The following is a 57,671-nucleotide window of genomic DNA, read 5'->3' on the forward strand; positions in this document are numbered from 1 at the left end:
TCGTAGACGCCGACGATGTAGGGGCTCTGCAGGCCCGCGGCCGCCTGGGCCTCCTGTTTAAAGCGCGCTGCAAACGTGGCGTCGGCTGCGTACTGCGGCAGCATAATCTTCACCGCCACCGTGCGGTCGAGGACCTGGTCCTGCGCACGGTAGACGGTGGCCATGCCACCCGCGCCGATCTTATCCTTGAGGAGGTACCTTCCCCCGAGGACCTGCTGCTCCATCTGTGTGCTCCTAACCAAACTCATACACGCCCGAGGAGTTTGTACCCCTCGGAATTGATTCCAACTCGCCTCCGCCGTTGCCGGCGTGCGTCCACCGATGCGATGCGACCGCGCTACGAGCTCTGTGCGGCGAGGGCCGCCGCCAGGACCCGTCCGGCAATAGATGCTGCCGAGATGTCGTGGTCGTAGTAGTTCTCGATCACGACCGAAATCGCGACCGTCGGTGAGTCATAGGGGGCGAATCCCACGAAGGTGGAGTTCGCGTTGTCGTTGTTGACCTCGCCCGTGCCCGTCTTGCCGGCCACCTGGACGCCGCTGATCGCAGCCTCGCCGCCCGTGCCGCTCTGTACGACGGAGAGCATGGCCTCACGGATCTGCTCGGCGGTGTCGGCGCTGATGGGCTGGCCCAGCGAGCGGGGCTGCGTGGTGCTTACCACGGTGCCGTCGGGTGCCAGGATCTGGGAAACGATGTAGGGGTTCATGGCGATGCCGCCGTTGGCCACTGCAGCCACGATCACCGCGTTCTGCATGGTGGTGACCTGCGGTCCGGGGGTGTGACCCTGGCCGACGGGCTGGCCGGCGCCTGCCCAGGCGGTCTCCCACTCCGTCATGACCGACGGGTCGGGCATGATCGAGGGCGTGGTGGAGAAGTCCTGGCCAAGCGAGGTGCCAAAGCCGTAGGCGTTGGCATACTGCACGAGGGTGTCGGCCCCCAGGTCAACGGCAAGCTGGCCGAAGGCGACGTTCGAGGACACGGCAAAGGCCCGCTGCAGGCTGATGGTGCCATAGCCCACGTCCTCGGCGTTCGTGACCGGCGCGCCGCCGATGTCCATCTCGGCCGGGGCGTTGTAGGTGGTCTTGAGCGTGGCGAACCCGGTCTCAAGCGCGGCGGAGAGCGTCACCACCTTGAAGGTCGAACCGGGCGTGTAGAGCGCCTGGGTCGTGCGGTCGTACATGGCGGAGTCCGCCGCGTTGCCCGAGAGCACCGAAGCGATGTCGGTGTTGTCATAGGTGGGCGAGCTCGCCTTGGCAAGCACCGCGCCCGTGCGCGGGTCGAGCACCACGATGGCGCCGGAAAGGCCGTTCAGGGCCTGCTCGGCCGCCTGCTGGATGCGGGAGTCAAGCGTGAGCATGACCGAGTTGCCCGGCTGCGAGGTGCCCGCGAGCGAATTCAGAGCATTCTCCCAGCTGGAGTAATCCTTCGAGCCGGTGAGCGTATCGTTCATAGAGCTCTCGATGCCGGCAGAGCCGTACTGCGTGGAGTAGTAGCCCACGGTATGCGCGGCCATGTTGCCGTTGGGGTAGGAGCGCACGTAGGTGCCGTCCTCCTGCTGGAGTGACTCGGCAAGGGTCACGCCGTCGGACGTGATGATGGAGCCGCGCTTGATGTAACGGGCGCGCTCGATGGTGTGGTTGTTCGAGGGCATGCTCTGGTACTCGTCGGCCTTGATGACCTGAATGTAGGTGAGGTTGCCGATGAGCACGGCGAACAGGGCCGTGAAGAGGAAGACGGCGCGGGTGAGGCGCTTCGCGAGGGCTACGCGGCCCAACACGCCGGATTCGGGCGTGTCGAGCAGGCGGCGGCGGAGGCGCGATCCCGGGCGAGCATGGGAGCCGCCCGAGGCGGCGTTGCCCGGCCCTGCGGCTGCCGATCCCTTGCTGAAGATACGCGTGCCGGCCTTGCTCACCATGGCCTCGGCTGCCTCGCCGGCGGATGCCTCGGGAAGTGAGGTCATGATGCCCGTGCCGGCAAGCTCCGTCTCGCGGCCGGTCGCCTCGTCGCCGGCGCGCATGAGCAGTGCCACGATGATGAAGCTCGCCAGCAGCGACGAGCCACCCTGGCTCATGAAGGGCAGGGTCACGCCGGTCAGCGGGATAAGGCGGGTCACGCCGCCCACGATGAGGAAGGCCTGGAACGAGATGGCCGCGGTGAGGCCGGTGGCGCTGAAGGCAGCCAGGTCGGATTTGGCACGTGCCGCCGTGGTGAGGCCGCGCACGGCGAAGAGCATGAACAGGATGAGCACCGCAGAGCCGCCGAGCAGGCCAATCTCCTCGCCGATGGCCGAGAAGATGAAGTCGGACTCAACGACCGGGATGTTTGTCGAGAGGCCCTTGCCGATGCCCGTGCCAATCAAGCCGCCGTCGGCAAGCGAGAAGAGGGACTGGACAAGCTGGTAGCCGCCGCCCTGGGCGTCGGCAAAGGGGTCGAGCCAGATCTGGAAACGGGTCTGCACGTGGCTCATCACCTGATAGGCGCCGAAGCCGCCGATGGCAAGCAGCACCAGACCGATGAGCACATACGACACGCGTCCGGTGGCCACATAGAGCATGATGAGGAAGATCGTGTAGAAGAGCAGGGCGCTGCCCAGGTCGCGCTCGAACGCCACGATGATAAGGCAGATGCCCCACACCACGAACAGCGGTACGAACAGACGCAGGCGCGGCAGCTTGAATCCCAGGATGTTGTGGCTCGCGATGGAGAACAGCTCGCGGTTCTCGGACAGGTATCCCGCCAGGAAGAGCACGATAAGCACCTTGGCGAACTCGCCGGGCTGGATGGTGAAGATCTCGCCGATGCCGATCCACAGGCGCGAGCCGCCGCGCTCCACGCCGATGAAGATCGGCAGGATGAGCAGGATGATGCCGGCGATGCCCAGCGTGTACTTGTAGCGCCGCACGACGTCGAGGTTCTTTACGAGCGCGAGCGTGCCCACCATGAGGGCGATGCCCACGAACAGAAAGACGATCTGGTTCATGGCGACCTCGGGCCGCAGGCGCGTGACGAAGGTGATGCCGATGCCCGAGAGCGCAAAGACGACGGGCAGGATGGCGGGGTCGGCCCCGGGGGCAAGGATGCGCACGGCGATATGTGCCGCGGCGAAGGCGACAAACAGGCCGATCGGCACGGCGAGGGTGCCGAAGGTGAGCGCGGTGCCGGTGAACACCACGTACATGGCGTACAGCAGGGTTACGGGGAACGCTGCCGCTATGAGCAGGAAGAGCTCGGTGTTGCGACGGCTACTCATTGCGTCGCGCCTCCTTCCTGGGACGGTTCGGGGTTCGTTTCGGGGCCTTCGGCGGAAGATCCGCTGTCCCCGGCTTCGGCGGAGGTGTCGCCGGTGGCGTTACCGATGGCCTCGGCGGTGTTCGCCTGGCGGGTGAGCGCCTCGTCGATCTGCTTGCGATAGTTCGAGAGCGTCTGGCGAGCGGAGTCCATGGACGCCTGGGGTATGCCGTCGCGCAGGCGGTTCTGAGTGTCCTCGGGCAGGTTGCTCAGCTCGATCGCGGTCTCGTCGTTGAGCCAGTAGAGGTCGAGCCCCATGAAGGACTCGGGGATGCCGTTGTAGATGGCCACGTGCCCGTCCTTCTCGCCCAGGAAGAGCGAGTTGGTGATGGACACGGCGAGCACGATGCCCGCGATGGCGAAGGTCGCCACGAAGGCGCACAGGGCGATGATGACGTTGCGGCGGCGCCTGCGCATGATGTCGCGCATGCGGCCGTCGTCGACCACGTCGACCACCACAACGGTCACGTTGTCCGAGCCACCTGCGGCAAGCGCCGCATCCACCAGGTTGTCCACGCAGATCTGGGCGGTGGAGGACTGGTTGGCAATCTCTTCGATCTCGCCGTCGGGGATCATGCTCGAAAGGCCGTCCGAGCACAGGATGAGCCGGTCGCCCTCTTCGATGTTGAGCTGGAAATGGTCGGCGTACATGGCCGGGTCGGAGCCGAGCGCGCGGGTGATGACCGAGCGGTTGGGGTGCACGCGCGCCTCGTCGGCCGTGATCTCGCCCGCGTCGACGAGCTCCTCAACGTAGGAGTGGTCGCGGGTGACGCGGATGAGTGTGCCCTCGTGCACCAGGTAAGCGCGCGAGTCGCCCACGTGGGCGAGGGCGATGGTGTTGCCCTCGATGTAGGCGGCCGTGGCGGTGCAGCCCATGCCGGGCTTGCCGAGGCCGTTTGCCGCCGCCTCGATGATCGCGGCGTTGGCCGCCTCGACGGCGGCTGCGAGCTGCGCCGGGTCGGCCGTCTTCGGGGCCATGCGCGCCACGGTCTCCACGGCAATGGACGAGGCGACCTCGCCCGCGGCGTGGCCGCCCATGCCGTCGCACACGCAGAAGAGCGGCGATTGCACCAGGTAGGAATCCTCATTGTGCGTGCGCACGCAGCCCACGTCGGAGCGCGCACCCCACATGAGCGAAGTGGTGGTGCCGGCGTCGTAGGTGGAGTCGGTGTCGATGCGCTCGTCGGCGATGGGCGCGAAGCTCTGCGTGGTGCCCGGGTCGCCCAGGCGCGACTCGACCGCCGTCACGTCGATCTCGGCGGTGGTGTCGGGCGCAGGCACCTCGTCGTCCTGTTCGGGGGAAGGCTCGGCGTCGCCGGGCGCGTGCGCACCGTCGAAGGGCTGGTCCGAGAGAGGCTCCGCGGCGTCGTCGGAAACGGGGGCGGCGTCCTCTATCGCGTCATGGGGCGGCTGGGTCTGGGGCTCTGCCTGCTCGGGTTGCTCGGGCCGAGCAGCCGTGTCCGGCGTGGAGTCTACGCGCAGGTGCGCGCCTGTCAGCGGGGCCTCCTCGTCCGCGGCGGCCGCGTCGTGCTCGGACGGCGCGGCTACGGGGGGTTCGGAGACAGGCGCTGTATCTGCCCGTTGCGGCGCAAAACCGCCCGGCACCTCTTCGGGCGCAGGGCGGCTGGAGCCGTCAAGCGGTGGGAAGATGCGGTCTTCGTCCGTGGTCATCGGCGGTTCACTTTCATGACGACGTCGCCGATCTGAACCTCGTCACCCTCGCGTAGGGTGGCAGGCTCGAGCAGCTGATGCCCGTTGACGAGCGTGCCGTTGAGCGAGTTGAGGTCCTCGATGACGAGCGCCGGCCCCTGCAGCGAGAAGCGCGCGTGCGAGGCCGAGACAAACGGTTCGTTGATGCAGATGTCAGAGCTGGGCGAGCGGCCCACGATGACCGGCCCCAGCATGTCCACGTGGATGCCGCGGATGCCGCGGGGGCCCTTGTCGACATCGATGGTCCAGATGGCGGAGTCCCGCCGCTGGCCGCGCACGAGCCCCACGCCCGTCTTCATGACGGCGAACAGGAAGATGTACAGCAGGACGACGAGAACGATCCTGCCAACGAAGAGGGTGATGTCGATCATCTGGCGATTCAGCCCCTAAACTCGAACGTGCTAAGGCCAAAGGTAAGCAGGTCGCCGTCGCGCAGCGGGCAGCGCGTGACGCGGCGGTTGTTGACGAGCGTTCCGTTGGTGGAGTTGAGGTCCTCGATGGACCAGGCGCCCCCGGCGCAGATGACCTGGGCGTGGCGGCGCGATACGTTGGGGTCCTTGAGTGCTACGTCCGACGACGCGCGCTCACGACCGATGACGCACTGGGGTCCGCGGATCTCGAAGACGTCGCCGGTCACCACGTCGACAAGCTGCGCCACGGGCTGGCTCGTCGCGCGGGGGTTTGCCATGTTGGAGGCGATGCTGGCGGCGGCACCCAGGGCGGCTCCCGTCGCGGCGGCCCCGCCCATGCCGGCGAGGGCCTCGCGGCTCACGGTCTTGGGCACGCTCACCACGGGCTCGGCGATGTTGGGAGCGAAGGGGTCGGCGACCGGAGACCCGGCCGCACCTGCGGCAAGGCCGCCGTCGGCGATGGCCACTTCGGGAACGCGGGCGCCCATGGCCGATGCGTGTCCGCGACGCGACGCGGGACGCGGGGTGGGGCGAAGCGGGGCGGGCTCGGGCTCAGGCTGGCGATTGACCGTCTGGGCCTGGACGTTCTGCGAAATGCCGCTCTGGTAGGCGCGCTCCTCCTCATAGAGGCGTGCGAGGGTGGGGGCATCCACGTTCTCCGCGAACACCGAGAACTTTCCGGCTCGCAGGGATGGGTCGATCATAAAGCGGACGAGCGGGTCGCCCACGAAGTTGTAGCGCTTGCGCTGGGCCTGCGCCTTCACGAACTCGCCGAGCTCACGCGTGAGTTCGGGATAGTAGGGAGCCATGAGGGGGTCATCCTCGTTGGCGATGAGCACGGTATAGAGCGCCGGCGCGGTGTTCACGCCGTTCACCACGAGCGTCTGATCTTCCATCTCGCGGGCCGCCTGCTTGGCGAGCTTCTTGAACGAGAACGGTGCCCGCGCGGCGCCGAAAATGCCCGCGACGTGGTTCTCGAAGATATTCAGGAAGTTCACAGACGATCACCTTCCGATAGGTCTTTACGGTATCCGAGTAACGAGACACATATATCGAGGATTATAGAGGATAGGGCTGCCGACCCCAGGGCCGCGAGGGGTCCGGTGGGGTCGACACCGCCATTTTCCATAGGGTTTGCAAGCCAGAGCAGCAAAACAACCACAATTGCGAAGAGCGCGCACGGCGCGGCGATAAGACCTTTGCCGCGGGATTCCTGTACGTTGTGCCACAGGCGCGCCAGCAGGAGGCTCGATGCCGCGGAGGCGGCCGAAAGCGATACGGCTCCCACCCAGAGCCAGGGATCTGCGAGGGCCGCGACCGCTTGGTCGGCCCCAAGCGCGCCGCCTGCGGCAAGAGCGGCGGCGCACAGGCGGGCGAAGAGGGTCCCCGCCGCAACCGACGCGGCTGCGGGAACAGGCGGCAGCAGGTAGGAGGCGACGGCGGCGATGGGCCCTGCAAGTACGAGGGCGTCTCCCGTTGTTATGCCCGCCGCAACGATGGCGGCAAGTACGGCCGACGCGGCAGGCGCGGTGCGGCCCCAGGTGTACCACCAGCCCGCGAAGCAGGAGCAAAACAGTATGAGGACGGGAAGGGCGGACAGAAGCTCGGTGGAGCTCGCGACGAGCATGACGAAGCAACAGGCGACCAGCGCCGATCCGATCTGCGGGGCGATGCCCGCCGCCAGGCCTATGGCCGCGGCGGCAAGCAGGAGCGCGGGGCCTGCGGCGACGCCCAGCTGTGCGAGCATGCCCAGGCTTGCGACAAAGACCGATACGCCTGCGAGAAGTCCGCAGGCGATGTCCCGGGCCCGGGGCGTGCGACTTCCCAGCCAGCCCTCGGCGGGATCCAGCTCCCATACCTTGCCTGTCGCCGTCAGCTCGTCGTCGTCCTCGGGCAGCCCGTCGGAGGTGAGCCGGGCGATGATGCGGGCCAGGCTGCGGCGACCCTCGCGCGCGTCGCCCAGGCCGTCCAGGAACTGGTCGGCAAAGTCCTGGACGTCGCCAAGGCGCTCGGCAGGATCGGCGGCAAGCGCTCCCAGCAGGGCGTCCTCTGCGGTTTCGGGGATGTCGGGGAGCAGGTCGCTCGGACGGATCACGCCTCGGGCGATGTTTTTCAGCGAATCGGCCGGCGTGGCGGCGCGGAAGGGTGCGGTGGCGCAGAGCGACTCGTAGAGCACGCATCCCAGCGCAAAGATGTCCGTGCGCTCGTCTACCAGGTCGCCCGTCAGCTGCTCGGGCGGCATGTAGCCGATGGTGCCGCCGCGTGCCCCGCCGAAGCCGGCCGCGCTCGCGAGCGTCGCCATGCCGAAGTCGGTGAGCTTTACATGGCCGCTGCGGTCAATGAGGACGTTTCCCGGCTTGATGTCCAGATGCAGCACGCGGTTCTCGTGTGCGAAGGCGAGCGCCTGCGTGAGGGCGTCGGCGATGCAGGCGCATTCGTCGTAGGTGAGCGAGTTCCCGTCGACGCCTGCGAGGAACTCCTCGAGCGACATGCCGTCGATGTATTCCATGACGAGGTAGGCATAGGCGTCGTCGTAGGTGAAGTCGATCACCGAAACGATGTTGGGGTGCTGCAGCATGCTCGCCGTGCGCGCCTCGGCGAGCGCCTGCGCGCGGACGTCCTCGGGCGTGGTGTTGTAAGGGGACGAGAGGGGGATGCGCTTGATGGCGACGCGACGCTGCAGGCGGGAGTCCAGGCAGATCTCGACGCTTCCGAAGCCGCCGGTTGCGCGGGTCTCCAGGGGGCGGTACCGCTTGAGCAGCGAGGTCGCGGCCGCGCCGGCAGGCGGCGCCGGCTCGTGGCGCGCCATGACGCGGGTGGGGCCCGCGGGTGACTCGGCGTGCGAGTCGTCGCGCCGAACGCGTCCGGTCCGGCCGGTATGGGTCGAGAACAGCGACATGGCTACCTCGTGGTGTGATTAGGGTGCGAAGTTGTAGCGTGGGCGCCATTTTACCATGTCTGCGGCGACGCCCTTGGTGTTTACCCGCGTCTGTGGTGGCGCCCCTGCGGAAGCGCGGCGAGGAAGCGCTCGAACTCCGCATCGGTGCCACGCACGAAGGAGTCGCGCGGCACGCAGACGCCGTCGAGGCCAAACTGCAGCACGTGCATGAGGTCGTCCTGCTGCACCCGGCTCAGATCGCGAAACCGGTAGTAGCGCGACCGCCCGTCGCGCGCGAACACCATGAGGCCCTCGTCCGAGACGGCGACGCGACGGTAGCGGTCGCCGAAGCTCGTTGGGTCCTTCTCCATGGCGTCGATGTAGTGGCGGGCGTAGCTGTGGCGCATGTGGGCGCGATGCCATAGCAGGTAGGCGCCCATGGCGGCGACGATGATGCCCAGCCAGCCCAGCCGGGTGTCCATGACAAGCCAAGCGATGCCGCCCGCGATGCAGGCGATGCCTACCACCAGCAGAAGGGTTCGCCTTCCGCCCGAGGTCTGCATGCGCGCGAAATTCGTTAGCAGATGATTCTCGTAGAGGTATTCGTTGAGAAAGAGGATGCCGTCATCGGCTGCCGCGGCCGAGGCCGTGCCTGCAAGGTGCGATTCCGCGGAGTCTGCGGGCGCAGGGGTTTCGCCTGTCGGGTCGCCTGCCGCCTCGGCCTGTGTGTCGACCGCCGCATCATGGAGCTCGTCCATGTGGTCTCCTCTCGTGTCCCCGCGCCGTGATATGACCGAGGGGAGCAGAAGGTATCATAGATGTCGTGTCCCCGGTTCGCCGGGGGTGACGGTGAAGCACAGTATAGCCGAGCGCGTGCGGCGCGCCGGATGCGGCGAGGAGGGGTACATGACCGAGACCGAGCGGCTCGCTGCCTACGATGCGTTTGCTGCAGACATACGAGCCGAGCTGGCGCAGGTCACCGATCGCATGGACGACCTGCGCGCCCAGAACAAGGTGAAGTCCGCTACCTATCGGCAGCTCTTCGCCACGCGCATCACCCTGAAAGACATCGACCGCCGGCTTGCCGAGCGCGGCCTGTAAGTCTGTGAAGGAGGGCCTCTCCATGGAGTCGCTCTATAGAACCTATCGCCCGCTGACCTTCGAGAGCGTTGTAGGCCAGCAGCATATCGTCTCCACGCTGGAGCATGCGGTGACCGAGGGGCGCCTGTCGCACGCATACCTGTTCTGCGGTCCGCGCGGAACCGGCAAGACCACCATGGCGCGCATTCTTGCCAAGGCGCTTCTGTGCGAGCGTGCCGCGGCGGCGCGCGAGGGCGGTGCGTCGGGTTGCATGCCCGACGGGACCTGCCCCGAGTGCCAGCAGATCGCCGAGGGCACGCATCCGGACGTCTATGAGCTGGACGCGGCGTCGCGCACCGGTGTCGACAACGTGCGCGAAGAGATCATCGGGTCGGTGAACTTCGCCCCGGTGCGCGGCGCGTACAAGATCTACATCATCGACGAGGTCCACATGCTCACGACGGCGGCGTTCAACGCGCTGCTCAAGACCCTCGAGGAGCCGCCTGCGCACGTGGTGTTCGTGCTGTGCACGACCGACCCGCAGAAGATTCCCGAGACCATCCTGTCGCGCTGCCAGCGCTTCGACTTCCATCGCATCTCTAACGAGGACATCGTAGGGAGGCTGTCTTATATCTGCGAGCAGGAGGGATTCGACGTCGAGCCCGAGGCGCTCGAGATCGTGGCCAAGCACGCACGCGGCGGCATGCGCGACGCGCTCTCCACGCTGGAGCAGCTGTCGGTCTTTGGCAACGGCGCCGTGCGTGTGGCGGATGCCCGCTCGCTTTTGGGTGAGGTCGCCTCGTCGGTGCTTGCCGAGTTCTGTCGCGCCATCGCCGCTCGCGACGTGCCCACGCTTTTCTCTCTTGTACGCAATCAGGTCGACGAGGGAAACGACCTGCTAGAGCTCACGCGCGATTTGGTGGCACATGTGCGCGACGTGTATACCGCGCGCATGGTGGGGCCGGTGCCCGAGGTGCTGGACTGCTCGCCGGAGGAAGCCGCGGGGCTCGTGGAGGAGGCGGGTCTTTTCGAGACCGGCGACCGTCTGGCGCGGATGCTTACCGTGTTGGATGACGCGGCGCTCGAGATGCGTACGGCCGCCGACACCCGTTTGGTGTTGGAGATCGCCTGCACCCGACTGGCCCGGCCCGAGTCTGACCTGACGCTTGAGGCGCTGGCCGAGCGTCTGGACCGCTTGGAGGCGCGTATTGCGTCTGGCGTGCCGGCGGCACCGCTCGATGCGGCGGGCGCGGCCGAGCTTATGGGCGCTACCAGGGCGTCTGCCGCGGCGGCGACGTCTGGCACGGCAGCGACGTCTGCATCGATGGCGCAGCGACCGGTTGCTCAGCATGCGGCGCCGCAGGCCGCGGCCAATCGGGGCGGCTCTGTGGCTCCGGACATGGTGAAGAAGCCTGGCGGAGCTGCCGCGTCGGCAGCTCCGTGGCAGGGGACGCGCCCGGGCGGGGCGTCTCAACAGGGGCGTGTCAATGCGCCGCAGCAGGCTGCGCCGGTGCCGGAGGAGGCTTCGAAGGTTGCGGCCGGGCAGGGGGCTGCTGCCGGCGTGAGCGCCGGGCATGACCGCACGGCCGAGCGTTCCGCTGGTCATGGCGGGCGTCCTGTTGAGCTTCCTGCAGATCATTCCGTTGCGGAGGTGTCGCATAGCACGAGCGCGTCTGCCGAGGGGGTTTCTGGCTCTCATGCTGCTGAGGCCGGTTCTGCGGCAGCTTCGGGCGCTTCGGCTGCCGACCGAGTCGAGGCTGCGCCGGCGCGTTCTGCTTCTGCCGCTCGCTCTGATGAGGGGGGCGCTGGTTCGCGTCGTGCGGCGTCTCCGGCCCCGGTGCCTTCGACTCCAGTGTCGACGCCCTCTGCCGCCAAGGTGGCAGCTGCAGGGGCGGCTGCGACGCCCGCGGTTACCGATGCGGGCGAGCTGCAGCGCAAGTGGGCCGAGGTCGTGAGCCGTGTCACCGCGGCCCAGGCATCGCGCGGAGCCCTGCTACAGAGTTCGCGCGCGCGTTCGGACGATGGAGACGTGTTGACCGTTGCCTTCCCGGCTGGGTCGACGTTTGCAATCAAGATGCTCGGCCGTGCCGATACGCAGGAGGTCGTGCTGCCCATTGTGTCGGCGGTGTTCGGACGGCGCTCTGTCGAATATGTGATGGATGGGGGAGGGTCGAAGGCAACGGCAGCCCGCGCCACGACGCCTTCCCGTGCCGACGCGACGAGCGCTTCGACTTCCGCTTCCGGCCCCGCGCCTAGCGCACCCTCGCCGCATGGCGGCACATCGGCGTCGGCTGCGGCTCCTCGCCCCAAGGCTGTGCCCGCTCCACAGGTGGCGCCTGCCGCGATGCCCGAGCCCGTGCATGCCGCTGCGCCCGAGCCTGGGGTCTCCGCTGCTTCGCCTGTGGTATCTAGCCCTGCCCCTGCGGGCGCGCCGCAGGGGCAGGCGGCATCGACTGTCTCGACGCCTGCCGCATCGGCGCCGCATGCCGCTGCTCCGCATGCCGCGGCCCCCTGGGAGAGCGCGCAAGAAACGCCTGCTCCTCAGGAGACAGATGCGGCGGCCGACCAGACGAGCGGCCCCACCATCATTGCCGACGGGCGGGATGTCGATGCCGACCGCCGCGCGTGGGAGGAAGACCAGGTTCCGTACGACGACGCCATGATTGCGGGCTACGAAGAGGAGGATTTGCCTCCGTTCGATATGCCCGACCTGCCGAGTACCTCGGCTTCGTCGACGCAGGGCGTGGCTCCGGGAGGTTCTACGTTTGGGACGACTCCGGCCCCCGCTGACGCTTCCCAGGTCGCGTCTTCGACGTCCAGCGAACTTGCAGGCGTTGAACGCCCTGTCGCGGCTGCGCCGTCGGAGGTGTCGCCAGTGGCATCGGCCTTGACTGACATGGCGGCTGCCAAGAACATCTCGACCGCTGCCGAGAAGGTCTCGCCGGAGGCGTCCGCTCAGGCTGCGGCTGCGGGTGGCGCTGCTCCTGCTGCAGGCGATAGCGATGTTGTTTCTGCCGACGTTGGCTCCGCGTCGAGCGCGGGGAATGCCTCCGCAGCGTCTGCCGGCGGCGTGCCCTTCGCGACGTCCTCGCCGTTCGCGAACGTTTCGATTGACGACACGGTTCCTCAGACCATGGAGGAGACCAAAGAGCTGCTCAACAGCGTCTTCGGCGCCGGGGTCGTCCTCAAAGGTCCCGCGGACTTCCCCGAGTAAGTTCGTTTACGACTCTGTTTGATTGCTAGAGGTGAGGTGCGCACCCTCGTCCCACGTTGCGTGCGCCCCGCTCGAGTTGCGTGCCGCCTTTTGAAGTTGCGTGCCCGATTCGGCCATTCCTCGCCTTATTAAGGAGTAGATCCGGCAGAATCGAGCACGCATTTTTCGTCGACCGCACGCAACTCGCGTGGGCGGCACGCAGCTTGCTTCAATTCAATCAGCGCTGTGCTACTCGATATTTTGAGACGTCCTCTGGCAGGTGTTACTCATTCTTTCGCAAACGTGCTAGATTATGATGAATTGCCGTAAGGTTATAATGTTTTAGACAATTCATCATAGGACGAAGTCATGGCCCTGATCGATCGAACAATCAAAGTTCCCCTGCACTACCAGATGTATCTTGACTTGCTCAAGCGTATTCAGTCGGGAGCGCTTGCTCCCGGAGATAAACTGCCTCCTGAGCCGCAGCTTGAGAAAATCTATGACGTGAGCCGAATTACCGTCCGCCGTGCTGTTGAAATGCTCGCACAGGATGGTTTGGTTGAGAAACATCGTGGTAAGCGAGGGACGATTGTCTCGGGTACAAAGCACGACTACGATATCGCCAAGCTCACCAGTTTTACCGATGATGCCCAGCTCTATGGGGACCGTCCGAGTGCAGAGCTCGTTGGCTTTTCTGAGGTAATGCCTGCCGACCACATCGCACACCTTCTTCAGCTTGATGCTGGCGAAACCGTTTACCTCATCGAACGCAAGCGCTTTCGTACCAATGTGATCGTGGGATTCCATCGCGCCTATATTCGTCGTCTTGGAGGCCTTGACTTATCGGCTGACGAATTTACCGCCGACGCATCGCTTTACGAGCTGCTTAAGTTGCGCGGAATTGTTCCGGGGTCGGCATCCGAGGTGCTCGAGGTGCGCGAGCCTGATAACGACGTGATGGATGAGCTGGATATGCCCCACGGCGCCTCGGTGTTTTACAAAGAGCGTTTGACACGAACCGCTTCGGGCGAGCCGTTCGAGTATGTCGAAATGTTCTATAACCCCGAGTATTACCGCTATAAGGTTGAACTCGTGCTTGATTGATTGCGAACAGGGTGTTTCCTCTGTGTGTTCGCAGAGGTTTCTGCAAATAATGCGCGGCATTGCAAGGCGATATGCTTCGTACGTGCCGCGCATTATGTGAGATGTTCCATGAATCTGTAGCTTCCGCGTAGGTCACAACTGCTCTTTTTGGGATCGGTGTTGGTGGGGACCATGTTCGAGGGGACTGTTCCTGTTTGGTGTGGCTGCCGTGTTTTACCTGTGGCCGGAGTCCCTCTTCCGGTTGTCCAGCCTGCGCCTAGGAACCCTTTTACTTGATACGTCCTTCGACAGTTCCTTCACATTTCAGCTTTCTATTTCGTTTGGTGCTCTTTGTTCGGAGTGCCCTGGGTTTTGCACGGGCTTCGAAGGGGTGTTCCTGTTCGTTTGCGTTTGATGCCGTTTACCTGAGTTTTTCAACCGGTCACGAAACTGCAACGAAGTCGTATCTTGACGGAAATCTGTTTTCAACATATTAAGGTTATAACGTAATAACGAAATAATGAAAAGGAGGGAGCATGGGCAAAGACTACGTCATATACGACATCCACTCTCATCTGGGAAAGACCAGCTCGGGAGAGGAGAACACGCCTGAGGAGATGCTTGCCGACCTTGAGGCGTACGGCATCAGCAAGGTAGGTATCAGCAGCCTCTCGGGCATTTCAATGACCGCGCAAAACGACTTGGTGTTTCGAGCCAAGCAGGCTCATCCTGACCAGATTAAAAGCTATGCCTTCATCAATCCAAAGGCGCCAGACGCTATTGATGAGATTCATCGCTGTTTGGGCGAACGCAAGATGGACGGTGTGAAATTCCATTCTTGGAAGCACGGTTATTACCCGGACAACACGCCGGCGCTTCAGGAGATTTTTGAGGCCATTGAGCCCTATGGCGTGCATGTGCAGATGCACGTAGGAACTGCGCCTTTCTCGACGCCATATACCTGGGCCGTTTGGGCGAAGCGGTTTCCTAAGATCGATTTCCTGTTTACGCATATCGGATATTACGAGTTTGGCCAGTCAACGATTGAAGCCGTGCGCGATCTGCCCAATGTATGGGTCGAAACCTCGGGTCAAATGGATGTCGACGTACTGCTCCGCGCTATCGATGTGCTTGGGGAGCGGCGCGTGTGCTTTGGCACAGACTGGCCCTACAAGCCGGTGAATATCGAGGTGGAGAAGTTTTTTGAGCTGGGAATTCCGGGCGACAAGCTCGAGTTCATCTTTCATCGCAACGCCGAATACCTATGGAGAATGGAGGGCTGATGATTAAGATTCTGCTCACATCCCACGGCACCATGGCTGAAGGCATGGTGCAGTCGGTGAAGATGCTTATTGGCGAGCAGGAGCACCTTGAGGTGGTTACCTTCGCTGAGGAAATGGGTGCCGAAGAGCTCGAAGAGCGCTACGCCCAGGTGCTGGGGGAGACTTCGGCAGAGAACCAGTGGCTTGTGTTCTGCGATCTCAAGGGCGGAACGCCGTTCAATGTGGTCTCCAAGTTCTCTTTCAAAAACGAGAACGTTTCCGTCATCTACGGCATGAATTTGCCTGTTGTTATCGAGGCGCTTGTGCTTTCTGCCCCGCAGGAGCTTTCGCTTCAGGAGCTCGTGAGCGATTTGGTAGGTAAAACGGCCGAAAGTATTGGCCTCAGCGAGATCTAGTCGTACGCAGGGGATACGCGGCGGCTACGTGTTGCCGTCGTAGATAAGGCGGACCTCGTCAATGCAGGGGTGCGAGGGCGCCTTAGGTCGGTGTCGAAACGCGACGCCGGAGATTGTTGTTCCCAGGAAAGGATGGATGACATGCAGGTAGGAGTCTTTCGAATCGATGACCGCTTGATTCACGGTCAGGTCGTGACTGCGTGGATTGCCAACGCTGACGCCGATACCGTTGTGGTGGCGGATGACAAGGCGGCGGGCGACGAGTTTCAGCGCACGCTGCTTCAGATGGCCACGCCAAATACGGTGAAGCTGCAGGTCCTTACGGTCGAGGAGGCCAAGGCGCTTCTCGCTGATCCCGACGCTCAGGGTCGTGCTCTGCTGCTCGTCCGCGGTCCCCAGCAGGCGTTGGAGCTTGTGCGTGCGGGCCTCAAAGATCACACCATTAATGTCGGCAATATGAACATGAAGAAAGGCAAGACAAAGATTCTTGGCAACTTCTGGGTGTTCCCCGAAGACGTTGAAACCTTCAAGGACATCTATGCGGAAGGCGTCTCCGCCGAGGTTCGCGCTGTTCCCAACGAACGTAGCCAGGACGTCATGGATCTTCTGAAGAAGAACGGTCTTGCGTAGTTTTTGCTCACCACATGGAGGTGTGACATGAGTTTGTTTCTCCAGGCGCTGCTCGTTGCGGTTTTCGTGACCATCGCCTTTATTGACTCCCATATGGCCCAGACCCACATCTTCCGGCCTATTGTGGTCGGTCCGGTTGTAGGCCTCATCATGGGTGACGTTGCCACCGGATTTACGGTGGGTGTCCAGGTGGAGATGATGTTCCTTGCGGTCATCTTCGTGGGTACGGCAAATCCTCCCGACCCTACCATCTCGACGGCTATCGCTACCGGAATTGCCATCTTGGGTGGCGGCGGAACCGAGACCGCCGTGGCGACGGCACTTGCCGTTTCGGTTATCGGTCAGATGGCCACGACGTTCCAGAATTCCATCATCAACGTGTTTTTCATGCACCGTGTCGAAGCGGCTGTCGAGAAGATAGACTCGCGTGGAATCGTGCTCAATAACACCATTTTGCCGATGGCCTTCAACGCCGTGCTCTATGGCTTGCCCACGTTCCTTGCTATCTATCTGGGAGCCGATTACGTCCAGGGCATTATCGATGCCATTCCCGACCAGATTATCACCGGCCTTTCTGTGGGCGGCAACATGATTGGTGCCGTCGGCTTCGCGCTGCTGCTTTCGTCCATCAAGGCGCGTAAGTTCTGGCCCTTCTTCCTGCTGGGCTTCATTTTCGCTTCCTACTTCGGCATGAACATGGTGGGCATCGCCCTCGTGGCCGTGGTGGGTGTCGCCATGTACTACTACTTCGTGCTTGCCGACGACAAACGCTAGAGAGGGGAGTCGATAGATATGTCTGACCAGGTTTCCACTGCCACCGAGGTCCAGTCCGAAGAGACCCCGAAGCTTACCAATAAGGAGCTGTGGCGGGTATTCCGTAACCAGCTCACCATCCGTTGCGCCAACAACTACGAGCGCCAGCAGAACGCCGGCTTTACGCAGGCAATGATGCCGGTTATCGAGAAGTATTATGACGACCCCGACGATAAGCGTGAAGCTTACGAGCGTCATATGGAGTACTTCCTGACCAACGACATCACGTCTGCCATTCCTGTTGGTGTGGCGGCGGCCATGGAAGAGCGCTATGCAACAGAGCGCGACATCGATCCCGATTCCATCAATGCAGTGAAGACCGCCCTTATGGGTCCGCTTGCCGGCATCGGCGACTCACTGCTCAACGGTACGGCGCGTCCGATCCTTGCCGGTCTCGCAATCTCTTTTATCCAGGCTGGTCTTGGTTGGTTTGGCGTTCTGTTCTTTGTAATTGGCATGAGCATCGTTTCCCTTGGCGTGCGCTATTTTGGTGTGTTCCAGGGCTATAAGCAGGGTGTCAAGCTCGTTGCTAAGATCCAGTCGAGCGGCCTAATTGATAAGATTTCCGACCTTGCCGCTATTGCTGCTTACACCATCGTGGGCGGCTTCATCCCCGGCCTCGTGATTATCAACATTCCCATCGAGATCGGCAGCGGAGATTCTGTTCTGAACATCCAGCAGACGCTCGACGGGTTGGTTCCGGGTTTGTTGGGCGTTCTCTACACCCTGCTCATGTATGTGCTCATCACCAAGAAGAAGATTTCTGCCGTGAAGCTCATCCTCATCACCATGGTCATTGGCATCGCCGGCGTGTATCTGGGCATTCTGGGCTAGGAGCGGGTGCAGATGATTATTGATATTCACGCCCACATTCGCTGCAACCCCTCCGATCAGGCTGCCGAGGAGACGGCGCTGCTGCAGGACATGGAGCGCAATGGCATTGGATTCCGTGTGGTCTCGGCTCTTAACGGCTGGGATTACGACGAAGGCAACGCGTATGTTTCTGAATTTGTGTCGCGTTATCCCGACGTGTTGCTGGGCTGCGCGGTGGTGAACGCCAAGCGCCGTGACGCGGCTCGTGCCGCCGAACAGGCCCTGTCGCTTCCTGGTATGGGCATGCTTGAGCTCAACTCGCTTGAGGACGGCTACTATCCCGATACTTGTTCTGGTGTGGAGGAAGTGCTTGAGGTCGCCGAGCGTCACGGCGTGCCCGTAAAGGTATTCTGCGGCATCGGTTCACGTTCTATGCCCCAGCAATGGATGGGCCATGTTCGTCGGCATCCCAACATTCCCTTTGTGTTTCTGCACATGGGTTGCTTCGACTATGGATACGGTTGCATCGACCTTGCGAATGAGGTCGACAATCTCTACCTCGAGACGTCCAACCAGTATGAGATGCAGATCCTGCGTAAGGCCGTAAATGTGGCGCCGGAGCGCCGGCTGGTTTTCGGTTCTATGTGGCCCGAGCGCCTGACGAAATGCTCGCTCGACGTATTCGAAACAGTTGGCGTCGACGAGGCATTTCGTCGCAGGACGTTCGAAGATAACGGCGCCGTTTTGGTGCAACAAGCCCGAGAGGCTGCCGCTTGTGCCCAAAAGGAGGTATGTGCATGAGAGCGGAGGATGTTCGGGCCCTGTTGCCCGAAAGCGTGAGGCCAGCGTTCGACGGCATTGTCGACCAGAGCATCCTGGGCGCAAGCAAGCACATCTCGCTCATCGGAGAGATGATTGAAGCTGTCGCGCGCGTAGGGGCTGGGGCAGGTCGTTCTGCAGCCGATATCGTCGCCGACGTGAAGTCGGTCGCGCAGTTTTTCATTGAGACACGTGGCGAGGCGAGTCAAGCGGTCAGCAACGCTATTCTCATTATGATTCGAGGCATTGACGCTTGTCGTGACCTCGCACCCGATGAGGCGGCGACGCGCATCGTTGAGGCCAAGGATGCCTATGCGACTCAGGCGGCTGAGGCGATTTCGACCTGCGTTGGCTATGCGGTGGAGCTCGCTCGTCCTATGAAGCGAATCTTTGTGTACGACTATTCGAGCACTGTTGAAAAGTTCCTACGTGGAATCGCCGCGGATGGACCACGCGAAGTCATCATTCCGGAGAGCCGTATTATCGACGGGGGAAAGCCTTTTGTGCGGGCATGCCAGGAGAGCGGTCATGCGGTGACGTTTATTCCCGAGGCGGCGATGATGTGCTTCCTCAAGGGGTGCGACGCCGCATTTATGGGGGCTGAGACCTTCTATCCAGATGGTACCGGTTTCAATACGACTGGGTCCGATATTGTGGGCGTGCTTTGCGCGCATTTGGACGTCCCGCTCTACTTCCTCACGCCGCTTATCAAACTCGACGTGCGTCCTGTGTACGGCGGTGGCAAGCGATTGGTATACGACGATCTCGCGCCCAAGCTGAGCGCAGGCTGGGGAGACGACATTTCGTCCGAGGGCGTGAACTTCACGGTTCCCGAGCTTATCGGTGTCCCTGCCGAACAGATTCGTGCCTTCGTGACCGAGCGAGGAGTCATTCCTGCAACGCAGATGTATGCGCCGGCGATGGAGTACAGCGCATATCTGCATGAAGGCATGGGTTCATGCGATGAGAAGGGAGCTGCCTGATATGGCTGCTAGCGTGCCGCGGGTTTTGTCCCGCTCCGAGAAGCTCATTTTCTCGATGATTCAGCCCGAGCCTTTGCCGGGCAGCTATCGTCATCGCGACATGAAGATTTCCGAAATCGTCGATCGCGCGCTGCGTGAAACCGAGATGGTGGCTGATAACGGCTTCGACGGCGTCATCGTTCAGAACATGAACGACATGCCTATAAAACAGATTGCCAACCCCGAGGCCATTGCGTACATGACGCGCATTGCCTATGAGATTCGCTCACGGTTCCCCGAGCTCGTAATGGGCATTCTTATGAACTGGGATGGCGTCGCTGGGCTGTCGGTCGCCGATGCCGTGGGTGCCGATTTTGTGCGCGTCGAGCATCTGTTCACCGGTGCAAACGTTACAAGTGCGGGCATCCTGGAGGCGCAATGCGTCGAGATTGCCCAGTTGCGCAAGCGTACGGGTTCCACGGTGCCTGTGTTTGCAGACGTCTTTGAGGTTCATGGCGTCCCGCTGTGCCCGAAACCAGTGGGGGATGCTGCATGGGAGTGCGTGCATGAGGCATTCGCCGATGGTTTGTTCATGTCGGGTAAGTCGCCTGCCGAGAGCATTGAGATGGTGCAAGAGGCGCGTCGGCGCGTGCCGGACACTCCCATCTTTTTGGGTGGCGGCGCGACGGGCGATAACGTGCGCGAGCTCATGCAGTATTACGACGGGGTATCGGTTGCCACGTGGATCAAGAATGGCGACATGAAGAATCCCATCGATCCAGAGCGTGCTCGGATTTTCCTGGAGCAGGCAAAGGGCTAGAACTTCGGTATGTACTGGCGTGGCGTTGCGTGGAGGCAGACGCGTGGCGCTGCGTCCGACATAAGCTTTCCCCAGATGGCGGGCGGTCTTGCACAGGCGAGCCGCCCGTTGTCTGTTTCGCCATGTCCCCGTATGTACTGAGTGCATATGACTTGCGTTGTGTGTGCTCTGCGGGGGAGGGTCAAGGCGTTCTGGCGGAGTTGCGTACCCTCGTCCCACGTTGCGTACATCCCGCTCGAGTTGCGTGCCACCTTTTGAAGTTGCGTGCCCGATCCGGCCATTTCTCGCCTTATAAAGGAGTAGATTCGGCCGAATCGAGCACGTATTTTTCGTCGACCGCACGCAATTTGCATCGACCGCACGTAACTCGCGTGGGCGGTACGCAACTCGCATCGGCCATGTATGCTGGCGGCCGTATCTCGGAGCCCTCGGTTTCTGCGGGGTGTGCGAATCACGGCATCGGGTATGATGTGTCATGCTTGCGACGGCAAGTGCCGAGAGCAATGCGAACGTTTACGCTGCGGCGCCCATGCGTCGCCATACGAAAGGGATATCAACCATGGCCGGTATGAACATGCAGCAGATGATGAAGCAGGCCCGCAAGATGCAGGAGCAGCTCGCAGCCGCGCAGGAGAGCCTCGCCGAGACCACGGTCGATGCGTCTGCCGGTGGCGGCATGGTGAAGGTCACCGCCCGCGGCGACATGCAGATCACCGCGCTGAAGATCGACCCCGAGGCCATTGACCCCGAGGATGTCGAGATGCTCGAGGATATGATTATGGCTGCCGTGAACGAGGCCATCCGCGGCATCAACGATGTGGCGAACAAGCAGATGGGTGCCATCACCGGCGGCCTCAATATTCCGGGTATGCCGTTCTAGGCTATCAACTGGGTTGTCTTCGGGGCACCGAAGATGCCAGGCTAGGGATGCGCCGCGCCGTGTTGGGAAAAGGCTGCGTGATGACCGCGCGCTGTTCGCACAAAGGCTCAACAGAATCGGCATCCTGTGCGGTGCGCCTCAGGCATCGCGTCGAGGCGTCCGGCGTCCGTTCATCTATATATACATGTGAGATAATCCCGCGCCGCACATCTGTTGTGGCGCGGGTTGCAGAAGGAGGCGTTTATGGCGAGCAACCAGAACCTGCAGCGTTTGCTCGACGAGCTGGGGCGCTTGCCGGGAATCGGTCCCAAGTCCGCCCAGCGTATCGCCTACTATTTGCTTGAGGCGGACGCCGAGCAGGCGCGCCGTCTGGCCGACGCCATCATCGACGTCAAGGAACATGTGCACTTCTGCCACAGGTGCTTCAACTACGCAACGGCCGACGAGTGCCCCATCTGCCAGGATTCCACGCGCGATCGCACGAGGATTTGCGTGGTGTCCGAGCCGCGCGATGTATCCGCCATCGAGCGCACCGGCTCATATCGCGGTCTTTACCATGTGCTGGGCGGCGTCATTTCTCCGATGGACAAGATCGGGCCCGAGCAACTCCACATTCGCGAGCTGCTGGCGCGCTTGGGGTCCGAAGAGATCCAAGAGGTCATCATCGCTACGAACCCCAATATCGAAGGGGAGACCACGGCGAGCTACCTTGCCCGTACCATCAAGCCGCTCGGCGTCACAGTGACGCGTCTGGCGAGCGGTCTGCCCGTCGGCGGCGATCTTGAGTATGCGGATGAGCTCACCCTCGGCCGCGCCATCGAAGCCCGCCGCGCGCTCTGAGGCACCCCGCCTTGCTGCTCACTCATCGGTCGGCGCCGCAAGGCGTCCTCCCTTTTTGTTCGCGGCAGCCCCAGCGCTCCGCAGCACGCCTCCGCCCTTCCTCCTCGCACATCACCTTCAATATTGCCCTAGGGTAACTTTTGTGCCAGCGGCCGCGCTATCAGGACGATGTCCGCTGCCGCAAAATCAGGAGGTTGGGTCATGCAGATTCACGCATAACGCTCTCACAAACGCGCTACAATTACATCGCATGTGGGTTTTCTGGCCACTGCTGCAAAGGGGCGTCCAGCCGCCGCACGGAGGCGCGCGGACGGACCCGGGCAGGCCGACGACATCGCCCGACCGGCTCAGCAGGGATGCGGAAAACGCCACAAGCGCCGTAGATCGCCCGGAGGCATGGCGCCTTCGGGAACTGTATACCTACACGAGAGGAGAGGGTATATGGCGCGTAAGTTCAAGTCCATGGACGGCAACGAGGCCGCCGCATACGTATCGTATGCGTTCACCGAGGTTGCGGGTATTTACCCCATCACGCCGTCCAGCCCTATGGCCGACCATGTCGACCAGTGGGCAGCTCAGGGCAAGAAGAACATCTTCGGCACCAAGGTGAACGTCATCGAGATGGAGTCCGAGGCTGGCGCCGCGGGCACCGTCCACGGCTCGCTATGCGCGGGCGCGCTGACCACCACCTACACGGCGTCGCAGGGTCTTCTGCTCATGATCCCGAACATGTACAAGATCGCGGGCGAGGGCCTGCCGGGCGTCTTCCACGTCTCGGCCCGTACGGTTGCCTCCCACGCGCTCAACATCTTCGGTGATCACTCCGACGTCATGGCCTGCCGCCAGACCGGTTTCGCCATGCTCGCCGAGACCAACGTCCAGGAGGTCATGGACCTCGCTGCCGTCGCGCACCTCTCCGCCATCAAGGGCAAGGTGCCGTTCCTCAACTTCTTCGACGGCTTCCGTACCTCGCACGAGATCCAGAAGGTCGCCATCTGGGACTACGACGATCTTGCCGACATGGTCGACATGGACGCCGTCCAGGCGTTCCGCGATCACGCCCTCAACCCCGAGCATCCGCACAACCGCGGTACTCACGAGGACGGCGACGTCTTCTTCCAGCACCGTGAGGCCTGCAACTCCGCCTACAACGCGCTGCCCGCCGTTGTCGAGGACTACATGAACCAGGTCAACGAGAAGCTCGGCACCAACTATCACCTGTTCGACTACTACGGCGCCGATGACGCCGAGAACGTCGTGGTGTGCATGGGCTCCTTCTGCGACACCCTCGAGGAGGTCATCGACTACCTCAACGCTCATGGCGAGAAGGTCGGCCTGGTCAAGGTCCGTCTGTATCGTCCGTGGTCCATCGAGCACTTCATCGCGGCGCTCCCCGAGACCGTGAAGAAGATCGCCGTTCTCGACCGCACCAAGGAGCCGGGCTCCATCGGCGAGCCGCTGTACGAGGATGTCGTCACCGCCCTCTATGAGGCTGGCAAGACCGGCATCACCGTCGTCGGTGGCCGTTACGGTCTCGGTTCGAAGGACGAGCCGCCCGCGGCTGCCTTCTCCGTGTACGAGGAGCTCAAGAAGGATGAGCCTGCTCGCGAGTTCACCATCGGCATCGTGGACGACGTCACCAACCTCTCCCTTCCCATGGATCCGGATGCGCCGAACACGGCTGCTGCCGGCACCATCGAGTGCAAGTTCTGGGGTCTCGGCGGCGACGGTACCGTGGGCGCCAACAAGAACTCGATCAAGATCATCGGCGACCACACCGACAAGTACGTCCAGGCCTACTTCCAGTACGACTCCAAGAAGACGGGCGGCGTGACCATCTCGCACCTGCGCTTCGGCGACTCCCCGATCAAGAGCCCGTACTACATCACCAAGGCCGACTTCGTGGCGTGCCACAACCCGAGCTACATCACGAAGCACTTCAAGATCGCCCAGGGCGTCAAGCCTGGTGGCACCCTCATGATCAACTGCCAGTGGGACTTCGACGAGCTGTCGCAGCACCTCTCCGCAGCTGAGAAGCGCTACATCGCCAAGAACAACATCCAGCTCTACACCATCAACGCCATCGACCTGGCGGTGCAGGTTGGCATGGGCAAGCGCACCAACACCATCCTCCAGTCCGCGTTCTTCACGCTTGCCGGCGTGCTGCCGCAGGAGGACGCCATCAAGTACATGAAGGACGCTGCCGAGAAGTCCTACGCCAAGAAGGGCCAGGACGTCGTCGAGGCCAACTGGAAGGCCATCGACGCCGGCGCTACCGCCTTCGTGAAGCATGAGGTCCCGGCTGAGTGGGCCGACTGCGCCGATGACGCTCCCGCCGCCGAGCTCAAGGGTCGTCCCGAGCTCGTCAAGCAGGTCAAGAACATCATGGAGCCCATCAACCGCATGGAGGGCGACGAGCTCCCCGTGTCTGCGTTCATGGATCACGCCGACGGCCAGTTCGAGCAGGGCGCTTCCGCCTACGAGAAGCGCGGCGTCGCCGTCATGGTGCCGCATTGGGACGCCGACAAGTGCATCCAGTGCAACCAGTGCTCCTATGTCTGCCCGCATGCGACCATCCGTCCGTTCGGCCTCACCGAAGAGGAGATCGCCAACGCGCCGGAGGGTATGCGCACCCTCGACATCAAGATGCCGAAGGACACCGGCCTGAAGTTCACCATGGCCATCAGCCCGCTCGACTGCATGGGCTGCACCAACTGCGCGAAGGTCTGCCCGAAGGGCGCCCTCACCATGGTGCCGCAGGAGCAGGAGCTCGCCGAGCAGGAGACCTTCGATTACTGCGTCGAGAACGTCGCTCCCAAGCCGGTTCTCGAGGCCGCCAACGTCAAGGGCAGCCAGTTCAAGCAGCCGCTGCTTGAGTTCTCTGGTTCCTGCGCCGGCTGCGCCGAGACCGCGTATGCGCGTCTCGTCACGCAGGTCTGCGGTGACCGTATGTTCATCTCCAACGCCACCGGCTGCTCCTCCATTTGGGGCAACCCCGCGGCCCGTTCGCCCTACACGGTGAACAAGGACGGCCACGGCCCGGCGTGGAACAACAGCCTGTTCGAGGACAACGCCGAGCACGGCCTGGGCATGGCTCTTGGCTATGAGGCCGTCCAGGACAAGCTCGTTGCCGAGACCGAGGCCCTCATCGCTGCCGACGGCACCCCCGAGGGCGTGAAGACCACCGGTCAGGCCTGGCTCGACGCCCGCAAGGACGCTGAGGCCAGCAAGACCACCGCTGCCGCCTACGTCGAGGCCCTCGAGGCTTGCGGCTGCGACGCTGCCAAGTCCATCCTCGCCGACAAGGCGTACCTCACCAAGAAGTCCTTCTGGATCATGGGCGGCGACGGCTGGGCGTACGACATCGGCTTCGGCGGCCTGGATCACGTCCTTGCCTCCGGTCACGACGTCAACGTCTTCGTCTTCGACACCGAGGTCTACTCCAACACCGGTGGCCAGGCTTCCAAGGCTTCGAACCTCGGCCAGGTCGCTCAGTTCGACGCTGCTGGTAAGACCACCAAGAAGAAGTCCCTCGCCGAGATCGCTATGAGCTACGGCTACGTGTACGTGGCGCAGGTCGCCATGGGCGCCAACCCCGCTCAGACTCTCAAGGCCATCCAGGAGGCCGAGGCCTACGACGGCCCGTCCATCATCATCGGCTACGCTCCCTGCGAGATGCACTCCATCAAGAAGGGCGGCATGCAGAACTGCCAGGCCGAGATGAAGAAGGCTGTGGACTGCGGCTACTGGAACCTCTTCCGCTTCAACCCGGCTGCCGAGGTGGGCAAGAAGTTCTCCCTCGACTCCAAGGAGCCGAAGGGCGGTTATCAGGAGTTCCTGATGAACGAGGCCCGCTACGCTTCGCTGACCCGTTCCTTCCCGGAGCGCGCCGAGAAGCTCTTCGCTGAGAACGAGAAGGCCGCTATGGATCGCTATGCGCACCTGGTCAAGCTTAAGGACCTCTACGCCGAGGTCTAAGGCGACAAGCCGCTAGGCTAGACATCTGATAGTGTCCGACGGGATCCTCGAAGCAATTCGGGGGTCCCGTTGTTTTGTAGGGGGCTCCTGTGCGGTGGCTATGCAGCCGGACGGCTTTGACGGGACTGCGGTTCGCGCAGATACGTTGGGGCAGAGCGCGGCATGCGTCCCATTGAATAATCAAACCCCTGAATATGCATAAAAATACGTGAACCGATAACTCCATGCAGCGGGGTGACAAAGCGTGTGCATTGTATGCGACACCCTGACACTTTAGTACGATGACGTGCGAAAATACTGGATTTATAGCTTCGTTGCGCCCGCCGCCTGTAAGCTACCGTTCATCCAGTTGTGCCTCTAAGAAATGAATAAAGCTGGACAAAAAGAGAATATACTCTCGTGCATCGCGCAGATGTCGCGCGGTGAAAGCTGCACGGTAGCCCACGAACGAGAGGAACAGCCATGTCCAAGCCCTTTGGAAAGCCCGACCGCATCGTCGTCGCGTTGGGAGGAAACGCCCTTGGAGACAACCCCGCCGAGCAGATTGAGCGCGTGAACAACGCAGCCAACGCGTTGATCGGCCTCATCGAACAGGGCAACGAGATCATCATCACCCACGGCAACGGCCCGCAGGTGGGCATGATCCAGAACGCCTTCGCCGCCGCGCACGAGGCCGATTCCAAGATCCCCTCCATGGACCTGCCCGAGTGCGGCGCTATGAGCCAGGGATACATCGGATACCATCTGCAGCAGGGCATCGGTCGCGAGATGCATCGGCGGTATAAGAGTTGGCACGTGGCCACGGTGGTAACCCAGGTCGAGTGCGATCCGGACGATCCAGCCTTTGCGCATCCTACGAAGCCCATCGGCCCGTTCTATACCGAGGAGCAGGCTCGAGAGCTCATGGCCGAGAATCCCGAGATGACCTTCGTCGAGGACTCGGGTCGCGGATGGCGTCGTGTGGTCGCGTCTCCCGAGCCCAAGAAGATCGTCGAAGCGTCGTCGATTCTCAACCTGCTCGATAACGAGTTCATTGTCATCGCGTGCGGTGGCGGCGGCATCCCCGTGGTGCGCGAATATGACTACAAGCCCAACAAGGGTCGGTACAAGGGCGTTGCCGCGGTCATCGACAAGGATATGGCCGGCGAGCTGCTCGCCGAGAACTGCGATGCCGACGTGCTGTTCCTGCTTACGGCGGTCGAGCATGTCGCCATCAACTTTGGCAAGCCCGACCAGCAGGATCTTACCGAGCTTTCCGCAGACGAGGCCGAGCGTCTGGCTGACGAGGGTCAGTTTGGCAAGGGATCCATGGAGCCCAAGGTGCGCGCCGCCATTAAGTTTGCTCGGAGCAAGAGCAAGAAGGACCGCGTGTGCATCATCGGCTCGCTCGACAAGGCCGCCGAGACCATGGCCGGCCTCTCCGGTACGCGCATCTACGCGTAGCTGAGGATGGCGCCCGGCCGCAGGGATGCTTTGGACGGCTTGCGGCCGGGCGAGTTTTAGTCCAGCGACTGCTATTGACCAGATTTCGCCCAGAAGCTGAATCTAATTTGCGTTCGCATTCCCCACTCGTTTCGAAAAAGGGCGTCCATTTTCGAAATCGCCGAGTAGCCAGAAAATCGCGAAGCTTTGACCTGCGATTTCTTTGAAGGGAAACCTTGGCTACTGGGAGATTCCAGGTTCGGACGCCCTTTTTCGAAACGAACGTGCACGACATGGGCGGGGACGAGTGAAGACGGAGCGGATTGGCCGCGGTTTGGTGTGCTGTGGGCCCATGCGCCATGGAAGCGTGCGTCGCAGGCCCCGTCCACGTCGGTCGGCTATCGGGAGAATGCCCAAAGGTTGCTGCACTGATCGAGGATGCGCTGCACGTCCCAGGGCTGGGCGCTGCGTTCGGGGCTGTTGGGGTCGTGGACCTGGATACTTCCGTCTTCTGCCACGCCGGCAAGAACGATGAAATGACCAGTCGTGGTGAAGTCTCCCGGCCGAACGCTACAGATGATGGGATGGCCCGCTTCCAACTCTCCGACAACGCACCCCGCGTCTGCGGGAAGCTCCTCTGAGGAGAGTCCCAGCTGCGATGCCCCTTCGCTCATCAGGGTCCAGGCGGTCATGTTGTTCGCTACGTATCCGTTGCGCTCGCTAAACGATGCCATGGCAGCAGGGTCCAGGTCGCTCTTTCCCGTCAAGTAGATATACACCATGGAAAGGCAGGTGGGACCGCAGCCGTTTTCTGCCACGGTGCCGCCGGCATAGGGTTCGTTCGCCCATTGCTCATCGGTCTGATAGAGGTAGGGGACCTCGCCCTGCCGCCAAGCATACGAAGGGGTCGAGGACGTGCCTCCCGTCCAGGCTGCGCCTCCAAGAGGCCCGGACAGGCGCCCTGCGAAGCTGCTGAACATGGACGAGATGCCGGGCGCGCAGGCGATGGCGGCAACGATGAGGGCGGCAACAAGGACGAACAGACACCGTCGCGCGGAGTGTCGGCCTCGTCGAGATGTTCTGGTCGTGGCGGCGGTTCGGTAAGGGGAGCGCTGCGGCGGCTGATAGACGCGTGTCTGTGGACGCGAGGGGCGGCCGGACGTCGAGGGCGAGCGAGGCGTGCGTGTGGCTGCATAGGTGCCATACGAGGCCGCGGCTGTCTGCGGAGAGGCGGCTGCGGGCGCAGGACCTGCGGCATAGGGATAGGGCTGTGTGCGTGTGTAGCGAGATGTGGGCACATGTGGCTGCATGAAGGTTCCTCTCGGTAGCGTCTGCTTTGAGCATAGAGACGGAACCATTAAGGAAACTTAAATGGCGCCTGAGCCTTTACTTAAAGGGGCGCCGCGCACGGCGCCGGCCATGTCCCCAGCGACTCAACGCCAGCATCCCCGCGCCACATGGGGTCATCTAGGCGGTGTACGTCCACACGGCATTTGTCTGTGCGAGCACCCAATCGAGTCGCCAGGCCTGCGCACTTCGCAGGCTGCTGTTGGGGTCGTGCACGCCGACCATACCACGCTCATCGATGCCGTAGAGCACAATGTAGTGGCCGATGGAGGTGAAGTCCCCCGGCCTTACGGCGCAGATTACGGGCTGCCCAGCTTCCAGGGCAGCAGAGACGGCGGAGACACTGGCCCCGATGGAGCGTCCCGTGATGCCTAGGCTCGCCGCACCGCGCGTCATGAAGATCCACTCGGTGGAGCCGGTGGGGGCATAGTTGCCGGCGTCGGCAAAGGCGCACATCTGCGCGGGATCGATTGACGTGTCGCCGGTGAGAAAGACGTAGACCATGGTCAGGCAGGTGGGCCCACAGCCATTCGCGCGAACCGTGCCGCCGGCATAGGGCTTCTCGGACCACAGGGGATCGGTTTGAAACAGGTACGGCAGCTCGCCTTGCTTCCACTGCGAGCGCGGCGTGGACACCATGAGCTGCGTGCCGTCGAGCAGCGGCATGTCAAAGAGCTTCTGCTCGTCCTGGGGTGCAATCCCCGCGGGTACGGCGGTGCATGCAATGCCGATGACGGCGATGAACAGGCAGCATACGATGGCTCGCAGGGCAATTCCGAGCTTCGAGAGGGGAGGGGCTGCCTGCCGGCGCGGAGCATACCCGCTGCGTGAGCGCCCGCGTCCACGCATGGCACCAGGCGTTCGCGCCCGCCCATTTCGGTTGCCCGAAACGCCACCCGGCATTCGTCCGTCTGCGTTGCGACGCCGTCCAGACGGTTCGTGCGGCCGACGCGCCCCAGCATTCCTATCGCGTCCGCGTCCATCTGCGCGACGTGAGGGGTGCGGATCGTTTGAGTATGCAGCGTGTGGCACATCGGAGTCGACGGGGCGCGATGGGTCTGCGCCGGAGGGTCGAGAAAAGCTTGAGGTGTCTGCGCGCCGCCAGTTTGCGCGCCCGGACCGCCCGGCCCGCTCATCCCGCCCGGACCGCCAAGCCCGTTCGCGCCGCTCGCCCCGCACGGGGGACGCCTCGGCACTCCGCTTTGCCTCCGCGGACTTCCACGAAGCAAGGCGGGCAGACCGTGGTCGCGGCGGGTCGTCCTGCACCGGCGTGCGGTCCTGCGCCGGCGCGTCGTATGCCATGTCATCCCGAGACCGAGATCCGTGACGGTCGTCCGGCGTCGAGGAGTCCGCTCGCCGCGGCATACGGCCCGAGCGATCACGCGGGGTGTAGTTCGCCATGGACCCTCCTCTCATCGGTGGCCGCAGGCATGGCCATGCGGCCCATGCGACCGATAGCACGTCTTCCATGGTATCCGTTCTGCGCTTTATCGCGTTGGAGCATCTGCGGATAACCCGGTGATTTCACGGCTGGTTTGCACTCGCCAACCGTTCGTCGGCAAATCGCTGCCGCTCGTATGTGCGCCTGTCCGCCAATCGGTTTGAGCCCGAGCACGACCGGCATCAACCGTATGGTGTCCCTAACGACAGGCGGTCGCACGGCGGCCGCGACACAGAAACGGGCTCCTGGGGGAGCCCCCGACACACGAAAGGAGGCACGTCGTGGCAGATTCCAACAAGGCGGCATCGGTCGCAGAACAGGGCGGCATGAAGAAGACCCTCTCGCTGTGGAACTTCTTCACCATCGGCTTCGGCGCCATCATCGGCACCGGCTGGGTCTTACAGGTTGGTGACTGGATGGTCGTGGGCGGCGGCCCCGTTCCAGCCATGATCGCATTTTTGCTGGGAGCCATCTTCCTGGTGCCCATCGGAGCGGTCTTCGGCGAGCTGACGGCAGCCATCCCCATCTCGGGTGGCATCGTGGAGTACGTCGACCGCAGCTTTGGCCGCGTCCCGTCCTACATCACGGGCTGGCTCCTTGCCCTGGGCAACGGCATCCTCTGCCCGTGGGAGGCTATCGCCATCTCCACCCTGGTTTCCGACATGTTCGGCGGCCTACCCGGTCTCGAGTGGCTGCGCGCCGTCAAGCTCTACACCATTCTGGGCGCCGACGTCTACCTCATTCCGACGGTCATCGCGCTCGGCTTTGCCGCATATGTGATCTTCCTCAACTTCCGCGGCGCATCGTCGGCGGCGAAGCTGCAGGCCTTCCTTACCAAGGCACTGCTCTGCGGTATGCTGCTCGCCATGGGCATCTCCATCTTCACGGGATCGCCTGACAACGCCATGCCGGTCTTCTCTCAGGTTACCGGCGCCGGCGGCGGCGAGTCTGCCACCACGTCCACCAATCTGTTCGCCGGCATCGTCTCGGTGCTCGTGCTCACCCCGTTCTTCTATGCGGGCTTCGACACCATCCCGCAGCAGGCCGAGGAAGCGGCCGAGGGCCTCAACTGGAACAAGTTCGGCAAGGTCATCTCACTTGCGCTGCTTGCGGCCGGGGGCTTCTACATGGTGTGCATCTATTCCTTCGGAACCATCCTGCCCTGGCACGACTTTGTCGAGCAGCCGGTGCCCGCGCTTGCCTGCCTGAAGAACATCAACATGATCCTCTACATCATCATGCTGTGCATCGCGACGCTTGGCCCCATGGGTCCCATGAACTCCTTCTACGGTGCCACGAGCCGCATCATGCTCGCCATGGGCCGCAAGGGCCAGCTGCCCGAGAAGTTCGCCGAGGTGGACGAGCGTTCCGGCGCGCCCAAGCTCGCGTGCATCGTGCTTGCGGTCATCACCGTCGTGGGACCTTTCCTGGGCAAGAACATGCTCATCCCCCTCACGAACGTCTCTGCTCTCGCCTTCATCTTCAGCTGCACCATGGTGTCGTTCGCGTGCCTGCGCATGCGCTTCACCGAGCCCGACCTGCCACGTCCCTACAAGGTGCCCGGCGGCAAGTTCGGCATCTGCCTGGCCTGCCTGGCCGGATGCATCATCATCGGCCTGCTGGTCCTGCCCTTTAGCCCGGCATCGCTCAACCTGGTCGAGTGGGGCATCGTGATCGGCTGGCTCGTCGTGGGACTCATCCTCATGGCGCTTACCCGGGCCCGCTCGTAGATTCGGTCAAGGTCGCGGGCGCTGCCAACAGGCGCCCGCGTTGGAAACGATGAATTACAACCAAGGAGGAACCATGAACAAGAAGTATGCGATTGTAGGCGGCAAGCTCGTCGACGGCACCGGCGCCCAGCCGATTGAGAACTCCCTTGTGCTGGTCGAGGAAGACGGCAAGATCAGCTATGCCGGCGTCCACCAGGACGTGCCCGCCGACAAGGGCTATGAGGTCATCGACGCCTCTGGCAAGACGGTCATGCCCGGCCTCATCGATACCCATCTGCACTTCTCGGGCAACCTGACCGACGACGACACCGACTGGGTCATGCAGCCGCTGCTGGAGAAGCAGGCCGTGGCCGTCAAGCAGGCCTACGACTGTCTCACCCACGGCCTCACCACCGTGTGCGAGATCGGCCGCTTTGGCATCCACGTGCGCGACTGTATCAACAACGGCGTGTTCCCCGGCCCGCGCGTCTATGCTACCGGCCTGGGCTTCTGCCGCACCGCCGGCCACGGCGACTCGCATCACTGCAGTCAGCTCGAGAACAAAGAGTCCCATCCGTGGGGCGACCAGGTCGACGGTCCGTGGGATTTGCGCAAGGCCGTGCGTCGTCGCCTGCGCGAGAACCCCGATGCCATCAAGATCTGGGCAACGGGCGGCGGCATCTGGCGCTGGGACTCCGGTCGCGACCAGCACTACTGCGCCGAGGAGATTAAGGCCGTGGTCGATGAGGCCAAGATGGTCGGCATTCCCGTGTGGAGCCACTGCTACAACTCGCACTCCGCCGCCTACGACTCGGTCCGCTTCGGCTGCGAGCAGCTGATCCACGGCTTCGACATCGACGAGCGCACCATGGACCTCATGGCCGAGCAGGGTACGTTCTTCACGCCCACCATCGGCTTTTTGCCCACCTGGTACTCCACCTATCCGCCGGTCTACGTGCCCGAGATCCACGACAAGTACGAGGGCACGCTCGTGGAGAAGGAGCTGCAGCGCAACTACGACTGTCTGCGCGAGGCCAAGAAGCGCGGCGTGATCTTCACCATCGGCTCCGACTCGTTCAGCTTCGTGACGCCCTACGGCTACGTCACCATCGACGAGATGTATGACTTCGTCGACAAGGTGGGCATCTCCCCGCTCGAGACCATCACCTGCGCCACGCTCAACGGCGCCAAGATGGCCCATTGCGAGGACGAGACCGGTTCGCTCGAGGCCGGCAAGTTTGCCGACCTGTTGATCGTGAACGGTGATCCGGCCACGAACATCCACGACCTCACCCCCGAGAACATGGACGTCATCATGAAGGACGGCGACATCGTGATCTCCGGCACCTTCGGCGCCCGCAACAAGTATTCGGCGTAGCGTTCCGCTCCTCTGGATATGCCCCGACCTTCTCCGTCGGCTCTCGGCCTTTGGCTGCGAGGGCCCCGCGGGGAGGGCCGGGGCGCATCTGTTTGCGCAGCGCTCGCTATAACGCTCACCGAGCGCATGGCGAATGGCGGCGTCTGGAAAGACGCAGGCGTGTAGGATAGGAGAGCTGGATCGGGGCGCCTCGGCCCCGCCGTCGGGACGATGCCAAGGGGGCTGCGCGTGAAGGTGCCACATCTTATCGAATGGTCGCGGCGACTCAACCTCACCAAGGTGCTGAGGTCGAGTCAGGTGATCATGACGGTGCTGCTGGTGCTGTGCGTGCCCATGTTGCTTGCGCTGCTGCTGTGGGACCTCGTCGCTAACCCTAACCCGGTTCCGGCGGTGATCACCATTGCGGGCCTCGTCCTGCTCTGCTTCTTTTTCTCCTATGTGTTCGTGGTGCCGGACGACCTTACGTCGAGCGCCACCGATCGCACGCTTTCCATCTCGTCCAAGATCTTCGCGCACACGCGCCAAGGCCTCACCCCCGAGGCCACGCTCGGCGCGTGCCGCATCATCCTGCCCGAGACCCTGGCGTCGGCGATCTGCATCACCGACGGCAAGCAGGTGCTTGCAAGCTGGGGCGAGGGCTCGGAGCAGTGCCCTGCCGGGACGTCGGTGGCATTCGAGACCACCGCGCGCGTCATGGCGTCGGGCGCGACGAGCGTGTTCACGCGCGACGGCGATGCGCAGCCTGGCGACCTGTTCCCGCGCCTGCGCGCAGGCGTTGTCGCGCCGCTCAAGGTGCGCGACCGCTGCATGGGAACCCTCGGGCTCTTCTATCCCCGCGCGAGCTCCATCGACATGCGCCAGACGGCGCTTGCCACGGGTTTTGCCGAGCTCATCTCGACGCAGCTGGCGAGCTTCGAGCTCGAGCGGCAAGACGAGCTCACCGCCCGCATCGAGCTGCGGGCCCTGCAGTCCCAGGTCGACCCGCACTTTTTGTTCAACACCATCGGCACTATCGCGTCGCTCGTGCGCACCGACCCCGAGCTGGCGCGTTCGTTGCTCATCGACTTTTCGAACTACTACCGCCAGACGCTTTCGAACTCCGAGGAGCTTGTCACGCTGGCCTCCGAGATCGATCAGGGCATGCGTTACATCAATCTCATGCAGGCGCGGTTTGGCTCCGACCGCCTCTGCGCGGTGACGGATATCGATCCCGATGTCCTGGATTGCCGCGTGCCACCGTTTATCCTGCAGCCGCTGTTGGAGAACTGCATCAAGCATGCCATGCGCGAGACCGGCATGCTCTCCATGTACGTGCGGGCGCGCCGGAGCGAAGGACGCCTCACCGTGGTGGTGGAGGACGACGGCGTGGGCATGGATGAGGCTACGCTGGCGCATCTGTTCGAGGCGCGCGACGCCGCCCTCGAGGGAAACGACGACATTGCGGCCGACGGCTCGACCCCTCGGGGATGTGGACTTGCGCTGGTCAACGTGCTGATGCGCATCAAGTTCTTCTTTGGCGAGGAGTCGGGCATCCATATAGAGTCCGAGCTGGGAAAGGGGACGCGCGCCACCGTGAGCCTGGTCGGCGAGCCGCGCGACCTCGCACAGTCGCCGGTGCACGTACGGGCGTAGGGGTGTGCCTGCGGGCTTTTGCCGGCGGACGTGAGCTTGCGAGACGAGGCATCTGCCCGTCGCTATCGAAAACAATAGGGGAGGAACAGCCATGGAATCGAGTTCCTGGAACGTATTGATTGTGGACGACGAGCCGCCCATCCGGGCTGAGCTGCGCTATCTGCTGGAGCGCGACGGTCGCGTGGGCGAGATCGACGAGGCGGCCAGCGGCGGCGAGGCCATACAGAAGATCCTGTCCTGCCGTCCCGACGTGCTCTTTCTGGATATTCAGATGCCTGGAACGAATGGCCTGCGCATCGCGGAGACGCTTTCGGGGCTCAAGAACCCTCCGCTGCTGGTGTTTGTGACCGCGTTCAACCAGTTTGCGGCCGATGCCTTCGATCTCAATGCGGTCGACTACGTGCTCAAGCCGGTCGAGGAGGCGCGCCTTGCACGCACGCTGGACAAGCTTGCCGTCCAGCTTGATGCCCGGCGTGCGGCCGCCCATAGCGGCGCGCCGCTGCGCCTTTCGGTCGAGCGCGGTGGAAAGCGCCTGTTTATTCCCGTGTCCGATATCTGCTATATCGAGGCTTGCGCCGACTATGCGCATGCGGTCGCGCCGAGCGGGACCTACCTGGTGGGGGAGTCCATCTCGTCGCTCGAGGGACGTCTTGCCGCCGAGGGATTCATGCGTGTGCATCGCAGCTACCTGGTAAACGTCGACGACGTGCACGATGTCGTGGTGACGCGCTCGGGTCTGCTCGAGCTGCGCTTGGAGCGCGTGGACGCCACCGTGCCGGTGTCCCGGCGCCGCACCGCGACGGTCAAGGAGCGCCTAGGCCTGTAGGCGTTCGGTTGGGCCCGGGCGCGTTTGTTGGGGTGTCGTGATGTGGCCGTGGCTGTGGCTGCGGTTGCGGCGGTGACTGCGGCTATGGCTGTGCCTGCGACTGCGATTACGACTTCGGTTGTGGCTGCGACTGCGCCCGCGCTCCTCCCGGCCCGCGCCGCCGCACGTGCGGGGCGGGATGTCACCTGCGCTTCCGTGCGTTTTGCGGCAGGGGAGTTTCGCAGGGTCCGGTTGGGCATAATGGTGGTCGAACAACATCGCCGCGAGCCGTTTCCCCGCGGTACAAGCGAAAGGACCAGCAATGCCCGCACTCATCACGCATCGACTGTTTGGAGAGGAAAGCATCGACCGTCTGCCCGAGGGCATGGTGTCCAGCGAGGACGAGCGCCTTGCATTTCTCATTGCCAACCAGGGACCCGATCCATTCTTCTTCCGTGTTCGCACGCCGCACCTCGCGGATTGTATGGAGCTGGGCCGTCGCATGCATCGCTGCCGCATGTCGCGGCAGTTTGCCGCGCTGCGCGACGGGACGACGCGCCTGAACCGTCATGACGCCGGCGTGGGGCGCGCGTTTGTGCTGGGCCTGCTCTCTCACTATGTGCTCGACCGTACGGCTCATCCGTTCGTCTATGCCCAGCAATGGGGTATCCAGCAGGCGGACCCCACCCTTGCCGATGCGGGTTCCCAGGTCCATGCGATCATCGAGTCCGACTTGGATGTACTCATGCTGCAGCGCAAGCAGCAGGGTGCTACCGTCGCCTCGTTTCCGCCGGAGTCGGTGCTTACCACAAACGAGCGCGTCAACAAGGTCGCCGGAGCTCTAACAAGCTATGTCGCCTATGGCGTCTACGGGCTCGAAGTGGGTGCGAACGAATACGGCGGAGCCGTTGCCGACATGAAGCTCGTCTATCGACTTATCGAGCCGGCGGGCTCCCCTCTGTCGTCTGCGATTGCGCTGGCAGAGGGCGCGGTCCGCGACTACTCTCTGCTGGGTTCGCTCGCCCATCGCGTGACGTCGACGCCTCCAGCCGGTGCGGGCAATCTGGAGCATCGGGAGTGGAAGAGCCCCTTTACGGGCGAGACGTCGTGCGAGAGTTTCCCCGAGGTGTTTGAGCGCGCGCTCGACGACTATGCTCGAGTTGCGATGCGCTTTGTGGAAGAGGGCAACATGGAGCAGGTCACGGGACACGTGAACTACTCTGGCCGTCCTCTTGATGCGGACGAGGAATTCGACCGAGAAGAATAGCTATACGATGAGGGCGGCGGTGCGGGTTGTGTTCATCTGCCGCGCCGTCGCTTCGTCCGCCGCCTCGTCGTACGGTCGCCGCACCGTTTCGCGCACCCGGCGACTGCCTCGCCCTGTTCCTCTCGTTGCGCGGTCGTCGCGCCGTTTCGTCCGCTCGCCCCGCCGCTCCCCGCTTGCGCCTCACCCCGCCTCCTCCGCTCGCGCCGTCCCATGCGGCCGTTTTTAGTCCAGCAACTACTTTTGACGTTTTTTGGGCCGAATTTCGGACCTTAATCTAGTCAATTCCAGTTCCTAGACTAAGTTCGCCGGACCCGGGACGCCCCCGGTTCCTGGACTACGTTCACCGGATCCGGGACACCCCAATTCCTAGACCAAGTTCACCGGATCCGGGACACCTCCAGCCCCTGGACCATTTCCCGCCTCGGCGAGCCATTACAGAAACTTGACTCATCCCTTCGCTGCGCTGCCGTACCATAGTGCGGATATGCTCTTGAACGTCATCCTGCGCTCGCTCGATTGCGGGCGATGGCGCGGGAAGAGGGGGATGCGTCATGAAATACACCAAGCTCGAGCGAAACTGGGTCATGTACGACGTCGGAAACTCCGCGCTCGTGCTGCTCAACACCTCGGTCGTGCCCATCTACTTCGATGCCATCAACACGGCTGCCAACTCGGCCGAGCTCGTTACGGCATGGGCCAACGCCCAGACGATTGCCTCGCTGGTGGTGGCGCTGCTCATGCCGATCTTGGGTTCGCTCGCAGACTTTGCGGGCAACAAGATCAAGTTCTTCCTGGGATTTTTCCTCACGGGTCTCGTGCTCTGCCTGGCCCAGGCCATCCCCATGGGGGCCATGCCGTTTCTGGTGGTCTACGTGCTCTGCACGATCGGCCTCAACTCGTCTATGACCTTCTACGACGCCATGCTGCCCGATGTCACCACCGACGAGCGCATGGACAGCGTGAGCTCGTCGGGATACGCCTGGGGATACGTCGGCTCCTGCGTACCGTTCATCGTATGCATCGCCCTGATCATGCTCGGCCCCTCGATGCTGGGGCTGGACATGATGTTTGCCACCCGCATGTCGTTTGTTATCACCGGCGTGTGGTGGCTGCTCTTCACCATTCCTCTGCTGCGCACCTACAAGCAGCGCTACGCCAAGGAGCTCGCGCCCGGCGAGACTGTGGGCAGCGTCGTTGCCGACACCTTCCGCGGGCTGGTGAAGACCATGCGCAGCATCGCGCACAACAAGGCGCTCCTCGTGTTCATGGTCGCGTTCTTCTTTTACATCGACGGCGTGCACACGGTCATCTCCATGGCCACCACCTATGGCACCTCGCTCGGCATCGATTCCACCCAGCTCATCCTGGCGCTGCTCGTGACCCAGTTCGTGGCCTTCCCGTCCGCCATCGCCTACGGCAGGCTGGCGGGCAAATACGGTACGCTTCGCATGATTATCGTTGCCGTGGCCGCCTACGTGGCGATCGTGCTCTTTGCTGCCTTCTTCCTGAAGGAAGCCTTCGAGTTCTGGATCCTCGCCATTTTGGTGGGCATGTTCCAGGGCGGTATCCAGGCGTTGTCGCGCAGCTACTTCGGCAAGCTCATCCCTAAGGAACACGCCAACGAGTACTACGGCTTCTTCGATATCTTCGGTCGCTACGCCTCGGTTATGGGAACTCTGCTAGTATCTGTCGTGACATCGCTCACGGGCGACCCTTCTTTAGGAGTGCTTTCCATCGGGGTCCTGCTGGTCGTGGGCTTTGTCATGCTGGTAAGGCTTACCCGTATGAAGGGCATCGCCTAGAACCTGGTCGCGGCGCGGGGAGCACGCGTGCGGCGAGGTGCCCGAAACGCTTGGCGGCCGCGCGGTTCCAGGAAACGCGCCGTCTTGTCAACGGTCGGGCCGGTCGATGCGCTGCACGGCAAGGTCGAGGGCGTTCACCGCGCCCCACCTTCGGGGGAGGGCCTTACGGCATCAGTAAAGCCCTCCAACTATAGAAGGTGATCGACAGATGAAATCGAATGGCATCGCCCGCATGGGCGCCATTGCGGCTCTATACGCCGGATGCACGCTCGTGACCATGCTCTTTTTGGGCAACCTCGCCTGGGGGCCGGTGCAGTTCCGCGTCTCCGAGGCCCTGTGTGCGCTGGCGCTCTTCACGCCGGCCGCCGTGCCCGGCCTCACGCTGGGCTGCGCCATCGCCAACGTGGCGAACATCGCGCTTTCGGGCACGGGCATGCTGGGCCTGCTCGACGTGGTCTTCGGATCGCTCGCCACGTTCGCAGGTGCCCTCTTCACGTGGAAGATGCGCCGCCATCCCTTGGTCGCGCTCGCCGGCCCGGTGGTTGCCAACGCCGTTATCGTGCCTGCCTATCTTCCCATCCTGCTTCAGGCAACCGGCTTCTACACCATTCCCTTCACCTCCATCTCGCTCGACGGCGCCTGGCCGCTCATGTATCTCTTCGGTCTGGTGAGCACGGGCTTGGGTGAAGCGGTTATTATGTATGTGCTGGGGTATCCCCTTGCACGCTCCCTTGCGCGCGCCCCGTACTTCAAGGAGCTCTCGCCCTTTGGCGTAAAGACGCAGCAGGCCGATCGTTAGGCTGCAGGTGGACATCCCGACATGACAGAACTGTTGTGGCCGGGTACGACCCGGAGACGGGAAGTGTTTGTCCATGAACGCCGCGATCGTGATTCCAACCTACTGGGCGGGTGAGCGCACCGGCGCCTATGCTCCCGGCGCATACGACCACTCGACAGAGCTGCATAGCCCCTCGCCCGAACTCGACCGCTGCCTGACCTCGCTCGAGCAGGTCCGCGACGTTGCCCCCATCGTGCTCTTGGTGGTGTGTCCCGTCTCGGCCACGGTCGAGGTTTCCCGTCGCGTGCATCACATTGTGGAGGCCCATCCCAAGCTTTCGGTGACGGTGGTCACCAACCTCGAGGCGACACAGATCGTAGACCGCGTGGGGCGCATCGCCCCGGGCGGCAGCGGCGAGTGCGTGTCACTGCGCGGTTACGGCGCCATCCGCAACATGGGCCTTGCGGTGGCGGCGATCATGGGCCGCGACGTCGTCATATTCCTGGATGACGACGAAGTGGTCCTGGGCCCGGACTTCATGTCAAAGGCGCTCTACGCCCTTGGCCAGGAGACGCGCACCAGGTTGCCCATCCTGGCCAAGAGCGGTTACTTCTTCGATAGCACCGGCTCGCCTCTGGCGGACACCTCCAAGGCGGGCATTTGCCATAAGTGGTGGACGAAGCGCCTTGAGTTCAATCGCTGGATGAAACGCGCGCTTTCGGGAACGCGCATCTCGCGGTCCAACTACGTGTGTGGCGGCCTGCTGGCCCTGCACGCGCGCGCCTATATGCGCATCCCCTTCGATCCGTTCATCACCCGCGGCGAAGACCTGGACTACCTCTTCAACATGCGCCTCTTTGGCCTGGACGTTTGGTTTGACAACGAGTGGGTGGTAAAGCATCTGCCGCCTGCCTCGGAGCAGCGTTCGCCAAGGTTTATGCAAGACGTGTATCGCTGGTACTATGAGCGAGTGAAACTTGCCTCGGCAAACAGACGCAACGACCTCAACTCGGTGACCGCGGCCTCGCTCATGCCCTATCCGGGCCCCTGGATCTCAAACCAGCTCGACGAGCGCGTGCGCAAGACCGCTCTCGTACGTGCCCTGTTCACGCGCGAGCATCGGGGCTACTGGAAGATCTGGCGACGGGGACGCTCGGATGCCCTGCGCTATGCGCACGACAACGAGACCAACTACCTTAAGTTCCAGAGCTTCTGGCCCAGTATCATGGACGGCCTGTGGCGTGACGCCGAGCTCGCGACCATGTTGAAAGGACGTCGATGATCAACCGCCCTGAAGGGTTCAGGACCGACAATCTCATGCTGGTAAGGGTGCTGGTGGGCGTGTGCCTGCTGGTGGTCGCCGTGGGCATCCTGCAGATCATATCCTCGGATTTCGGGCCGCAGTACACGGTGCTGGCGTGCATCCTGCTCTGCCTGCTCTTCTGCCTGTTTATATACCTGTGTCTCAACCCGGATACCCTGCGGTCCCGCTATACCGAAGAGACGCTCTACATCGCCTCGAACATGCTGGAGGACCTCAAGGACGGTTTGACGCGCGAAAGCGCCGAGAAGATCTGCTGCCGGCTGCTGCCGCAGACGCGCGCGAGCAGCATTGCGATCACCGACACCTCGGTGGTGCTTGCCTGCGTGGGTGATATGGCCGACGACTTTCCTCCGGGGTCTCCCATCCACACGCCGGCGACGCGCTATGTGTTGAAGCACGGCATCATGCAGTCGTTCACCCAGGCCATAGACGTGAACAGCGAGCTGGGACGCCCTCGTCAGATTCCTGCGGGCATCGTGGCGCCGCTCAAGGTGAGCGAGCGCACCGTGGGCGCGCTCAAGTTCTACTTCGCGAGTCCGCGCGCCGTGAACCGCACGCAGTACGCGCTCGTCGCGGGGTTTTCGGAGTTGCTGTCCACACAGCTTGCCATCCATGCGCTCGAGCAGCAGGAAGAGCTGACCGCCCGCGCCGAGGTCCGCGCGCTGCAGGCGCAGATCAACCCGCACTTCCTGTTCAACACGCTCAACACCATCGCCTCGTTTACGCGCACCGATCCTGCCCGCGCGCGCGAGCTGCTGCGCGAGTTCGCCTCGTTTTACCGCTCCACGCTCGACAATTCGGGGTCGCTCATCCCCGTTACGCGCGAGGTGGCGCAGACCAAGCGGTACCTGGTGTTCGAGCAGGCACGATTCGGCGAAGACCGCATCCAGGCGACCTTCGACGTCGAGCCCGACGTGGAGGACACGCCCGTGCCTGCGTTCATCATCCAGCCGCTGGTCGAGAACGCGGTGCGCCACGCCATGCGCGACGAGGCGCCCCTGCACATCCAGGTGTCGGTCCGGGCAGGGGAGGACGACGCACTCGACATCGAGGTTGCCGACGACGGCGTGGGCATGGACGAGCAGACGGCCTCGCGGCTGTTCTGCGACTCATCGTTGCCGCCCGACACGAGCCTGCCTCAGGGCGGCGGCGCAGGTGTGGCGACGCACAACATCAGCGAGCGCATCAAGCGCTTCTATGGGCCAAGGTCGTTTGCCAAAGTTTCGTCCGAACCCGATGTGGGTACGACGATTACGTTACATCTCGACTTAGTGGAGAGTATCTTCACGGAGGGGTAAAATAGAAGTTCCTGCGCAAGGGCAGCGTGCTTCCGCCGCGCTCCGTGGGGCTTCAAACTCCGAGGAAAGGGTTTTATCGGATATGCTACGTGCGATGATCGTCGATGATGAGGCGCCTGCCCGCTCTGAGCTGCGCTTCCTGCTTGAGCAGACGGGCAAGATGAGCTCCATCACCGAGGCTTCGAGCGTCCGCGCGGCTATTGAGACGCTGATGGAAAACCGCGTTGACGTGGTCTTTCTGGACATCTCTATGCCGGGAGCCTCGGGCCTGCAGCTTGCGGAGGCGCTGCACAAGCTTAAGAATCCGCCTGCGATTGTGTTTGTGACCGCCTACAGCGACCATGCCGTCGAGGCATTCGAGGTCGACGCGGTGGACTATCTGCTCAAGCCCGTCGAGGAGGAGCGTCTGGACCAGGCACTCAACAAGGTGCTGGCGCGCGTGAAGCCCGCGACGGAGAACAAGGTGACCATCGAGCGCATCCCGGTGGAAAAGGGCGGCCGCAAGGTGCTCATCCCCGTCGACCAGATTCGCTACATCATGGCGAAGGACGACTACTCCTGCATCTTTACCGACGACGATCGGTTCCTGTCTACGACCTCGCTTGCGCAGTTTGAGTCGAAGCTGTGCGATTTCGGGTTCTTCCGGGTGCATCGTCGCTATATTGTGAACCTGGCCTGCGTGGAGGACGTGGAAACCGTTCCTTCGGGTGCCATCCAGCTGGGCGTGACCGGCGTGGATGAGCGCATCCCCGTGTCGCGTCGCCGCGTGGTGCCGCTCAAGAAGGCGTTGAGTTTATAGGAAGTCGATAGAAAGGCCGTCTGTGGATACTCCCCGCACGAAACGCATTGACATCATCTCTGACACGCATGGTCACTTGACCGAGGCGCTGCTGAAGCAGCTAGAGGGTGCCGATCTTATCGTTCATGCGGGCGACATTACCTCTGAGGCGGATTGGGCGCATCTGTGCGCCCTGGGTCCGGCTGTCAAGGCGGTGCTGGGCAACAACGATTTCTACTATGAATACGGCCCCGAAGTCGAGCGTTTGAATGTGTTCGACTACGAGGGCCTTTCGTTTGCGGTGTCCCACTATCGCGAGGACCTGCCGGTCGGCATGGTGGATGTCGCTGTGTGCGGACATACGCATCGCCCGCGCATTGACGACTTGGGCAAGTGTTTGGTTATCAACCCGGGTTCTCCCTCCATGCCGCGCAGTATGCGCGGGCCCACCATGGCGCGGATGCTGGTACGCGAAGGTAAGGTCATCTCGGCCGAGATCATCGACGTATAGCACGCCTGCGATTGGAACGCAGCGGCATAGCTTTTCGCATAGGAAGTGCGGCGGGCGACCTCTCCGAGGCGCCCGCCGCTTGGTATATCTGGCGTCGTAGGGTGTTGGAATACAACGTTTTCGCAGGTCACAGGCATATATCTTCGGTGTGTCTCGGCGGGCGAAAAGCGCGTCAAAATTTTTCTGAAAAAGTGCTTGCGTTGTTTGGAAGGCTCTGCGTATAATACTTCTCGCAGCATTTGCTGAGGGGAGTTAGCTCAGTTTGGTTAGAGCGCCGGCCTGTCACGTCGGAGGTCGCGGGTTCGAGCCCCGTACTTCCCGCCACTGCACTGAAACAGCCCGTTCGGATTTCCGAGCGGGCTGTTTTGCCATGTATGGCTTTCGCTCAGTTTCGCATGGACTCTTTTCCTATAAGCCGGCCTTCGTTCTGGATGGGCCGCGCCTTGTCCTGTGTGCGCGAGCGGGCCCGAGGGTGGCCCTCGACGCCAGTAACAGTGGGTTACTCGGAGCCCGTCAGAAACTCGTTTCGGTTTTATGCAGTTGTTTTCGGAATTCCCGAGTAGACCTCCCTTTCAGGCCCCTGAATCCTGCGGGTTTGTCGGCGAGATCGGCCGTCTACTCGAGGATTCCCGAACTAACTGCATAAAAACGAAACGAGTTTCTCTCGACGGCGGCGGTGGGAGGGTTAGCGTGCGGGCGGACACGCCTTTTGCCTACAGCCCCGGCACTGCACCGTAGCCTTGCCATCTGGTTGAATCTAAGATGCGCGAACCCGTGCGCCGTTAAGCCGTCTGCTCACGTTGTCGGTATGCCCAGCGCGGCGCCTTGGTATGCGAGATGACCGTTTTGGCCACATGCGGGTGCAGGTGCTTGTCAGAGGCATGCCTACGCGGTCAACAGGCCATATCAACGCGGCCTACGAGTCACACCAACGATGGCGGGCGCCCGCGCGTCGGTGGGTTTTTTGAGATTCGGAGGAAATGGCTCAACGTGGGAGGGGCGTTTGGGCAACGGTATTCATGCTGGGAGCAGGGGAGAGCCGGGGTTGCACTCGCGGCGCGCCGCTCGGCGCGCGGATAGGCCCTTCATACCATGATGGTATAGTATGTCGCTGGTAATAAGACCGTTGGCACATGCTGCCGCATCGCCCCGTTGTCGTCTGACGGGCGTGCCGCCCGACAACGCTAGGGGGATGGATGGATATCTCAAGAAAGACCGACTATGCACTGCGTATTCTGTCGATCTTGGTCGAGCAGCAGGACGGGCTGCTTTCCGTGCGGACTGCAGCAGAGCAGGTGGATGTGCCGTATTCGTTTGCCCGGTCCATTCAGCATGGCCTTGTGCAGGCGGGCATCATCGAGAGCCTGCGCGGCGTTCATGGCGGCATGCGCTTGAAGGCTGATCCCGCCGACATCACGATTCGCCAGATCGTTGAAGCGGTGCAGGGTCCGCTCGTGGTGAACGATTGCACCGCGCCGGGTGGCACTTGTGCTCGCATGACCGACTGCTGCTACCACTCCATCTGGAGCGGGGCGCAGGCCCTGCTGTGCAGCTATCTCGATTCCGTCACGCTTGACGATGTGGTCAACCATAAACAGCAGCCCGCCGTCGACCCCATGTTTGCCGACCGCTCCGCCTTTCCTCGCTATGCCGATTGCGCCTGTTCGGATGTGTCGGTAGCTTCGTGAGCGGCGAGGTTCCCGGATCGCTTGGTCCGTTGGCATCGCTCGATGCCTTTCGCACGCTGATTCGTACGGAGGGAGCGCGGCTGTATCGCGACCTTCCTTGGCGCCGGACGCGCGACCCCTATATAGTATGGCTTTCGGAAGTCATGCTGCAGCAGACCCAGGTTCCGCGTGTGGAGACTCGCATGCCGGCATGGCTCGACCGCTTTCCTTCGGTGCAGGCGCTTGCAGAAGCGCCGTCCTCGGAGGTGCTGGCAGCCTGGCAGGGAATGGGATACAACCGTCGGGCACTTGCGCTGCATCGGGCGGCACAGACAGTCGTCGCGGACTATGACGGGGTGTTTCCCCGCGAGACAAAACAGCTCGTTGCGCTTCCGGGCATTGGACCTGCTACGGCTCAGGGCATCCGCTCGTTTGCGTTCGACCTTCCCGGTGTCTATCTGGAGACGAACGTGAGGACTGTTTTCCTGCATCACCTCTTTCCCGACGTACCGGCTGTTCCCGACCGCGAACTCGTTCCGCTCATTCATGCGGCGTGTCCCGATGCGCCGTCGTCCACGCAGGGCGACCGTTCGCAGGCGGCTGCAGGACAAGCTTGCAGTGCGCAGGCAGATCAGGGTGTCGAGTCGGGTTTCGCCATCCCTCAGGATGCCGAGGATACGCCGCGGGCGTGGTACTATGCCTTGCTCGATTATGGTGCGTATCTTAAAAAGACGGTTCCTAACCCGTCACGTCGCTCTGCCGGATACACACGTCAGTCGCGCTTTGAGGGGTCGCGTCGACAGAAGCGCGCGCATATCGTGCGTATGCTGCTTGACGCGCGAACCGAATCTCCCCAAGGGTTGGACCTGGAGTCAATCGCCCGGGGTGTCGATGCTCTTGAGCGCGCGGCAGGCCGCGAGCCGGTCGATCGGGCGCTTGTGGCGTCGATTCTCTCCGACCTGGCGCGTGAGGGGTTTTGCGTCGAGCAAAGTGGCGCATGGCTAATTAAGGAAAGTTGACGGTGTCCTAATAAGGAATGAAATGCCCGGTGGTTTGGGTATAAAGTGAGCACGTGCGGCAGAATTTTTGTCTGCCGGGCGTCATTCGCACTATGCCCACCTGGGGCAGAAGGGAAGGGATACCCATGGATTTTGAGAACTCCCAAACCAAGAAGAACCTCGAGACCGCTTTTGCCGGCGAGTCTCAGGCCCACACCAAGTATCGCTACTATGCGTCCAAGGCCAAGAAGGACGGTTACGTTCAGATCCAGAACATCTTTATGGAGACCGCTCTGAATGAGTCCGAGCATGCCAAGCTTTGGTTCAAGTATCTGCACGGCGGCGAGATCCCGGGTACGCTCGACAACCTGAAGGACGCCGCTGCGGGCGAGAACTATGAGTGGACCACCATGTATGCCGAGTTCGCCCAGACCGCCGAGGAGGAGGGCTTCAAGGAGATCGCCGCCAAGTTCCGCGGCGTGGGCGCTGTCGAGAAGGCGCACGAGGAGCGCTACCTCAAGCTCGCCGAGCGCGTCGAGAAGGGCGAGGTCTTCAACCGCGAGGGCGTCAAGGTGTGGAAGTGCCTGAACTGCGGCCACCTGCACGTCGGCCCCACCGCTCCGCAGCTGTGCCCCGTCTGCGCTCATCCGCAGAGCTACTTCGAGGAGCAGGTCGTTAACTACTAACACCGGTTTGGCGTAAGCCACTTCGAAGCCTTACGACTATCGCGAAGGTTCGGCCCCGGCATCCCTTGCGGCACATCGTGGCTGTGCTGGGATGCCGGGGCGTTGTTATGTTGCGTGGGTGTGCAGGGGGTACCGGGCCAAAGCAAAGACCTCGGGCTTGGTCCCGCGCGTCGTCCGGAACCTTGACAGCCACTGTGAATCCATCAATACTGAAACCAATCTTCATCCATGCAAGCCTCGGAACATGAGGTGATGGATGGACCTGTTTATTGAATCCCCAGAACAGATACATGAACGCATGGAGCGGGCACGAGCTGTCAGCCAGCGGCGTGGCACAGTCCAACGTGGCGCAGACCATGGCGGCGCACAGGCCGCACAGGCTACGCAGGCCGATGGCTGCTCGTCGTTCGAGGTGCCTGAGTCGTGGCGGGGACCGCTATGGGGTAGCGAGGGACAGGCGCGGGACAGCTGCGGCGCGGCCTCTACGGGCGTGCTGCGAGGGTGCGAGGATGCCGCCGCCAAGGCGCGACGCGACGGCGCCTATTCGCTTGAGCAGGATACCTATCGCGCCGAGCTGGCGTTTGATCGCAAGCGCAGCCGCCGGCGAAAGGTGCTGTCGGCTGCGCGCGTGCTCGCGCTCGTTGTGTTGGTCCCGGCAATTCTCGTCGTGGTATTTGTCGCGTCGTATATTCTGACCTGCATATTGAACGGGGCCACGCCCGACGACGTGGTCGAGCTGCTGCAGGGCCTCTGGATGCGCGTAGAGGGGTTTGCGCACGATGTGCTGAGCGGGCTCTGAGCAGGGGCGGGCAGATATAATGTCGCGCAGGCAGCAAAGCGCGGGCGCATGCTCGCGAAGACGAGAGATGGGTGGCGCCGATGGATCCGATGTGGGCGGCGGTCTTGGTACTTGTGGCCATAGCGGCCGCCGCGGCGGTGGTCGCGGCTGCGCTCGTCGCGCGCTCGTCGCGCGAGGGCGCCCGCATGGCCGATGACGCTGCACGCGCAGCGGCTTCTGCCGAGCGCGCGGAGGCGGCGCTCCAGGCCATCGGCTCGTCGTTTGGTCAGGTGCAAGCCTCCGTTTCCGCCCTTGCTCGACATGCCACCGGCTCGTCGGCAATCGACCAGGAGCGATTCGATGCGCTTTCGCGCGAGTTTGCGCGCACCAACGCCAAGCTCGATGACGTGCGGCGCGAGGTGCAGGCGCAGCTGGGACAAAATCGTGAGGCGGTCGACGCACGTCTTGCGGAAGTTCGCGCAGCGGTCGATCGTCAGCTGGGGGCGATTCGTCAGGACAACGCGCAACAGCTCGACCGCATGCGTGCCACCGTAGACGAGAAGCTCCAGGCCACGCTGGAGAACAGGATCGCCCGGTCGTTCAAACAGGTGAGCGACCAGCTTGAGGCCGTCTACCGAGGCCTGGGCGACATGCAGGGGCTGGCTGCCGGCGTGGGCGACTTGAAGCGCGTGCTGGGCAACGTCAAGACCCGCGGCATACTCGGCGAGGTCCAGCTGGGGTCGCTGCTTGCCGATATCCTGGCGCCCGATCAGTACGTGCAAAACGTGGTCACCAAGCCGGGGAGCACCGAGCGCGTGGAGTTTGCCGTGCGCATTCCCATGGCGGACGGAGAGCCGGTGCTGCTGCCCATCGATGCAAAGTTTCCAGGCGATACCTACGATCGCCTTCGCACGGCGGTCGATGCGGCCGACGCTGCTGCCGTTGCCGAGGCGCGGCATGCGTTGGAGCAGCGCATCAAGCAAGAGGCACGCGATATCGAGCAAAAGTACATCTCGGTTCCCGAGACGACGAATCTCGCCATCCTCTTTCTGCCGTTTGAGGGCCTCTACGCCGAGGTGGTCAATATACCGGGCCTGCTCGAGAGCCTGCAGCGCGACTATCGGGTGAGCGTCGCCGGGCCTTCGACCATGGCTGCGGTCCTCAATAGCCTGCAGATGAGCTATCAGACCTTTGCGTTCCAGCGCCAGGCGGACGAGATTCAGCGGGTGCTCGCTGCGGTCAAAGCCGAACTGCCGCGCTACCAGGCCGCACTTCAGAAAGCCTACGACCAGATCAATCGCGCGGGCTCGACGGTGGAATCCATCATGACCACCAGGACCCGCGCCATGGAGCGCAAGCTGCGCTCGGTGACCGCGCTCGACGATTCCACGGAGGCGGAGCGCGTGTTGGGGGTCGACGGCGAACGTGATTGGGAAGAAAGCGGCCTGCTCGCACCCGATGCGACGGTTGCGGACAATGGGGAGGGCGATGTCTAATGCCGCGTGAGACCAACGCTGCAAAGCGCGAGCGAGCAATCGAGGTTTGCGAGCGTTTGAATCGACGCTATGGTCCGGTCGAGTGTTTTCTTGATCACGAGAACCCGTTTCGACTCGTTATCTCGGTGCTGCTGTCGGCGCAGACCACCGACGCGCAGGTGAGCAAGGTCACGCCGGAGCTCTTTCGCCGCTGGCCCACGCCCGAGGCTATGGCGAGCGCAACGCCTGCAGAGATCTCTGAGGTCATCAAGTCGCTTGGCTTCTATAAGACCAAGGCGAAGCACTGCGTCGAATGCGCCCAGATGATCGTAGCCGACTACGGCGGACGCGTGCCCGCCGATATGAAGGAGCTCGTGAAGCTGCCCGGCGTCGGACGCAAGACGGCAAATATCGTGCTTAACGTGGGATATGGCATCGTAGACGGCATTGCGGTGGACACCCACGTGAACCGTATTGCCCACAGGCTTCGCCTCTCGCCGAAGACCCACGAAAAGGAGCCGCTTAAGACCGAGCAGGACTTGCTGAAGATTCTGCCGCGCGAGTATTGGACGAACGTGAACCATCAGTGGATCATGCTCGGCCGCGAGATCTGCTCTGCGCGCAGCCCTAAATGTGGCGAGTGTCCGCTGGCGGACATCTGTCCGAGCGCTCAGTAGGGGTCCTGCCCGGTAGGGCCCCTGCGTTTTTGTGGGCCCCCTCCTGTTGTCTGCGCTCTGTTAGCTTTTGGCGCACATTTTATAAACCTTCTGCTGGCAATCGAAAAGAATCGGTAAGAGAGTGTCAGCTCTATGCAAAGGATGCTCGCGCAGCCCTTTTGAGGTCCTGCATGCTCGCTATAGTCGTTGCTGCTACATGCGGGAACCCGAGATGGAGCTGCTGGTTTCGTCGATGATCCTCTCGGTCCGCACCCCCTGGTTGCAAAGAGAAGATTGGAGCATCGGTGAAGAAGGAAACGGTCGTTCGCGCCGCGATTGAGCGCGGCGTGTCGCGCAGGCAGTTCTTCGGCATTCTCGCCGGGATGGCGGGTATGGCCACGGTTGCCAGCATGGGTCTTACGGGCTGCGATGACGGCGGCAGCGCCGCGCCCGACGTCGACTACAACGCGATGTCGCTTGAAGACCTGATTGCCCAGGCCAAGGAGGAGGGCGAGGTCCAGTCCGTGGGCATGCCCGACACCTGGGCCAACTGGGTCGAGACCTGGCAGGACATCGAGGCCGAGTACGGCATATCCCACGCCGACCAGGACATGTCCAGCTCCGAGGAGCTCTCCATGTTCCGTGAGGAGGGAACCGACGGCACCAAGGATATCGGCGACGTGGGCCAGTCCTGGGGTCCGGTTGCCGAAGAGCAGGAGCTGACTCTCAAGTACAAGACCAGCTACTGGGACGAGATTCCCGACTGGGCCAAGGATGACGACGGCGACTGGGTCGTGGGCTACTACGGCACCATCTCCATCATGTCCAACGACGCCAACGTTCCCGAGCCGCCGACAAGTTTCCAGGACCTGCTCGATGGCGATTACAACGTCTGCGTGGGCGACGTGACCGCTGCCGCCGTGGCTCAGTATTCCGTGCTCGCGGCTGCCAGCGCGCTCGGTGGCGGTATCGATGACATGCAGCCCGGTTATGACTTCCTGCAGCAGCTGGCCGAGGCCGGGCGTCTCGACGTTTCCGATGCGTCGCTCGCCCGCATCGAGTCCGGCGAGATCGACGTCTGCCTCAACTGGGATTACAACTCCCTCAACTATCGCGACCAGATCGTGAGCAACAATCCCAGCGCATCCTTCTCGGTGAACATCCCGACCGACGCTTCGGTGCGTTCTGGATACTGCACGATCATCAATAAGAACGCGCCGCACCCGGCTGCCGCCTGCCTCGCTCGCGAATACATCCTGTCCGACGAGGGCCAGATCAATCTTGCGCGCGGCTACGCGACCCCAATCCGAGATGTCGAGCTGCCTGCCGACGTCCAGGCTCTGCGCCTGCCGGACTCTCAGTACGGAGACCAGGTTCAGAGCGTTGACGAGAGCGTCTGGAGCGGTGTGAGCCAGGACATGATCACCTGGTATCAGGAGAACATCATTCCGATTCTGGGCTAGCCCCGCGCACATCGAGGGTATCTGGGGGCGGGCGCGATGCGGCCGCCCCTCGTAGGTGAGGAGTGCATTATGCAGCAGACTGCTGTCATGGGACAGCAGGAGGCGGAGTCTGCGCAGACGACGACAAAGGCGTTGCCCCGTCGTCGCCCGTGGCTCGGCTATCTGGCGATCGTCCCGTTTTTCTTGGTCGTGGCGCTGTTCGAGATCATGCCGCTTCTGCAGCTCGCGCTGAACAGCGTGATCGGCCGCGACTCCGAGGCGTTGGGCCTTGAGAACTTTATCCGCGTTTTCACCACCCCGCTTTATCAGCAGTCCATCTGGAACAGCGTCTGGATTAGCCTGCTGTCCGCGGTGGTGGGCATCGTCGTGGCGTTTCTTGCCGCGCGCTTCTGCTCCGACGCGAGCCCGCGCGTTCAGAACGCCTTCACGATGATCTTGAACATGATGTCGAACTTCTCCGGCGTGCCGCTGGCGTTTGCCTTCATGATCCTCATGGGCAACTCGGGCGTGCTGACGCTCATTGGCCAGAACTTCGGCATCCCCTTTTTAGCCGACTTCAACCTGTACGGCTCCGAGGGGCTCGTGCTCATGTACATCTATTTCCAAATTCCGCTGGCCACGCTGCTGCTGATTCCGGCGTTCGCGGGCATTCGTAAGGAGTGGCGCGAGGCTGCGACGATTCTGCGCGCCTCCACCTTCGACTACTGGTTCCGGATCGTCATCCCCAATCTCATGCCGTCGATTCTGGGAACCCTGTCGGTGCTGTTCTCCAATGCGCTCGCTGCGTATGCGACTGCCTATGCGCTCGTGATGAATAACTACGCCTTGCTCGCGCTGCAGATCACCTCGCGTTTTAAGGGTGACGTCCAGACCGATGCCGCCACCGGCGGCGCCCTCGCCATGGTGCTCATCGCGCTCATGGTCGCCTGCACGCTCATCAACAACTACTTCACGCGCCGCGCCGCGAAGGGAAGGGAGCTCGTATGAGCAAGGCTGCTTCTGTTGCCGGCGGCAAGAAGACATCGCTTGCAGGCAAGATCTTCCTGGCTGTTGTCGCCATCTACCTGTTGGTCCCGTTTGTGACCACGTTTATCTATTCGCTCTTTGTCGAGTGGACCGATATCCTGCCCTCAGGATTCACGCTGCGTAACTACATCGAGCTGTTCAGCAACATGACGTTTTGGAGCTCGATCGGCCGTACGCTCATTCTGTGCATCGTGAGCGTGGCGATCACGATCGTGCTCATCCTGCTTGCCATGTACGTGGTTGTGGCGGTGAACCGCAAGTTCGCGGGCGCGATGCAGTTCCTCTGCATGATTCCCTACGCGCTGCAGGGCGTGATCTTGTCCATTGGCATCATATCGCTCTATACCGGCACCGGCACGATTCTCTCCAACCGCATGTTCATGCTCTTTGGCGCCTACACGATTCTCGTGCTGCCCTATATCTACCAGGGTATTCGCAACGCGCTCAACTCCATCGACGCCGAGATGCTCATTCAGGCGGCTGAGATGCTGGGCTGCGGTCGCTTCCGCGCCTACGTGCAGGTGGTCCTGCCCAACATCCTGTCGGGCATTCTCGTGTCGAGCCTGCTTGCCGAGAGTATCATCTTCGGCGACTTCGTGCTTGCCAACAACATCGCCGGCACCAACTACCAGAACATCCAGGTGTTTCTGCAGGCCAACATGGACGTTTCCAGCGGCCTTTCGAGTGCTATCGTCGTTGTCATCTTTGTGGTGGTGGCACTGGTCACCGGAATCGTGCTGAAGCTCCAGGGTGCATCCCGCAAGAGCGTAAAGGAGTAGCTCACCATGGCTTACATTGAGTTTCACGACGTCGTCAAGCGTTTCGGTGACAACACCGTGCTTGACCATATCAACTTCGGGATTGAGAAGGGCGACCTTGTGACCCTGCTCGGTCCGTCGGGCTGCGGCAAGTCCACGCTGCTGCGGTGCCTCTCCGGTCTGGAGCAGGTGACCGAGGGCAAGATCATCCTGGACGGTGCCGACGTCACCAATGTGCCGGCATCCAAGCGCAACATCGGCATGGTGTTCCAGCAGTACAGTCTGTTCCCCAACATGAATGTCGAGCAGAACATTGCCTTCGGCCTCAAGATGCAGAAGGTCCCGACCGACCAGATCGCCGAGAAGGTCGCCCGCGCCGTGGACATGGTCGAGCTCAAGGGCAAGGAGAAGATGTATCCTGCGAACCTGTCTGGTGGCCAGCAACAGCGTGTAGCACTTGCCCGCTCGATTGTGACCGAGCCCAAGGTCCTGCTGCTCGACGAGCCGCTGTCGGCCATCGACGCCAAGCTGCGTCGCGCCCTGCAGTCCCGCATCCGCGAGATCCAGCAGGAGCTGGGCCTGACTTCGATCTTCGTGACGCACGACCAGGACGAGGCCATGGTCATGTCCGACGTGATCCAGCTGTTCCATGCCGGCCGCATCGAGCAGGCGGGCAGCCCGGTCGATGTCTACACCAAGCCGATCTCCGAGTTTGCCGCGAGCTTCATCGGCAGCTACAACCAGCTTACGGCCGCTGAGTTCGCCGACTTGACCGGCGAGCGCGTGGACGCCGGCAACGTGGTTGCCGTGCGCCCGGAGACCATCGGTATCTCCACCGAGGAGCCCGAGGCAGACGACGCCTACGTGCTCAAGGGCATGGTCGTGGGCAGCATGCCGCGCGGCAATGTCCTGCGCTACACCGTGCGGACCCGTACCTCGGTGTTGCGCGTCGACGTGCTGTTCCGGAGTTTCCATATGTTCAACGACGGCGAGACGGTGTATCTGGCGCTGCCAAAGCACGACTGTCTGGTTATTCCGGCGGCTGCGTAGGCCAGGCGTTTGTACGCACACCCCGCGATGAGGAGTCATCATGATCAGCGACCAACAGGGCTTGCCGCGGCCTCAAGACATGCCGCGCTTCAAAGGTAACCTGCACAGCCACACCACCAACTCCGACGGATGCCTGACGCCCGCGGAATCTGTGCATGCGTTCCGCGAGCGCGGGTACCAGTTTCTTTGCCTGTCCGAGCACGACCTGTTCACGGACTATTCGGGCGAGTTCGATCGCGAGGATTTCATCATCCTGCCCGGTGTCGAGGCATCGGCCTATCTCTATGCGGACGAGGCCCACACCGCGCGCCTGCGCTGCCACCATATGCACGGCATCCTGGGCACCGACGATATGGTTGCGGCCGCGCCCAAGCGCTTCACGCACATGGAGCGGCTAGAGCCGAAGGCGTACGTGGGGAGCTGGGACGGGCTCGCCGTCGCGCGCGAACTCGGCGAGGAGCTCGCTGCGCACGGGTGTGCGGTCACGTACAACCATCCCATCTGGAGTCGCATCGAGCCCGAGGACCTGATGGGTCTCGACTGTGCCTTTGGCATCGAGGTGTGGAACTACGACACGGTAAACGAGTGTGCGCTGGGTGCCGATACGGTCCATTGGGACATGCTGCTGCGCCGCGGGCTGCGCGTGGGCGCGATTGCTGCCGACGACAACCACAACCCCGGGACGTTTGATGATGCATTCGGCGGCTGGGTCGTTGCGTGCGCGCCCGAGCTGACGCGCACCGCCGTGGTGCAGGCGCTGCTCGACGGGCGCTACTACTCGAGCGCGGGCCCCGAGGTGCGCGGCTTCGGCGTCAAGGACGGGCGCGCCTGGGTCGAGTGCAGCCCCTGCGAGCGCGTGAATATGATCTGCGGCGGCCCGATTGGTGTGGGGGAGACCCGCATCGCCCCTGCGGGCGAGCCGCTGGAGCGCGCTGAGTTCACGCTGCGCGGTACCGAGGCCTACCTGCGCTTCGAGTGCGTCGACGCGAACGGCCGCACGGCCTGGACCAACGCCCTTCGCTAGTACATCTCCAGGTTGTAAGCGCGGCAGCCCCGCTTGTCATTCGGGCAAGCGGGGCTGCCGCGCGCAGATTGCACTTTGACCGGGATGCGAACGCTGAATATACAAGCGTAAATCGCTCAGGTGCGGCGCGGGGTACCGAACAAGGCCAAGTGTGTGTAAGAATCGGCGTTTTGTACGACTCAATTTGCTGTCAGGATCAGATTGGGTTTGAAGCGCAGAAAAACACCAGGTAACGAATTGCATAAAATCGCGTAAAACTGCATAACATAATTTGGTCGTACAAAACGCCGACTTTTACACACAAAGGCACTTCAAATCTGCCGCAACAGACCTCCATTCGTTTTGCGCAGGGCGTGGTGGCGGCCAATCAAAGGGCATGCGTGGGCCACCGCGCATGCTACGATACAGCCATCGAACATCGTTACCCGCCCGGACTCGTTTCGGGCGGGTATTTGTCGTGGGAAGGCGTCGCCTTATGCTCATCCACCGTATCGCTGCACAGCTCTATACCGCCGAGGGGCTACGCGTCATCGAAGGCGCACTCGATGATGGCAAGGATGCCACACTTGCTGTGTCGCAGTCCGGGCGCACGCTCATTTTGGCGGCGCAGTTTGCTCGCCATCCACGGCCGACGGTCTATATCGTCTCGGGCGAAGACGCTGCAGACCGCGCGGCACGGGCGCTTGCAGCATACGTCGGCCTCGAGCATGTTGCGCGCTACCCCGAGCGCACCGACCACCCTTGGCGCGACACGCAGCCGAACGATGCCGTAGTTGCCGCGCGCTGTGCCGCGCTTGGCCGCATTGCCCAGGGTGAGCCGTGCATCATGGTGGCCTCGGCGCGCGCCCTTCTGCGCTGTGTCCCCCCGCGTGAGAGCCACTATTGGAAGCAGCTCCGCCTTGCCGTGGGCGAGGAGGTCCCCTTTGAGGATATTCCGCGTCGTCTTGTAGGCATGGGATACACCAACGCCGGCGCCGTGGATACGCCGGGCCTTTTCCGGGTGCACGGCGATTCGGTCGACGTCTTTCCCGCACAGTCGACGGCTCCCGTGCGCATCGAGTTCTTCGGCGACGAGATCGACCGCATCCGTCGCATGGTGGTGTCTACGGGGCAGACCATCGGTGACGAAGACGGCATAGAGATCTTCCCTTGTCGTGAGCTTGCTCTCACCGATGATGCCGTTCGGCGTATCAAGGCGGCGCTTTATCAGCCGGCACAGAACGATACCGAGCTCGCGGCGCTACTCGAGCTCGTAGACGCCCGAATCGCCACCCCCGAGCTCGACCGATATCTACCGTTGCTCTACGAAAGCACGGTGAGCCCGCTCGCGCACGTGAGCAACGACGCCTCGGTGGTGCTCTCCGAGCCGCGGTCGCTGTTCGACGACTGCACCCGAGCCTACGAGGACTTGGAACGCCGGGCGGGCGAGGCGAAGGTCGCGCGTCTGGACGGATTGTTCGTGCGCCCGCAGCAGCTGGATTTTGGCCATCAGCAGCGGCTAAACTTCGTGTCGCTCATTCGCGCGGGCGGCGCGGTCACGGCTGAGCTTAAGATCGAGCAGCCAGCTATCGCCGGCTCGGACACGCGCTTCATCTCGCGCGTGAAGGAGGTCACGGCGAACCGTTTTGCCTGCGTGTTTGCGGCTCCCGACCGCGGCGCGCGCGAGTCGCTTGAGCTCTCGTTTACCGACGAGTCCATTCCCTTCGAGGAGTCCCTTACGCAGGCGCCGGAAAACGCGGGCGTCGTAGGCGATGCGGACGTCCAGGTAACCCTGCTCAAGCGCGACGTCGACAGGCTGAACGCCCGTCCTATTGTCGATGCGTCGCCGTCCTCTGGAGCAGACGGCAACGTCGGGCGCACGCAGGACACCTCTGTGTCTCAGCGAAGCCATATCGCGGTGCCGACGCTTACGCGCGGACGCGTGACGTTTGTCGATGCGCCGATCGCCTCGGGCGTCGTGGTGCCCGAGGCGCATCTAGCGGTCTTTTCGATCGCGGACCTCAACGCGCGCATGGACGCGCGACGCGGTCACCACGCACGCCGGCGCGTGGACGTGACGGAAGTCACCTTCCCCTTTAAGCCGGGCGACTACGTGGTGCACGCGACGCACGGCATCGCGCACTTCACGGATATCGTGCGTCAGGAGGTCGGCGGCAAGGAGCGCGACTACTTCCTGCTGGAGTACGCCGACGGCGACAAGCTCTACGTGCCCCTCGAGCAGGTCGATCGCATCACGCGCTACGTGGGTCCGGACGGCGAGAACCCGCGCCTCACTCGTCTGAACACGGCCGACTGGTCGCGTGCGACCAAGAAGGCGCGCAAGAGCGCCAAGAAGCTTGCGTTCGACCTGGTTGACCTCTACACGCGGCGCAGCTCCATCACCGGATTCGCCTGCCCGCCCGACACACCCGAGCAGATTGAGATGGAGGAGAGCTTCCCCTACGAGCCTACGCGTGACCAGCTTGAGGCCATCAACGACATCAAAGCCGATATGGAGGCTCCCAAGCCCATGGATCGCCTGCTGTGCGGAGACGTTGGCTTCGGCAAGACCGAAGTCGCCCTGCGCGCCGCATTCAAGTGCGTCGACTCCGGCCGCCAGGTCATGGTGCTTTGTCCCACGACCATTCTGGCGCAGCAGCATTACGAAACCTTCTTCGAGCGCTTTGCCCCCTTTGGCGTAGAGGTCGAGGTGCTGTCGCGTTTTCGTACGCCCGCGCAGC

47 protein-coding genes and 1 tRNA gene (2 of these 48 running past the window's edge) are annotated in these 57,671 nt (G+C 62.8%); 39 read left to right on the forward strand and 9 right to left on the reverse strand.

Annotated features, from left to right (window positions below):
• From pknB to B5F33_RS00305, 7 genes are all read right to left on the reverse strand, one after another.
• A protein-coding gene (gene pknB / locus B5F33_RS00275; protein ID WP_087409801.1) for a Stk1 family PASTA domain-containing Ser/Thr kinase crosses the window boundary here: on the reverse strand, positions 1 to 224 show its 5' end (the start). Its footprint begins 1,768 nt before the window's first position; only the first 224 of its 1,992 coding nucleotides appear in the window; its start codon is at positions 222 to 224; its stop codon lies off the left edge, out of view.
• 113 nt (positions 225 to 337) lie between these two features.
• The gene (locus tag B5F33_RS00280) at positions 338 to 3,250 is read right to left on the reverse strand and encodes an FtsW/RodA/SpoVE family cell cycle protein (RefSeq protein ID WP_087409802.1); all 2,913 of its coding nucleotides are present in this window, start codon (positions 3,248 to 3,250) and stop codon (positions 338 to 340) included.
• Complete coding sequence (locus tag B5F33_RS00285) at positions 3,247 to 4,959, reverse strand: Stp1/IreP family PP2C-type Ser/Thr phosphatase (protein ID WP_087409803.1); 1,713 nt, start codon at positions 4,957 to 4,959, stop codon at positions 3,247 to 3,249. The genes B5F33_RS00280 and B5F33_RS00285 overlap by 4 nt, the downstream gene beginning before the upstream one ends.
• The gene (locus tag B5F33_RS00290) at positions 4,956 to 5,369 is read right to left on the reverse strand and encodes an FHA domain-containing protein (protein WP_087409804.1); all 414 of its coding nucleotides are present in this window, start codon (positions 5,367 to 5,369) and stop codon (positions 4,956 to 4,958) included. Before B5F33_RS00290 ends, B5F33_RS00285 begins: the two co-directional genes overlap by 4 nt.
• 8 nt (positions 5,370 to 5,377) lie before the next feature.
• Positions 5,378 to 6,406 carry a DUF3662 and FHA domain-containing protein gene (locus B5F33_RS00295; RefSeq protein ID WP_087409805.1) on the reverse strand — a complete coding sequence of 343 codons (1,029 nt, stop codon included), beginning with the start codon at positions 6,404 to 6,406 and terminating at the stop codon, positions 5,378 to 5,380.
• Positions 6,403 to 8,307, reverse strand: coding sequence for a serine/threonine-protein kinase (locus tag B5F33_RS00300; protein WP_087409806.1), 1,905 nt, complete (start codon positions 8,305 to 8,307; stop codon positions 6,403 to 6,405). The genes B5F33_RS00295 and B5F33_RS00300 overlap by 4 nt, the downstream gene beginning before the upstream one ends.
• An 80-nt stretch (positions 8,308 to 8,387) precedes the next feature.
• Entirely contained in the window at positions 8,388 to 9,044 is a 657-nt protein-coding gene (locus tag B5F33_RS00305; RefSeq protein WP_087409807.1) for a hypothetical protein, read from the reverse strand.
• 148 nt (positions 9,045 to 9,192) lie between these two features.
• On the opposite strand from B5F33_RS00305, the gene B5F33_RS00310 reads away from it, so the two are divergent.
• The 15 genes from B5F33_RS00310 to arcC all read left to right on the forward strand — a co-directional run bounded on the left by B5F33_RS00310 (position 9,193) and on the right by arcC (position 27,321).
• On the forward strand, positions 9,193 to 9,387 hold the full coding sequence (locus tag B5F33_RS00310; protein WP_087409808.1) for a hypothetical protein: 195 nt from the start codon (positions 9,193 to 9,195) through the stop codon (positions 9,385 to 9,387).
• A 22-nt stretch (positions 9,388 to 9,409) separates the two neighbouring features.
• Positions 9,410 to 12,580 carry a DNA polymerase III subunit gamma/tau gene (gene dnaX / locus B5F33_RS00315; protein WP_087409809.1) on the forward strand — a complete coding sequence of 1,057 codons (3,171 nt, stop codon included), beginning with the start codon at positions 9,410 to 9,412 and terminating at the stop codon, positions 12,578 to 12,580.
• Positions 12,581 to 12,928: 348 nt separating this feature from the next.
• The gene (locus B5F33_RS00320; protein WP_204214306.1) at positions 12,929 to 13,666 is read left to right on the forward strand and encodes a GntR family transcriptional regulator; all 738 of its coding nucleotides are present in this window, start codon (positions 12,929 to 12,931) and stop codon (positions 13,664 to 13,666) included.
• Positions 13,667 to 14,181: 515 nt separating this feature from the next.
• Complete coding sequence (locus tag B5F33_RS00325) at positions 14,182 to 14,928, forward strand: amidohydrolase family protein (protein ID WP_087409810.1); 747 nt, start codon at positions 14,182 to 14,184, stop codon at positions 14,926 to 14,928.
• Positions 14,928 to 15,323: a PTS sugar transporter subunit IIA gene (locus B5F33_RS00330; RefSeq protein ID WP_158095263.1), complete on the forward strand. Its 396-nt coding sequence runs from the start codon at positions 14,928 to 14,930 to the stop codon at positions 15,321 to 15,323. The genes B5F33_RS00325 and B5F33_RS00330 overlap by 1 nt, the downstream gene beginning before the upstream one ends.
• Before the next feature lie 141 nt (positions 15,324 to 15,464).
• Positions 15,465 to 15,953: a PTS sugar transporter subunit IIB gene (locus B5F33_RS00335; protein ID WP_087409812.1), complete on the forward strand. Its 489-nt coding sequence runs from the start codon at positions 15,465 to 15,467 to the stop codon at positions 15,951 to 15,953.
• 27 nt (positions 15,954 to 15,980) lie between these two features.
• Positions 15,981 to 16,727 carry a PTS sugar transporter subunit IIC gene (locus tag B5F33_RS00340; RefSeq protein WP_087409813.1) on the forward strand — a complete coding sequence of 249 codons (747 nt, stop codon included), beginning with the start codon at positions 15,981 to 15,983 and terminating at the stop codon, positions 16,725 to 16,727.
• A gap of 18 nt (positions 16,728 to 16,745) precedes the next feature.
• Complete coding sequence (locus tag B5F33_RS00345; RefSeq protein WP_087409814.1) at positions 16,746 to 17,600, forward strand: PTS system mannose/fructose/sorbose family transporter subunit IID; 855 nt, start codon at positions 16,746 to 16,748, stop codon at positions 17,598 to 17,600.
• A gap of 12 nt (positions 17,601 to 17,612) precedes the next feature.
• On the forward strand, positions 17,613 to 18,380 hold the full coding sequence (locus B5F33_RS00350; RefSeq protein ID WP_087409815.1) for an amidohydrolase family protein: 768 nt from the start codon (positions 17,613 to 17,615) through the stop codon (positions 18,378 to 18,380).
• Positions 18,377 to 19,381 carry a hypothetical protein gene (locus tag B5F33_RS00355; protein ID WP_204214308.1) on the forward strand — a complete coding sequence of 335 codons (1,005 nt, stop codon included), beginning with the start codon at positions 18,377 to 18,379 and terminating at the stop codon, positions 19,379 to 19,381. The genes B5F33_RS00350 and B5F33_RS00355 overlap by 4 nt, the downstream gene beginning before the upstream one ends.
• A 1-nt stretch (position 19,382) precedes the next feature.
• The gene (locus B5F33_RS00360) at positions 19,383 to 20,180 is read left to right on the forward strand and encodes a BtpA/SgcQ family protein (RefSeq protein ID WP_087409817.1); all 798 of its coding nucleotides are present in this window, start codon (positions 19,383 to 19,385) and stop codon (positions 20,178 to 20,180) included.
• A gap of 559 nt (positions 20,181 to 20,739) precedes the next feature.
• Entirely contained in the window at positions 20,740 to 21,060 is a 321-nt protein-coding gene (locus B5F33_RS00365; RefSeq protein WP_087409818.1) for a YbaB/EbfC family nucleoid-associated protein, read from the forward strand.
• 243 nt (positions 21,061 to 21,303) lie between these two features.
• Positions 21,304 to 21,900, forward strand: a complete 597-nt coding sequence (recR, locus tag B5F33_RS00370; protein ID WP_087409819.1) for a recombination mediator RecR — start codon at positions 21,304 to 21,306, stop codon at positions 21,898 to 21,900.
• 441 nt (positions 21,901 to 22,341) lie between these two features.
• Complete coding sequence (nifJ, locus tag B5F33_RS00375; RefSeq protein WP_087409820.1) at positions 22,342 to 25,878, forward strand: pyruvate:ferredoxin (flavodoxin) oxidoreductase; 3,537 nt, start codon at positions 22,342 to 22,344, stop codon at positions 25,876 to 25,878.
• A 462-nt stretch (positions 25,879 to 26,340) separates the two neighbouring features.
• Positions 26,341 to 27,321 carry a carbamate kinase gene (gene arcC / locus B5F33_RS00380; protein WP_087409821.1) on the forward strand — a complete coding sequence of 327 codons (981 nt, stop codon included), beginning with the start codon at positions 26,341 to 26,343 and terminating at the stop codon, positions 27,319 to 27,321.
• Between the two features lie 377 nt (positions 27,322 to 27,698).
• Here the strand turns inward: arcC and B5F33_RS10990 are convergent, their stop codons facing one another.
• Complete coding sequence (locus B5F33_RS10990) at positions 27,699 to 28,610, reverse strand: C39 family peptidase (RefSeq protein ID WP_239284623.1); 912 nt, start codon at positions 28,608 to 28,610, stop codon at positions 27,699 to 27,701.
• Positions 28,611 to 28,767: 157 nt separating this feature from the next.
• Complete coding sequence (locus B5F33_RS00390) at positions 28,768 to 29,496, reverse strand: papain-like cysteine protease family protein (RefSeq protein WP_204214310.1); 729 nt, start codon at positions 29,494 to 29,496, stop codon at positions 28,768 to 28,770.
• A gap of 918 nt (positions 29,497 to 30,414) precedes the next feature.
• On the opposite strand from B5F33_RS00390, the gene B5F33_RS00395 reads away from it, so the two are divergent.
• The 24 genes from B5F33_RS00395 to mfd all read left to right on the forward strand — a co-directional run.
• Positions 30,415 to 31,818, forward strand: a complete 1,404-nt coding sequence (locus B5F33_RS00395) for an APC family permease (RefSeq protein WP_087410098.1) — start codon at positions 30,415 to 30,417, stop codon at positions 31,816 to 31,818.
• Between the two features lie 73 nt (positions 31,819 to 31,891).
• Positions 31,892 to 33,175 carry an amidohydrolase family protein gene (locus B5F33_RS00400; protein WP_087409823.1) on the forward strand — a complete coding sequence of 428 codons (1,284 nt, stop codon included), beginning with the start codon at positions 31,892 to 31,894 and terminating at the stop codon, positions 33,173 to 33,175.
• A gap of 228 nt (positions 33,176 to 33,403) precedes the next feature.
• The gene (locus tag B5F33_RS00405; RefSeq protein ID WP_239284626.1) at positions 33,404 to 34,807 is read left to right on the forward strand and encodes a histidine kinase; all 1,404 of its coding nucleotides are present in this window, start codon (positions 33,404 to 33,406) and stop codon (positions 34,805 to 34,807) included.
• Between the two features lie 91 nt (positions 34,808 to 34,898).
• Complete coding sequence (locus B5F33_RS00410) at positions 34,899 to 35,633, forward strand: response regulator (RefSeq protein ID WP_087409825.1); 735 nt, start codon at positions 34,899 to 34,901, stop codon at positions 35,631 to 35,633.
• 301 nt (positions 35,634 to 35,934) lie between these two features.
• Positions 35,935 to 36,879: a zinc dependent phospholipase C family protein gene (locus B5F33_RS00415; RefSeq protein WP_087409826.1), complete on the forward strand. Its 945-nt coding sequence runs from the start codon at positions 35,935 to 35,937 to the stop codon at positions 36,877 to 36,879.
• A gap of 551 nt (positions 36,880 to 37,430) precedes the next feature.
• Entirely contained in the window at positions 37,431 to 38,681 is a 1,251-nt protein-coding gene (locus B5F33_RS00420) for an MFS transporter (RefSeq protein WP_087409827.1), read from the forward strand.
• Positions 38,682 to 38,889: 208 nt separating this feature from the next.
• The gene (locus B5F33_RS00425) at positions 38,890 to 39,480 is read left to right on the forward strand and encodes a QueT transporter family protein (protein ID WP_087409828.1); all 591 of its coding nucleotides are present in this window, start codon (positions 38,890 to 38,892) and stop codon (positions 39,478 to 39,480) included.
• Positions 39,481 to 39,553: 73 nt separating this feature from the next.
• On the forward strand, positions 39,554 to 40,741 hold the full coding sequence (locus B5F33_RS00430) for a glycosyltransferase (protein WP_087409829.1): 1,188 nt from the start codon (positions 39,554 to 39,556) through the stop codon (positions 40,739 to 40,741).
• A complete protein-coding gene (locus tag B5F33_RS00435) occupies positions 40,738 to 42,081 on the forward strand; it encodes a histidine kinase (RefSeq protein ID WP_087409830.1) in 1,344 nt (447 codons plus the stop codon). The genes B5F33_RS00430 and B5F33_RS00435 overlap by 4 nt, the downstream gene beginning before the upstream one ends.
• Positions 42,082 to 42,163: 82 nt before the next feature.
• Entirely contained in the window at positions 42,164 to 42,880 is a 717-nt protein-coding gene (locus B5F33_RS00440; protein WP_087409831.1) for a LytTR family DNA-binding domain-containing protein, read from the forward strand.
• Positions 42,881 to 42,902: 22 nt separating this feature from the next.
• A complete protein-coding gene (locus B5F33_RS00445; RefSeq protein ID WP_087409832.1) occupies positions 42,903 to 43,370 on the forward strand; it encodes a YfcE family phosphodiesterase in 468 nt (155 codons plus the stop codon).
• A 246-nt stretch (positions 43,371 to 43,616) separates the two neighbouring features.
• Positions 43,617 to 43,694: transfer RNA gene (locus B5F33_RS00450), tRNA-Asp, on the forward strand.
• Between the two features lie 872 nt (positions 43,695 to 44,566).
• The gene (locus tag B5F33_RS00455) at positions 44,567 to 45,058 is read left to right on the forward strand and encodes an Rrf2 family transcriptional regulator (RefSeq protein WP_087409833.1); all 492 of its coding nucleotides are present in this window, start codon (positions 44,567 to 44,569) and stop codon (positions 45,056 to 45,058) included.
• Positions 45,055 to 46,056: an adenine glycosylase gene (locus B5F33_RS00460; protein ID WP_239284629.1), complete on the forward strand. Its 1,002-nt coding sequence runs from the start codon at positions 45,055 to 45,057 to the stop codon at positions 46,054 to 46,056. The genes B5F33_RS00455 and B5F33_RS00460 overlap by 4 nt, the downstream gene beginning before the upstream one ends.
• A gap of 125 nt (positions 46,057 to 46,181) precedes the next feature.
• On the forward strand, positions 46,182 to 46,721 hold the full coding sequence (gene rbr, locus B5F33_RS00465; protein WP_087409834.1) for a rubrerythrin: 540 nt from the start codon (positions 46,182 to 46,184) through the stop codon (positions 46,719 to 46,721).
• A gap of 256 nt (positions 46,722 to 46,977) precedes the next feature.
• Entirely contained in the window at positions 46,978 to 47,520 is a 543-nt protein-coding gene (locus tag B5F33_RS00470) for a hypothetical protein (protein WP_087409835.1), read from the forward strand.
• An 80-nt stretch (positions 47,521 to 47,600) separates the two neighbouring features.
• Entirely contained in the window at positions 47,601 to 48,995 is a 1,395-nt protein-coding gene (gene rmuC, locus B5F33_RS00475; RefSeq protein ID WP_239284631.1) for a DNA recombination protein RmuC, read from the forward strand.
• The gene (gene nth, locus B5F33_RS00480; protein ID WP_087409836.1) at positions 48,995 to 49,651 is read left to right on the forward strand and encodes an endonuclease III; all 657 of its coding nucleotides are present in this window, start codon (positions 48,995 to 48,997) and stop codon (positions 49,649 to 49,651) included. The genes rmuC and nth overlap by 1 nt, the downstream gene beginning before the upstream one ends.
• 284 nt (positions 49,652 to 49,935) lie before the next feature.
• Positions 49,936 to 51,093, forward strand: coding sequence for an ABC transporter substrate-binding protein (locus B5F33_RS00485; protein WP_239284633.1), 1,158 nt, complete (start codon positions 49,936 to 49,938; stop codon positions 51,091 to 51,093).
• A 69-nt stretch (positions 51,094 to 51,162) separates the two neighbouring features.
• Positions 51,163 to 52,080 carry an ABC transporter permease subunit gene (locus B5F33_RS00490; protein WP_204214312.1) on the forward strand — a complete coding sequence of 306 codons (918 nt, stop codon included), beginning with the start codon at positions 51,163 to 51,165 and terminating at the stop codon, positions 52,078 to 52,080.
• Positions 52,077 to 52,898, forward strand: coding sequence for an ABC transporter permease subunit (locus tag B5F33_RS00495; RefSeq protein WP_087409837.1), 822 nt, complete (start codon positions 52,077 to 52,079; stop codon positions 52,896 to 52,898). The genes B5F33_RS00490 and B5F33_RS00495 overlap by 4 nt, the downstream gene beginning before the upstream one ends.
• Positions 52,899 to 52,904: 6 nt before the next feature.
• Positions 52,905 to 53,927 carry an ABC transporter ATP-binding protein gene (locus B5F33_RS00500; RefSeq protein WP_087409838.1) on the forward strand — a complete coding sequence of 341 codons (1,023 nt, stop codon included), beginning with the start codon at positions 52,905 to 52,907 and terminating at the stop codon, positions 53,925 to 53,927.
• Positions 53,928 to 53,967: 40 nt separating this feature from the next.
• Positions 53,968 to 54,951, forward strand: a complete 984-nt coding sequence (locus B5F33_RS00505) for a hypothetical protein (protein WP_204214314.1) — start codon at positions 53,968 to 53,970, stop codon at positions 54,949 to 54,951.
• Between the two features lie 475 nt (positions 54,952 to 55,426).
• Positions 55,427 to 57,671, forward strand: the 5' portion of a protein-coding gene (mfd, locus tag B5F33_RS00510; protein WP_087409839.1) for a transcription-repair coupling factor. 1,397 nt of this gene lie beyond the right edge of the window; the window shows 2,245 of its 3,642 coding nt (coding positions 1-2,245); its start codon is at positions 55,427 to 55,429; its stop codon lies off the right edge, out of view.

The organism is Collinsella sp. An2 (assembly GCF_002160065.1).
Classification (GTDB): domain Bacteria; phylum Actinomycetota; class Coriobacteriia; order Coriobacteriales; family Coriobacteriaceae; genus Limicola.

Bases quoted from the DNA above. Each gene is read 5' to 3' on its own strand.
- B5F33_RS00320 (WP_204214306.1), top strand. From the start codon at position 12,929: ATGGCCCTGATCGATCGAACAATCAAAGTTCCCCTGCACTACCAGATG.
- B5F33_RS00395 (WP_087410098.1), top strand. From the start codon at position 30,415: ATGAAGAAGACCCTCTCGCTGTGGAACTTCTTCACCATCGGCTTCGGC.
- B5F33_RS00360 (WP_087409817.1), top strand. From the start codon at position 19,383: ATGGCTGCTAGCGTGCCGCGGGTTTTGTCCCGCTCCGAGAAGCTCATT.
- nifJ (WP_087409820.1), top strand. From the start codon at position 22,342: ATGGCGCGTAAGTTCAAGTCCATGGACGGCAACGAGGCCGCCGCATAC.
- B5F33_RS00500 (WP_087409838.1), top strand. From the start codon at position 52,905: ATGGCTTACATTGAGTTTCACGACGTCGTCAAGCGTTTCGGTGACAAC.
- B5F33_RS00340 (WP_087409813.1), top strand. From the start codon at position 15,981: ATGAGTTTGTTTCTCCAGGCGCTGCTCGTTGCGGTTTTCGTGACCATC.
- B5F33_RS00415 (WP_087409826.1), top strand. From the start codon at position 35,935: ATGCCCGCACTCATCACGCATCGACTGTTTGGAGAGGAAAGCATCGAC.
- B5F33_RS00455 (WP_087409833.1), top strand. From the start codon at position 44,567: ATGGATATCTCAAGAAAGACCGACTATGCACTGCGTATTCTGTCGATC.
- B5F33_RS10990 (WP_239284623.1), bottom strand. From the start codon at position 28,610: ATGCAGCCACATGTGCCCACATCTCGCTACACACGCACACAGCCCTAT.
- dnaX (WP_087409809.1), top strand. From the start codon at position 9,410: ATGGAGTCGCTCTATAGAACCTATCGCCCGCTGACCTTCGAGAGCGTT.
- B5F33_RS00280 (WP_087409802.1), bottom strand. From the start codon at position 3,250: ATGAGTAGCCGTCGCAACACCGAGCTCTTCCTGCTCATAGCGGCAGCG.
- B5F33_RS00290 (WP_087409804.1), bottom strand. From the start codon at position 5,369: ATGATCGACATCACCCTCTTCGTTGGCAGGATCGTTCTCGTCGTCCTG.
- B5F33_RS00325 (WP_087409810.1), top strand. From the start codon at position 14,182: ATGGGCAAAGACTACGTCATATACGACATCCACTCTCATCTGGGAAAG.
- B5F33_RS00300 (WP_087409806.1), bottom strand. From the start codon at position 8,307: ATGTCGCTGTTCTCGACCCATACCGGCCGGACCGGACGCGTTCGGCGC.
- B5F33_RS00420 (WP_087409827.1), top strand. From the start codon at position 37,431: ATGAAATACACCAAGCTCGAGCGAAACTGGGTCATGTACGACGTCGGA.
- nth (WP_087409836.1), top strand. From the start codon at position 48,995: ATGCCGCGTGAGACCAACGCTGCAAAGCGCGAGCGAGCAATCGAGGTT.
- B5F33_RS00505 (WP_204214314.1), top strand. From the start codon at position 53,968: ATGATCAGCGACCAACAGGGCTTGCCGCGGCCTCAAGACATGCCGCGC.
- arcC (WP_087409821.1), top strand. From the start codon at position 26,341: ATGTCCAAGCCCTTTGGAAAGCCCGACCGCATCGTCGTCGCGTTGGGA.
- B5F33_RS00335 (WP_087409812.1), top strand. From the start codon at position 15,465: ATGCAGGTAGGAGTCTTTCGAATCGATGACCGCTTGATTCACGGTCAG.
- B5F33_RS00410 (WP_087409825.1), top strand. From the start codon at position 34,899: ATGGAATCGAGTTCCTGGAACGTATTGATTGTGGACGACGAGCCGCCC.
- B5F33_RS00425 (WP_087409828.1), top strand. From the start codon at position 38,890: ATGAAATCGAATGGCATCGCCCGCATGGGCGCCATTGCGGCTCTATAC.
- B5F33_RS00350 (WP_087409815.1), top strand. From the start codon at position 17,613: ATGATTATTGATATTCACGCCCACATTCGCTGCAACCCCTCCGATCAG.
- rmuC (WP_239284631.1), top strand. From the start codon at position 47,601: ATGGATCCGATGTGGGCGGCGGTCTTGGTACTTGTGGCCATAGCGGCC.
- B5F33_RS00285 (WP_087409803.1), bottom strand. From the start codon at position 4,959: ATGACCACGGACGAAGACCGCATCTTCCCACCGCTTGACGGCTCCAGC.
- B5F33_RS00330 (WP_158095263.1), top strand. From the start codon at position 14,928: ATGATTAAGATTCTGCTCACATCCCACGGCACCATGGCTGAAGGCATG.
- B5F33_RS00430 (WP_087409829.1), top strand. From the start codon at position 39,554: ATGAACGCCGCGATCGTGATTCCAACCTACTGGGCGGGTGAGCGCACC.
- B5F33_RS00495 (WP_087409837.1), top strand. From the start codon at position 52,077: ATGAGCAAGGCTGCTTCTGTTGCCGGCGGCAAGAAGACATCGCTTGCA.
- B5F33_RS00355 (WP_204214308.1), top strand. From the start codon at position 18,377: ATGAGAGCGGAGGATGTTCGGGCCCTGTTGCCCGAAAGCGTGAGGCCA.
- B5F33_RS00365 (WP_087409818.1), top strand. From the start codon at position 20,740: ATGGCCGGTATGAACATGCAGCAGATGATGAAGCAGGCCCGCAAGATG.
- B5F33_RS00310 (WP_087409808.1), top strand. From the start codon at position 9,193: ATGACCGAGACCGAGCGGCTCGCTGCCTACGATGCGTTTGCTGCAGAC.
- B5F33_RS00470 (WP_087409835.1), top strand. From the start codon at position 46,978: ATGGACCTGTTTATTGAATCCCCAGAACAGATACATGAACGCATGGAG.
- B5F33_RS00435 (WP_087409830.1), top strand. From the start codon at position 40,738: ATGATCAACCGCCCTGAAGGGTTCAGGACCGACAATCTCATGCTGGTA.
- B5F33_RS00490 (WP_204214312.1), top strand. From the start codon at position 51,163: ATGCAGCAGACTGCTGTCATGGGACAGCAGGAGGCGGAGTCTGCGCAG.
- B5F33_RS00440 (WP_087409831.1), top strand. From the start codon at position 42,164: ATGCTACGTGCGATGATCGTCGATGATGAGGCGCCTGCCCGCTCTGAG.
- B5F33_RS00400 (WP_087409823.1), top strand. From the start codon at position 31,892: ATGAACAAGAAGTATGCGATTGTAGGCGGCAAGCTCGTCGACGGCACC.
- B5F33_RS00345 (WP_087409814.1), top strand. From the start codon at position 16,746: ATGTCTGACCAGGTTTCCACTGCCACCGAGGTCCAGTCCGAAGAGACC.
- B5F33_RS00390 (WP_204214310.1), bottom strand. From the start codon at position 29,496: ATGCGTGGACGCGGGCGCTCACGCAGCGGGTATGCTCCGCGCCGGCAG.
- B5F33_RS00305 (WP_087409807.1), bottom strand. From the start codon at position 9,044: ATGGACGAGCTCCATGATGCGGCGGTCGACACACAGGCCGAGGCGGCA.
- recR (WP_087409819.1), top strand. From the start codon at position 21,304: ATGGCGAGCAACCAGAACCTGCAGCGTTTGCTCGACGAGCTGGGGCGC.
- rbr (WP_087409834.1), top strand. From the start codon at position 46,182: ATGGATTTTGAGAACTCCCAAACCAAGAAGAACCTCGAGACCGCTTTT.